The organism is Porphyrobacter sp. TH134, from assembly GCF_002855495.1.
Classification (GTDB): Bacteria; Pseudomonadota; Alphaproteobacteria; order Sphingomonadales; family Sphingomonadaceae; genus Erythrobacter.
In genome coordinates this window covers 113,749-171,419 of the sequence record NZ_PKRO01000003.1, presented here as the reverse complement: position 1 = coordinate 171,419, position 57,671 = coordinate 113,749, and the positions used below count along the sequence as shown (strand labels likewise).

49 protein-coding genes (3 of these 49 cut by a window edge) are annotated in these 57,671 nt (G+C 64.2%); 22 read left to right on the top strand and 27 right to left on the bottom strand.

The annotated features are described in order from the left end of the window. Positions 1 to 16: the 5' portion of a heavy metal translocating P-type ATPase gene (locus C0V72_RS02775; protein WP_101791683.1), read on the bottom strand. It extends 2,132 nt beyond the left edge of the window; the window shows 16 of its 2,148 coding nt (coding positions 1-16); its start codon is at positions 14 to 16; its stop codon lies beyond the left edge, outside the window. Further along, positions 1 to 444 carry the 5' portion of a FixH family protein gene (locus C0V72_RS02770; protein WP_101791682.1) on the bottom strand. It extends 12 nt beyond the left edge of the window, so 444 of the gene's 456 nt are visible here — the first part of the coding sequence; the start codon lies at positions 442 to 444; the stop codon falls past the left edge of the window. The genes C0V72_RS02775 and C0V72_RS02770 overlap by 28 nt, the downstream gene beginning before the upstream one ends. Beyond that, on the bottom strand, positions 441 to 1,961 hold the full coding sequence (gene ccoG, locus C0V72_RS02765; protein WP_101791681.1) for a cytochrome c oxidase accessory protein CcoG: 1,521 nt from the start codon (positions 1,959 to 1,961) through the stop codon (positions 441 to 443). Before ccoG ends, C0V72_RS02770 begins: the two co-directional genes overlap by 4 nt. Beyond that, a complete protein-coding gene (gene ccoP, locus C0V72_RS02760; protein WP_101791680.1) occupies positions 1,954 to 2,892 on the bottom strand; it encodes a cytochrome-c oxidase, cbb3-type subunit III in 939 nt (312 codons plus the stop codon). Before ccoP ends, ccoG begins: the two co-directional genes overlap by 8 nt. Then, complete coding sequence (locus C0V72_RS02755; RefSeq protein WP_101791709.1) at positions 2,882 to 3,046, bottom strand: cbb3-type cytochrome c oxidase subunit 3; 165 nt, start codon at positions 3,044 to 3,046, stop codon at positions 2,882 to 2,884. The genes ccoP and C0V72_RS02755 overlap by 11 nt, the downstream gene beginning before the upstream one ends. Continuing rightward, positions 3,043 to 3,810 (bottom strand): cytochrome-c oxidase, cbb3-type subunit II, encoded by a 768-nt coding sequence (ccoO, locus tag C0V72_RS02750; RefSeq protein ID WP_101791679.1) that lies wholly within the window; start codon positions 3,808 to 3,810, stop codon positions 3,043 to 3,045. Before ccoO ends, C0V72_RS02755 begins: the two co-directional genes overlap by 4 nt. 23 nt (positions 3,811 to 3,833) lie before the next feature. Continuing rightward, complete coding sequence (gene ccoN, locus C0V72_RS02745; RefSeq protein WP_101791678.1) at positions 3,834 to 5,501, bottom strand: cytochrome-c oxidase, cbb3-type subunit I; 1,668 nt, start codon at positions 5,499 to 5,501, stop codon at positions 3,834 to 3,836. Positions 5,502 to 5,577: 76 nt separating this feature from the next. Continuing rightward, positions 5,578 to 6,333, bottom strand: a complete 756-nt coding sequence (locus tag C0V72_RS16755; protein ID WP_101791677.1) for a Crp/Fnr family transcriptional regulator — start codon at positions 6,331 to 6,333, stop codon at positions 5,578 to 5,580. A gap of 147 nt (positions 6,334 to 6,480) precedes the next feature. On the opposite strand from C0V72_RS16755, the gene C0V72_RS02735 reads away from it, so the two are divergent. Then, positions 6,481 to 7,158 carry an OmpW/AlkL family protein gene (locus tag C0V72_RS02735; protein WP_172438881.1) on the top strand — a complete coding sequence of 226 codons (678 nt, stop codon included), beginning with the start codon at positions 6,481 to 6,483 and terminating at the stop codon, positions 7,156 to 7,158. 133 nt (positions 7,159 to 7,291) lie between these two features. On the opposite strand, the gene C0V72_RS02730 is transcribed toward C0V72_RS02735, so the two are convergent. Further along, complete coding sequence (locus tag C0V72_RS02730) at positions 7,292 to 8,722, bottom strand: DcaP family trimeric outer membrane transporter (RefSeq protein ID WP_233999741.1); 1,431 nt, start codon at positions 8,720 to 8,722, stop codon at positions 7,292 to 7,294. Positions 8,723 to 8,877: 155 nt separating this feature from the next. Here C0V72_RS02730 and acs point away from each other — a divergent pair, with 155 nt between their 5' ends. Continuing rightward, positions 8,878 to 10,803, top strand: coding sequence for an acetate--CoA ligase (gene acs / locus C0V72_RS02725; protein ID WP_101791676.1), 1,926 nt, complete (start codon positions 8,878 to 8,880; stop codon positions 10,801 to 10,803). A gap of 4 nt (positions 10,804 to 10,807) precedes the next feature. Beyond that, positions 10,808 to 11,446 (top strand): response regulator transcription factor, encoded by a 639-nt coding sequence (locus C0V72_RS02720; RefSeq protein WP_101791675.1) that lies wholly within the window; start codon positions 10,808 to 10,810, stop codon positions 11,444 to 11,446. On the opposite strand, the gene C0V72_RS02715 is transcribed toward C0V72_RS02720, so the two are convergent. The 6 genes from C0V72_RS02715 to C0V72_RS02690 all read right to left on the bottom strand — a co-directional run bounded on the left by C0V72_RS02715 (position 11,416) and on the right by C0V72_RS02690 (position 22,807). Beyond that, on the bottom strand, positions 11,416 to 14,793 hold the full coding sequence (locus C0V72_RS02715; RefSeq protein WP_101791674.1) for a PAS-domain containing protein: 3,378 nt from the start codon (positions 14,791 to 14,793) through the stop codon (positions 11,416 to 11,418). The two genes, C0V72_RS02720 and C0V72_RS02715, sit on opposite strands and share 31 nt — an antisense overlap. 110 nt (positions 14,794 to 14,903) lie before the next feature. After that, entirely contained in the window at positions 14,904 to 16,574 is a 1,671-nt protein-coding gene (locus C0V72_RS02710) for an MFS transporter (RefSeq protein WP_101791673.1), read from the bottom strand. Between the two features lie 138 nt (positions 16,575 to 16,712). Beyond that, complete coding sequence (locus tag C0V72_RS02705; RefSeq protein ID WP_101791672.1) at positions 16,713 to 17,147, bottom strand: META domain-containing protein; 435 nt, start codon at positions 17,145 to 17,147, stop codon at positions 16,713 to 16,715. 134 nt (positions 17,148 to 17,281) lie between these two features. After that, a complete protein-coding gene (locus tag C0V72_RS02700; protein WP_101791671.1) occupies positions 17,282 to 17,581 on the bottom strand; it encodes a hypothetical protein in 300 nt (99 codons plus the stop codon). Positions 17,582 to 17,702: 121 nt separating this feature from the next. Next, positions 17,703 to 20,555 (bottom strand): M16 family metallopeptidase, encoded by a 2,853-nt coding sequence (locus C0V72_RS02695; RefSeq protein ID WP_101791670.1) that lies wholly within the window; start codon positions 20,553 to 20,555, stop codon positions 17,703 to 17,705. Between the two features lie 47 nt (positions 20,556 to 20,602). Next, the gene (locus tag C0V72_RS02690; RefSeq protein WP_101791706.1) at positions 20,603 to 22,807 is read right to left on the bottom strand and encodes an acylase; all 2,205 of its coding nucleotides are present in this window, start codon (positions 22,805 to 22,807) and stop codon (positions 20,603 to 20,605) included. Positions 22,808 to 23,023: 216 nt separating this feature from the next. Between C0V72_RS02690 and clpB the strand changes: the two genes are divergently transcribed. Together clpB and C0V72_RS02680 are read left to right on the top strand one after the other, a co-directional pair. Continuing rightward, positions 23,024 to 25,600: an ATP-dependent chaperone ClpB gene (gene clpB / locus C0V72_RS02685; RefSeq protein ID WP_101791669.1), complete on the top strand. Its 2,577-nt coding sequence runs from the start codon at positions 23,024 to 23,026 to the stop codon at positions 25,598 to 25,600. A 409-nt stretch (positions 25,601 to 26,009) separates the two neighbouring features. Beyond that, positions 26,010 to 29,099, top strand: coding sequence for a TonB-dependent receptor domain-containing protein (locus C0V72_RS02680; RefSeq protein ID WP_233999740.1), 3,090 nt, complete (start codon positions 26,010 to 26,012; stop codon positions 29,097 to 29,099). Between the two features lie 153 nt (positions 29,100 to 29,252). Here C0V72_RS02680 and C0V72_RS16310 read toward each other — a convergent pair whose 3' ends face one another. Further along, positions 29,253 to 29,474: a hypothetical protein gene (locus C0V72_RS16310; RefSeq protein WP_172438880.1), complete on the bottom strand. Its 222-nt coding sequence runs from the start codon at positions 29,472 to 29,474 to the stop codon at positions 29,253 to 29,255. 39 nt (positions 29,475 to 29,513) lie between these two features. Here C0V72_RS16310 and C0V72_RS02675 point away from each other — a divergent pair, with 39 nt between their 5' ends. Both C0V72_RS02675 and C0V72_RS02670 read left to right on the top strand, forming a co-directional pair. Next, entirely contained in the window at positions 29,514 to 30,722 is a 1,209-nt protein-coding gene (locus C0V72_RS02675; RefSeq protein WP_172438879.1) for a 2OG-Fe(II) oxygenase family protein, read from the top strand. A gap of 82 nt (positions 30,723 to 30,804) precedes the next feature. After that, positions 30,805 to 31,419, top strand: coding sequence for a hypothetical protein (locus C0V72_RS02670; protein WP_101791667.1), 615 nt, complete (start codon positions 30,805 to 30,807; stop codon positions 31,417 to 31,419). 227 nt (positions 31,420 to 31,646) lie between these two features. Here the strand turns inward: C0V72_RS02670 and C0V72_RS02665 are convergent, their stop codons facing one another. Beyond that, entirely contained in the window at positions 31,647 to 34,739 is a 3,093-nt protein-coding gene (locus C0V72_RS02665) for a TonB-dependent receptor domain-containing protein (RefSeq protein WP_101791666.1), read from the bottom strand. Between the two features lie 343 nt (positions 34,740 to 35,082). Between C0V72_RS02665 and C0V72_RS02660 the strand changes: the two genes are divergently transcribed. The 4 genes from C0V72_RS02660 (at position 35,083) to C0V72_RS02645 (ending at position 38,605) form a co-directional block, all read left to right on the top strand. Further along, positions 35,083 to 36,252, top strand: coding sequence for an acetyl-CoA C-acetyltransferase (locus tag C0V72_RS02660; RefSeq protein ID WP_101791704.1), 1,170 nt, complete (start codon positions 35,083 to 35,085; stop codon positions 36,250 to 36,252). 131 nt (positions 36,253 to 36,383) lie between these two features. Then, complete coding sequence (locus C0V72_RS02655; protein ID WP_101791665.1) at positions 36,384 to 37,169, top strand: SDR family NAD(P)-dependent oxidoreductase; 786 nt, start codon at positions 36,384 to 36,386, stop codon at positions 37,167 to 37,169. A 103-nt stretch (positions 37,170 to 37,272) separates the two neighbouring features. After that, complete coding sequence (locus C0V72_RS02650) at positions 37,273 to 38,145, top strand: crotonase/enoyl-CoA hydratase family protein (RefSeq protein WP_101791664.1); 873 nt, start codon at positions 37,273 to 37,275, stop codon at positions 38,143 to 38,145. After that, positions 38,138 to 38,605 carry a MarR family winged helix-turn-helix transcriptional regulator gene (locus C0V72_RS02645; RefSeq protein WP_101791663.1) on the top strand — a complete coding sequence of 156 codons (468 nt, stop codon included), beginning with the start codon at positions 38,138 to 38,140 and terminating at the stop codon, positions 38,603 to 38,605. Before C0V72_RS02650 ends, C0V72_RS02645 begins: the two co-directional genes overlap by 8 nt. A gap of 82 nt (positions 38,606 to 38,687) precedes the next feature. Here the strand turns inward: C0V72_RS02645 and C0V72_RS02640 are convergent, their stop codons facing one another. The 7 genes from C0V72_RS02640 to C0V72_RS02610 all read right to left on the bottom strand — a co-directional run bounded on the left by C0V72_RS02640 (position 38,688) and on the right by C0V72_RS02610 (position 46,115). After that, on the bottom strand, positions 38,688 to 39,683 hold the full coding sequence (locus tag C0V72_RS02640; RefSeq protein ID WP_101791662.1) for a type II secretion system F family protein: 996 nt from the start codon (positions 39,681 to 39,683) through the stop codon (positions 38,688 to 38,690). Positions 39,684 to 39,703: 20 nt separating this feature from the next. Further along, positions 39,704 to 40,675 carry a type II secretion system F family protein gene (locus tag C0V72_RS02635; RefSeq protein WP_101791661.1) on the bottom strand — a complete coding sequence of 324 codons (972 nt, stop codon included), beginning with the start codon at positions 40,673 to 40,675 and terminating at the stop codon, positions 39,704 to 39,706. Between the two features lie 106 nt (positions 40,676 to 40,781). After that, positions 40,782 to 42,062: a pilus assembly protein CpaE gene (locus C0V72_RS02630; RefSeq protein ID WP_101791660.1), complete on the bottom strand. Its 1,281-nt coding sequence runs from the start codon at positions 42,060 to 42,062 to the stop codon at positions 40,782 to 40,784. A 3-nt stretch (positions 42,063 to 42,065) separates the two neighbouring features. Continuing rightward, positions 42,066 to 42,764, bottom strand: a complete 699-nt coding sequence (locus tag C0V72_RS02625) for a CpaD family pilus assembly protein (protein WP_101791659.1) — start codon at positions 42,762 to 42,764, stop codon at positions 42,066 to 42,068. A 19-nt stretch (positions 42,765 to 42,783) separates the two neighbouring features. Beyond that, positions 42,784 to 44,376, bottom strand: a complete 1,593-nt coding sequence (locus tag C0V72_RS02620; protein ID WP_101791658.1) for a type II and III secretion system protein family protein — start codon at positions 44,374 to 44,376, stop codon at positions 42,784 to 42,786. Positions 44,377 to 44,420: 44 nt separating this feature from the next. Then, positions 44,421 to 45,539 carry a Flp pilus assembly protein CpaB gene (gene cpaB / locus C0V72_RS02615; RefSeq protein WP_101791657.1) on the bottom strand — a complete coding sequence of 373 codons (1,119 nt, stop codon included), beginning with the start codon at positions 45,537 to 45,539 and terminating at the stop codon, positions 44,421 to 44,423. 90 nt (positions 45,540 to 45,629) lie between these two features. Continuing rightward, the gene (locus tag C0V72_RS02610; RefSeq protein WP_101791656.1) at positions 45,630 to 46,115 is read right to left on the bottom strand and encodes an A24 family peptidase; all 486 of its coding nucleotides are present in this window, start codon (positions 46,113 to 46,115) and stop codon (positions 45,630 to 45,632) included. A 132-nt stretch (positions 46,116 to 46,247) separates the two neighbouring features. Between C0V72_RS02610 and C0V72_RS02605 the strand changes: the two genes are divergently transcribed. The 3 genes from C0V72_RS02605 to C0V72_RS02595 are packed head-to-tail and all read left to right on the top strand — an operon-like array spanning position 46,248 to position 48,535. Beyond that, complete coding sequence (locus C0V72_RS02605; protein ID WP_233999739.1) at positions 46,248 to 47,186, top strand: alpha/beta fold hydrolase; 939 nt, start codon at positions 46,248 to 46,250, stop codon at positions 47,184 to 47,186. Then, positions 47,183 to 48,298 carry an NAD(P)/FAD-dependent oxidoreductase gene (locus C0V72_RS02600; RefSeq protein WP_101791654.1) on the top strand — a complete coding sequence of 372 codons (1,116 nt, stop codon included), beginning with the start codon at positions 47,183 to 47,185 and terminating at the stop codon, positions 48,296 to 48,298. The genes C0V72_RS02605 and C0V72_RS02600 overlap by 4 nt, the downstream gene beginning before the upstream one ends. 60 nt (positions 48,299 to 48,358) lie before the next feature. Continuing rightward, positions 48,359 to 48,535, top strand: a complete 177-nt coding sequence (locus C0V72_RS02595) for a YegP family protein (protein ID WP_101791703.1) — start codon at positions 48,359 to 48,361, stop codon at positions 48,533 to 48,535. A gap of 24 nt (positions 48,536 to 48,559) precedes the next feature. Here C0V72_RS02595 and rnhA read toward each other — a convergent pair whose 3' ends face one another. From rnhA to ispH, 3 genes are read right to left on the bottom strand one after another with little or no spacing between them, the layout of a single operon-like run. Then, positions 48,560 to 49,006: a ribonuclease HI gene (rnhA, locus tag C0V72_RS02590; protein ID WP_101791653.1), complete on the bottom strand. Its 447-nt coding sequence runs from the start codon at positions 49,004 to 49,006 to the stop codon at positions 48,560 to 48,562. A 26-nt stretch (positions 49,007 to 49,032) separates the two neighbouring features. Further along, on the bottom strand, positions 49,033 to 50,016 hold the full coding sequence (locus C0V72_RS02585; protein ID WP_101791652.1) for a homoserine kinase: 984 nt from the start codon (positions 50,014 to 50,016) through the stop codon (positions 49,033 to 49,035). Positions 50,017 to 50,034: 18 nt separating this feature from the next. Further along, complete coding sequence (gene ispH, locus C0V72_RS02580; protein WP_101791651.1) at positions 50,035 to 51,024, bottom strand: 4-hydroxy-3-methylbut-2-enyl diphosphate reductase; 990 nt, start codon at positions 51,022 to 51,024, stop codon at positions 50,035 to 50,037. Positions 51,025 to 51,096: 72 nt separating this feature from the next. Here ispH and C0V72_RS02575 point away from each other — a divergent pair, with 72 nt between their 5' ends. The 8 genes from C0V72_RS02575 to tatB form a co-directional block, all read left to right on the top strand. Continuing rightward, entirely contained in the window at positions 51,097 to 51,744 is a 648-nt protein-coding gene (locus C0V72_RS02575) for a hypothetical protein (RefSeq protein WP_101791650.1), read from the top strand. Positions 51,745 to 51,944: 200 nt separating this feature from the next. Next, a complete protein-coding gene (gene argS, locus C0V72_RS02570) occupies positions 51,945 to 53,693 on the top strand; it encodes an arginine--tRNA ligase (protein ID WP_101791649.1) in 1,749 nt (582 codons plus the stop codon). Between the two features lie 39 nt (positions 53,694 to 53,732). Next, positions 53,733 to 54,437, top strand: coding sequence for an SPOR domain-containing protein (locus C0V72_RS02565; protein ID WP_101791648.1), 705 nt, complete (start codon positions 53,733 to 53,735; stop codon positions 54,435 to 54,437). 101 nt (positions 54,438 to 54,538) lie between these two features. Then, positions 54,539 to 55,561 (top strand): beta-N-acetylhexosaminidase, encoded by a 1,023-nt coding sequence (nagZ, locus tag C0V72_RS02560; protein ID WP_101791647.1) that lies wholly within the window; start codon positions 54,539 to 54,541, stop codon positions 55,559 to 55,561. Next, positions 55,558 to 56,349: a segregation and condensation protein A gene (locus C0V72_RS02555; protein ID WP_101791646.1), complete on the top strand. Its 792-nt coding sequence runs from the start codon at positions 55,558 to 55,560 to the stop codon at positions 56,347 to 56,349. Before nagZ ends, C0V72_RS02555 begins: the two co-directional genes overlap by 4 nt. After that, a complete protein-coding gene (scpB, locus tag C0V72_RS02550) occupies positions 56,346 to 56,993 on the top strand; it encodes an SMC-Scp complex subunit ScpB (RefSeq protein ID WP_101791645.1) in 648 nt (215 codons plus the stop codon). The genes C0V72_RS02555 and scpB overlap by 4 nt, the downstream gene beginning before the upstream one ends. 109 nt (positions 56,994 to 57,102) lie before the next feature. Then, a complete protein-coding gene (locus tag C0V72_RS02545) occupies positions 57,103 to 57,345 on the top strand; it encodes a twin-arginine translocase TatA/TatE family subunit (protein WP_101791644.1) in 243 nt (80 codons plus the stop codon). Positions 57,346 to 57,383: 38 nt separating this feature from the next. After that, positions 57,384 to 57,671, top strand: partial view of a Sec-independent protein translocase protein TatB gene (gene tatB, locus C0V72_RS02540; RefSeq protein ID WP_101791643.1) — the 5' portion only. It continues 144 nt past the right edge of the window; 288 of the gene's 432 nt are visible here — the first part of the coding sequence; the start codon lies at positions 57,384 to 57,386; its stop codon lies beyond the right edge, outside the window.

The following is a 57,671-nucleotide window of genomic DNA, read 5'->3' as shown; positions in this document are numbered from 1 at the left end:
CCCTTCCCCGGCCCATTCCTGCGCGCCTGCGCGGATGCCGATGAGGATTTGCCAGCGACCTGCGCCCAGCATCTCGTTCGAGAGCCAGCGGCCCTGGCCCTGCGGCGCGAAGGTCAGGCGGGCGGCCTCGCGCGCACCCAGCGGGCGTTCGGCCTCGGCCGTGATGGCTGCTTCGGCGGGCACAGCGAGGGTTTCGAGCACCACCCGCCCATCCGCGCGGCGCTGCGGGATCGCCTGCCAGCCCAAGGCTTTGGAGGCCTCGGCCTTGGCGATCCAGCCATTGTAATTCTGGCTGGCGACATAGGAATTGTCGACCACGGTGCCGTGGAAGCTGCCAACGGCATAGCTTGCCATGACGAGGTTGACCGCGATCACCACGCCGAACCCGCCGATGAAGACCATCGCCATGTGTTTGCCGGTGAAGGCGCTGGATTTGCTGGTCATTCGTCGTCCTCGGGCGTGTCAGGAATGGGTTGGGCAAAGGTGGTCTCGGCGATGTCCTGCTCGCCCTGTTCGTCGAGCGAGGTCAGGCGGAAGGCGAAGTGTTCGCTATCGTCCTCATCCGTCCCCGGAGGCAGCATCACATAGGCGCGCACGATCTTGGTCTCGTTGGCGGGCACGGCGATGATCTGAACCGGCGCGGCGTTTTCGATGCTGACGGCATCGGTCCACATCACCGCGCCGCGGGGCAGGCCCACCATCGCCACTTCCATCTCGCGCGGGCGGGCCTCCATGTTGCGCAGGCGCAGGGTGTAGGCGTTGCGGACCGATCCGTCCTTCAGCAGCATGTACGGCGGATTGCGGTCGGGCGAGACCGTGAGATCGGTGTGCGTGCGGGTGCCGAGCGCGAACAGCAGCCCGGCGCCAATCGCGCCCCAGACGCCGAAATAGAGGAAGATGCGCGGGCGCAGCAGGGCCTTCCATGCGGGCGTGGCAGGCGCACCCGCCGCTTCGGCCTTGCACTGGTCAAGCGTGGCATAGTCGATGAGGCCGCGCGGGCGGCCGACCTCGACCATCACCTTGTCGCAGGCGTCGATGCACAGCCCGCAGGTGATGCAGCCGATTTGCTGACCTTCGCGGATATCGACCCCGGTCGGGCAGACCGCGACGCACATGTTGCAGTCGATGCAGTCGCCATATTGGTCAGGGTTCTTAGCGGCTTTCTTCAGGCTGCCGCGCTGTTCGCCGCGCCAGTCCTTGTAGGTGACGATCAGCGACTTTTCGTCGAGCATCGCGGTCTGGATGCGCGGCCAGGGGCACATGTAGACGCACACCTGTTCGCGCATGAACCCGCCGAGCCAGAAGGTCGTGCCGGTGAGGATCGCGACCGTGGCATAGGCTACCGGTGCGGCGTTCCCGGTCCAGAAATCCACCGCAAGCGTTGGCGCGTCGGCGAAGTACATGATCCACGCCCCGCCGGTCCAGAAGGCGATGGCGAGATAGACCGCCCATTTGGCGAGGCGGCGTGTGGTCTTGGCGACGCCCCACGGCGCCTTGTCGAGCCGCGCGCGCGCGTTGCGGTCGCCGTCGAAGAAGCGGTCGACGTGTTGGAACACGTCAGTCCACACCGTCTGCGGGCAGGCATAGCCGCACCATGCGCGGCCCACAGCAGATGTGACGATGAACAACCCGATTCCGGCCATGATCAGCATCCCGGCGACGAAGTAGAATTCGTGCGGCCAGATCTCGATATCGAACATGTAGAAGCGGCGGTTGGCGAGATCGATCAGCACCGCCTGATCCGGCGCGTAGGGCCCGCGGTCCCAGCGGATCCACGGGGTGATGTAATAGATCGCCAGTGTCACCAGCATCACCAGCCACTTGAAGCGGCGGAAGGGGCCGTCGATCCGCTTGTTGTGGACTGTCTTGCCCTTGGCGTAGAGCTCGGCGTGCCGCAGATCGGGTTCGGCAACAGGCGCTGGCGCGCCTAGGGCGCCGCCCCAATCGCGGGGATCAGCCATCGGTTTTGACCTTGTCGGCAGTCTGAGTAACAGCGCGCGCCGGCTGGGTGTCGGGCTGGGCCGGAGCCGCCTGCTGCCCGCCGCCGCGCGAGTGCACGTAAGCCGCCAGCATCTTGATCGTCACCGGATCGAGCCGGTCTTTCCATGCGGGCATCACGCCGTGACGGGGGGCGAGAATCTGCTTCCTCACCGCCGCCTCGCTGCCGCCATAGAGCCAGATCGCGTCATTGAGCGCAGGCGCGCCCATCGCGGGCATTCCGGCCCCGGCAGGGCCATGGCAGGCGGCGCAGTTTTCGGCGAACAGCTGCGCACCGACCGGGTTGCCCGTGGCCTTGCCGCTAAGCGAGAGCACGTGCTTCGCCAGAGCCGCGGTCTGGCCAGCATCCAGCACGCCTGCGAACGCGGGCATGTAATTGACGCGGGTATCGTCAGCGTTCTGCCAGCGGATGCCGTGGGTCAGGGTGTATTCGATCTCGGTCAGCGTGCCGCCCCAGATCCAGTCATCATCATTGAGGTTGGGGTAGCCGAACTGCTGATAGCCCGCCGCGCCCGCGCCGTGGCACTGGACGCAATTGACCTTGAACGCCGCCGCCCCGCCGGACACCGCCGCCTGCATCAGCTCAGGGTTGGCGGGCAGGGCTTCGATATCGGTCGCGGCGATCTTTTCGAACACGCTCTGCCGGGCCATGTCAGCCGCGGTCATCTCCTTGGCAAGATCGCCGCGGCTCGACCAGCCGAGTGTTCCGGCAGTCGCTTTGTCGATCATCGGCCAGGCCGGATAGAGCACGACGTAAACCGCCGCGAAGACGATGGTCGCGTAGAAGGTCCACAGCCACCAGCGCGGCAGCGGGGTGTTGAGCTCCTCGATGCCGTCCCATTCATGGCCGACGGTTTCGGTGCCGGTGGGGTGGTCGATGCGCTTATTCACCATCGGTCTGGTCCTTGAAAATCGAGTGCTTGGCTTCTTCCACATGGGGCTTTGCGCCGGGGCGGAAGTGCCACAGGCACAGGGTCAGATAGAGCGCGACAATCACCGCCAGCCCGTAGGAGTCGGCGGCGTGGCGCAGGGTTTCGTAGAGGCTCACTGGCCCTTCTCCTGCGTCAGCACTTCCTGCGCAGCGGCGCTGTTCACGTCGACCAGCGTGCCGAGCATCTGGAGGTAGGCGACCAGCGCATCCATCTCGGTCACGCGGGCCGGATCACCGTCAAAGTCGCGCACCTGCGCCTTGGGGTAACGGGCGGCGAGATCCCCCGCGTCGGCATCCGGATTGGCCTGCGCCATCAGATCGGCGCTCGCCTGGGCAATGTCGGTGTCGGAGTAGGGCACGCCCACGCGGCGCAGCGCGGTGATGTTCGCTGCCGGATCGGCCACACGCAACTCGGCTTCGGCGAGGAAGCTGTAATTGGGCATGATGCTTTCGGGCACGACGGAGCGCGGTGCTTTCAGGTGCTGGACATGCCAGTCATCCGAATACTTGCCGCCGACCCGTGCAAGGTCAGGCCCGGTGCGCTTCGATCCCCACTGGAACGGGTGATCATACATGCTTTCCGCGGCGAGGCTGTAATGGCCATAACGTTCGACCTCGTCCCGAAAGGGCCGGATCATCTGGCTGTGGCAGGTGTAGCAGCCTTCGCGGATGTAGATGTCCCGCCCCGCCTGCTCCAGCGGGGTGTAGGGGCGCATCCCCTCGACCTTCTCGATTGTGTTGTCGATCCAGAACAGGGGCGCGATTTCGACGATCCCGCCGATCGCAACCACCAGCAGGGTGGCGGCGGCAAGGAGGGTGACGTTCTTCTCAAGCTTCTTGTGGCCCTCGAAAACGTCGCTGTGGGGTGCATTCTTGCTCATGGCTGTGTTCCTACGATGAGCGCTTATTCAGCGGGCTGGGCGGCGGCTGGCAGGGGCAGGGGGCGATCGGCGGCTTCATCATGGGCGGTGTCGCCCATGGGAGCCTCGACGCGGCTTTTGCCGGCTATGGTCATCCCAATATTGTAGGCCATGATGATCGCCCCGCTGAGGTACATCAGCCCGCCCACAGCGCGCAGGATATACATCGGATGGAGCGCCGCGACGGTGTCGACGAAGCTGTTCACCAAGTATCCGTCCGACCCATATTCGCGCCACATCAGGCCCTGCGTGATCCCGGCGACCCACATCGAGGAGGCGTAGAAAACGATCCCCAGCGTCGCGAGCCAGAAGTGCCAGTTGATCATGCGGAGGCTATACAGCCGCTCCTTCTGCCACAGGCGCGGCACGAGGTAGTAGACGCAGGCGAAGGTGATCATCCCGTTCCATCCCAGCGCGCCGGAATGGACGTGGCCGATGGTCCAGTCGGTGTAGTGGCTCAGAGAGTTCACCGCCTTGATCGACAGCATCGGCCCTTCGAAGGTGCTCATCCCATAGAAGGCGAGCGCCAGCACCATCATCCGGATGATCGGATCGGTGCGGACCTTGTCCCACGCGCCGTTCAGCGTCATCAGCCCGTTGATCATCCCGCCCCAGCTGGGCATCCACAGCATCACGCTGAACACCATGCCCAAGGTCTGCGCCCAGTCGGGCAGGGCGGTGTAGTGCAAGTGGTGCGGGCCGGCCCAGATGTAGAGAAAGATCAGCGACCAGAAGTGGATGATCGACAGGCGATAGGAATAGACCGGCCGCCCGGCCTGCTTGGGGACGAAGTAATACATCATCGCCAGGAAGCCTGCGGTCAGGAAGAAGCCCACCGCATTGTGGCCGTACCACCACTGTGTCAGCGCATCCTGCACACCGGCGAAGGCAGAGTAGCTCTTGCCGCCCAGCAGGCTCACCGGCATCGCCAGATTGTTGACCACGTGCAGCATCGCGATGGTCACGATGAAGGCGAGGTAGAACCAGTTTGCCACATAGATATGCGGTTCATGGCGGCGCAGCAGCGTGCCGACGAACACGGCGAGATAGCACAGCCACACCACCGTCAGCCACAGGTCGACATACCATTCCGGCTCGGCATATTCCTTGCCCTGGCTGATGCCGAGCAAGTAGCCGGTTGCCGCCAGCACGATGAACAGCTGGTATCCCCAGAACACGAAACGGGCCATGCCGGGGAAGGCCAGCGTGGTGCGGCAAGTGCGCTGGACCACGTAGAAACTGGTCGCCAGCAGCGCATTGCCGCCGAAGGCGAAGATCACCGCGCTGGTGTGCAGGGGGCGCACCCGGCCGAAGTTAAGATAGGGTTCAAAGTTGAGTTGCGGGAACGCGAGCTGCGCGGCGATGAACACGCCTGCCAGCAACCCTGCCAGCCCCCAGAACATCGTCGCGATCACGCCCCAGCGGATCACGTCATCGTCGTAACGGCTCGGCCCGGGAGGCATCTTGAAGATGCTTTGGGCGCGCGCCAGCGGATCGTAGCTGGTGGCCGTCGCCACGATCAGGAGACCTGCGACAAGGGCTACGATCCCCATATGGACCGCAAACCCTGCGTCCGGCGTAAGCGCAATGGCAGCTACGCTGGCGATCAGGACAAGTGCCCAGACCCCCAGCCGCTTAACGACTGTTTCCATATTGAATTATCCCTTCCGTCGGCCCGCTTGTAGCGTGCCGCCGCCATGCTTGTGTTTGAGCGAAATCAAATTTGGTTCAGTTTTTCGGCTGCTCCACCTGCCGCCCGGCAATCCGGGCCAGCGCTGCCACATCCGCAAGCGCAATCCTTGACCGCCCCTCGGTCGCGACCAGCCCCGCCTCACGCAGCTCGGTCAGCTGGCGGCTGACCGTCTCGATCGTGAGGCCGAGACTGTCGCCAATGTCGCGGCGGCTCATCGGCAGCGCGAAGGCGCAAGGCCCCGCTGTGCAATCGGCCAGCCGTTCGGCCATCGAAACGAGGAAATCGGCGATGCGGGCGGCGGCGGACTTGTGCCCCATCTGCATCATCCGCGTCCGGCTGCGGTGGAGCGCCTGAAGCGACCGGCTGAGCACCGAACGCAGCACCGCCGGATCGCCCTGCGCGCAATCGAGAAAGCTGTCGGCGGGAAAGATCACCAAATCGCAAGGCTCCAGCGCGACAAGGCGGAAATCGCCGCCCTGTAGTTCCCTGGCCGATTGCCGCAGCACCGACACGAGATCGCCCGCGAAATGGAACGCCAGCACCTGCCCGCCCGGCACCGGCCCCTCGGGACCGTGCCCATGGGGCGAAATCAGCTTGGCCGCGCCCCCCGCGATCCACACCAGCCGGTCTTCCTGCGGGGCAGGCGCGAGTTGCTCTGCCCGCGCCAGATGCAGCGCCGCGCCCAGCGCACACAGCCGGTCGGCGGTGGGCGCATCGCCCGTGCCCGGCGGCAGGGCCGCGCGGAACAGCGCAAGCCCTTGAGGGGGCGCAGAGGGGCTGATGGTCGCCATGATGTGTGCCGCAATGCTTGCTGGCGGCGCATTCGTCTTTGATTCCGATCAATGAGCATGATGGGGCTGCGCGGTTATCCGGCCCTCACAGGCAGCAACCATCCTGGGCCGCGCAGCGCGGCCACTGCTGCCGATGAGGACGGGAATATGAAGAAAGTTCTGATGCTTGGCGGGGTCGCACTTGCGCTCGCTGCGGCCCCCGCGGTTGCGCAGGAGGCCGACCGGACCGGCGACATCCAGCTCAAGCTGCTCGGCACTTACGTGGCACCCGATGGCAAGATCACCGATATCAACGTCAACCTGCCGGGCCTGCCTGCCACCTTGCAGACCAAGGCCAATGACAATGTGACGCCGACGATCGCGGTGGAATATTTCGTGACCAACAATGTCTCGATCGAGACGATTGCGGGCATGACCCAGCATGATGTCGACACCACGGCAGGCCTGCCGGCAGGGGCGGAACTGGTGTCGAACGCCAAGCTGATCCCGGCGACAGTGACAGCGAAGTACCACTTCGATCTGGGCGGGGCGAAGCCATACGTGGGCGCAGGCCCGGCCTATTTCCTGTGGGTCGGCGACAAGCCTGGCGCGGCCACCCTGCCGCTCGGCGTGACCGAAACCAACCTGTCGAACGAGCTGGGCCTCGCGCTGCAAGCGGGCTTCGATGTGCCGGTGGGCGAGAAGGGTTTCGGCCTTACCGTCGATGTGAAGCGCTACTTCATCGACACGACCGCGCGCTGGTTCGTCGGCAATACGCTGGCGATCGAGACGACACACAAGCTCGATCCCTGGGTGATCAGCGCCGGGATCGCCTACCGGTTCTGACGCGGAAGCGCGCAACAAGGATCCCGCTGGCCGTTATCGGCTGGCGGGATTTTTGCGGCTGAAATCTGCACAAAAATGCCAAAACGGCAATGTTTCACGTGAAACATTGCCAAATTGGTTAATTCTGTCGACCTCAGAAGTTATACTGCGTCGAAACCTGCACCCGTTGCAGATTGCCGCTGCGCCCGTCTTCCAGCGTGCGCTGCGCATACATCAGTTCAAGCCCGACATTGAGCGGCCCGACCGGAGCCCAGATCAGGTTGACGAAGGCGTTCCAGCTTTCATCGGTGACCTGATTGGTGGTCAGACGCACCGGATTGTCGGCCTTGAAGTAAGACCCCCCGAGGTTCGAGCGCACCCGGTCACTCCACAGGTGGCGATAGGCGGCAAAGCCCGACCAGGTGAAGATCGGATCGAGCGTCCCGTCTCTCCGGACAGCGGCATCATTGACGATGTTGAGGCCGATATAGCGCCCCAGACCGTCCCCCGCCGTGGCCATGAACCTGAGATCGTCCTTTTCGCCGACCTTCAATTTGCCCGACAGGCTGAGGCCATAGCCCCAGGCTGCATCGTCCACCCCCATCAGATCGTCGGTGGACACGTGCAGCTGCCGCACGATCCCGGCGGCGGTAAAGCTGCCCCACTCGCCGCTCCAGTTGTACCGGCCGATGATGTCGGGAAGCTGGTCGTCCCCCGGGGTGACCATCCCGCCGGTCTGCGTGGTGACTACGGTTTCGGGCTGCTCCAGCGCGATCTGCAAGCCGCCCTTGGTGTAGCGGATCAAGGGCTGGCGATCGAACACGGTGCCCGGCGTCACCCCGATGAAATCAAGTGAATCCGGCAGCGCGCCGACATTCTGGAAGGTCGACCAGCCCTGCCCGAAGGTCCAGTTGTCGTAATTGATCAGCGCGTGGCGGATGCGCGGCGTGAAGCTGTTGGTGACCCGCTCGTTCCCGCCTTCGGTGACGTTGAAATCAAGCTCGATCAGGCTGCTCAGCTTGTGATCGGTCCCGACATCGGTTTCGGTCTTGAACAGGAACCGGGTCTGGCGGGCGGAGAAATCGGTGTCGAACCCACTCGGGCTTCCGCCCACCGGGATTGAGGAAGGGAACAGGAAATCGCGCAAGATCGAATTGCCCGCGATCTGTCCGCCGCTGGTGCGCTGGGAGGTCGCATCAAGCTTCACATAGCCGCCATAGGTGACGCGGGTCTTGCCCATCCTGAACCCTTCGCCCGGCGCGATGGCGAAATCGATCAGCTTGTCCGACATCTCGGCCTGGCGCGCGGCAAGGGTGCGGGTGGTTGCTTCGGTCGCTTGGGCTTCGGCGCGCATCGCCTGCTGTTCGGCGCGGATGGCGCCGGTTTCGGTGCGGATGGCTGCAAGCGCCTCGGCCTGCTGCGCCTGCGCGCCCGTGCCTGCATCGATCCGCGCGATCAGGCCTTCGACCAGCAGCTCCAGCCGGTCAAGCCGTTCATCCACGCTTGCTTCCTGCGCCAGCGCCGGGGCGGCCGACAGGGCGGTGGCAGCCAGCAAGGCCGCCCGCAGCCCAAGGCGTGCGGACACGTGAAACATCAGACCCTCCCATCCTTTTGCTATCGATTGCAAGAATGGCCTGATCTGCCGCTGCCGCCCAGCTAGCCGATGGTCGTAAGACCTTTGTCTGAGGGCGCGAGGCGTGTAGCCTGATGTAAGACGGGGTCAGATAAGGGAGAGTCGAGATGATCCACGCTGTCGAGCGGCCCACCGCCCACACCCCCACCCATTGCACGCCCGAGCAATATGCCGCGATGTACCGCGCTTCGGTGGAGACGCCGGACGCGTTCTGGCTGGAACAGGCGGGGCGGCTCGATTGGACGCGCGCGCCCACCAAGGGCGGGGACTGGGCCTACGATCCGGTCCGCATCACGTGGTTCGAGGATGGCCAGCTCAACCTGTGCCACAATGCGGTTGACCGGCACCTGCCGCAGCATGCGGACAAGCCCGCGCTGATCTTTGAACCCGACGATCCGGCTTCGGCAGGCCGCGCGCTGACCTATGGCGAATTGCACACCGAAGTCGTGCGGATGGCCAATGCCATGAAAAAGCTGGGCGTTACCCGGGGCGAGCGGGTGACGATCTACATGCCGATGATCCTTGAAGGGGTGATCGCAATGCTGGCCTGCGCACGGCTGGGCGCGGTGCATTCGGTCGTGTTCGGCGGCTTTTCGCCGGAAGCGCTGGCCGGCCGGATCGAGGATTGCGGCAGCCGCTTCGTCATCACCGCCGATGAAGGCCTGCGCGGCGGCAAGCGCGTTCCGCTGAAGGCGAATGTCGATGCGGCGCTGGCGCATCCCGGGATCGCGGTCGACGGCGTGTTGGTCGTCCCCCACACCGGCGGCGATATCGCGATGCAGGAAGGCCGCGACCATTGGCTCGAAGCCCTTGCCAGTAACGATGATTGCCCTTGCGCGGTGATGAATGCGGAAGACCCGCTGTTCATCCTCTACACCTCGGGATCGACCGGCAAGCCCAAGGGCGTGCTCCACACCACCGGCGGTTACGGCGTGTGGACGGCGACGACCTTCCATTACATCTTCGATTACCAGCCGGGCGAGGTGTTCTGGTGCACCGCCGATATCGGCTGGGTCACGGGGCACAGCTATGTCGTCTATGGCCCGCTGTTCAATGCCGCGACCGCCGTGGTGTTCGAAGGCGTGCCCAATTACCCCGATCACGGGCGGTTCTGGGATGTGGTCGACAAGCACAAGGTCAACATCATCTACACCGCCCCCACCGCGATCCGCGCGCTGATGCGTGAAGGCGATCATCATGTGACGAGCCGCTCGCGCGCGTCGCTGCGGCTGCTCGGCTCGGTGGGCGAGCCGATCAATCCGGAAGCCTGGCGCTGGTATTTCGATACCGTGGGTGAGGGCCGCTGCCCGATCATCGATACCTGGTGGCAGACCGAAACGGGTGGCTGCATGATTACCACGCTGCCCGGCGCGCATGACATGAAGCCGGGCAGCGCCGGCCTGCCGTTCTTCGGCATCCGCCCGCAATTGGTCGATAGCGAGGGCGGCGTGCTGGACGGCGCGGCCGAGGGCAACCTGTGCATCACGCATTCCTGGCCGGGGCAGGCCCGCACGATCTATGGCGATCATGATCGCTTCGGGCAGACCTATTTCAGCACCTACAAGGGCAAATATTTCACCGGCGACGGGTGCAAGCGCGACGCGGACGGATATTACTGGATCACGGGCCGGGTCGATGATGTCATCAACGTCTCGGGCCACCGGATGGGGACGGCGGAAGTGGAGAGCGCGCTGGTGCTCCACCCCAAGGTGGCCGAAGCCGCGGTGGTCGGATATCCGCACGATATCAAGGGGCAGGGCATCTACTGCTATGTCACCCTGAACGCCGGCGAGGACGGGTCGGACGCGCTTCTCGCCGAGCTGAAGGCACAGGTGCGCAAGGAAATCGGGCCCGTTGCCACGCCCGATGTGATCCACTTCACCGATGGCCTGCCCAAGACCCGTTCGGGCAAGATCATGCGCCGCATCCTGCGCAAGATCGCCGAGAACGACTTCGGATCGCTGGGCGACACCTCGACACTGGCCGATCCTTCGCTGGTCGACCGGCTGATCGAAGGCCGGCAGAACGCCTGACGCCATGGCGGCAAGCATCGTCATCGCCGATGATCACCCGCTGTTCCGCAGCGCGCTGGCCCATGCGGCCGGCAAGGTGTGGCCCGAGGCGGGGATCATCGAGGCGAGCTCCGCCGCCGAAGCGCGTGCGGCTTTGCAGCAGGGCGGGGTGGAGGCGCTGCTGCTCGATCTGCACATGGCGGATTCCACCGGCCTGTCGGTGCTGATGGACCTGCGGCAGGATTACCCGGCGCTGCCGATCGTGATCGTGTCAGCCAGCGAAGAACCGCGCGTGGCCGCGGCAGCAGCGCAGCTGGGTGCGGCGGGGTTCATTCCCAAATCAGCCAGCCTTGATGCGATACGCGAAGGGCTGGGCGCTGTGCGCGAAGGCGATGCGTGGTTTCCTGAAACCGGCGCAGGCCCGGATGATGACCTTGCCCGGATCGCCAGCCTTACCCCAGCACAGCGCCGCATTCTGGCGGGCATCCGCCAAGGCCTGCTCAACAAGCAGATTGCCTATGAACTGACGATCTCCGAGGCGACGGTGAAGGCGCATATCACCGCGATCCTGCGCAAGCTGGGCGTGGGCAGCCGCACGCAGGCCGTGTTGTTGGCGGCCAAGCTGGAGGTCGATCAGCCGGTGGCGGATTCGGCGAGAGCCTGAGCCCGCCCCTGCGCCAGCGCGGTCGTGATCAGCGCGCGCAAGGCGGCAGGCGGGGCGGGCTTGAGCAGCCGGTGCGCGGTCATCCGGGCGGCGGCGGCCTCGGTCTCGTCCGAAGCCTCGGCGGTCAGCAGGATCGCAGGCGGACGCGCGCGCCAGTGCGCGCAGAGCATCGCAAAGGCCGCATCGCCGCGTTCGGCATCGTCGAGCCGGTAGTCCATGATGGCGATGTCGGGCGCGGCGGGCATGGCCGCGCGGGCACTGGCAAGGCTGGCGGCGCAGGTGACATTAAGCCCCCACTTGCCCAGCAACGCGGCCGTGGCGGCCAGCACGGCCGGATCATTGTCCACCACCAGCACCCGGGCTGACCCCAATCGGCTGGCACTGCGTACCGGCGCGGGCGATGCTGCGGGGGCCGCTTCGCGGCGCAGCACGGGCATAGCCAGCGCGAACCGGCTGCCGCGTCCCGGCACCGATGCGGTTTCAACCTCAACCCCGAGCAGCCGCGCCGAACGCCGCACGATCGCAAGGCCCAGCCCCAACCCTTCGCGGTCACTCGAAGGCCCGCGTTCAAACTCGCCGAACATCCGCTCGATATCCTCAGGCGCGATTCCCCGGCCCGTGTCATGGACCGCAATCAGCGCCTGATCCCCGCGCCGCCGCACGCCGATCAGTACGCCGCCTGCGGTGGTATAGCGCACCGCATTGCTCACCAGATTGCGCACCACCGCGGTCAGCAAGGCGCGGTCTGCCATGACCCAGACGCGGGTGCGCGCGCGTTTCAGGCGCAGGCCCTTGGCTTCGGCCTGCAACACAAAATCGCGGGCCACATCGGCAAACAGCTGGTCGAGCGCGATGGCTTCAGGCTTGGGCACCACGCCGCCGCTGTCGAGCTTGGAAATCTCCAGCAGCACCCGGATCAGCCGGTCAGCCGCCTCGATCGAGCCATCAAGATCGGCCACCAGCTTTTCCAGCGGCGCGCGGCCTGACACTTCCTCGCCCAGCGCCGAGGCGAACAGGCGGGCAGCGTTCAGCGGCTGGATCAGGTCGTGGCTGGCTGCCGCCAGAAAGCGGGTCTTGGACCGGGTCGCCTGCGCCAGCGCGGCATTGGCCTCGGAAAGCTGCCGGGTGCGGATCGCAACCTTGTCCTCCAGCGCCTGTTCGGCCCGCCGGTCGGCGGTGATATCGGTATAGGAGGTGGTGTAGCCGCCCCCCGGCGTCGGCGCGCCAACGATGCGGAGCACGCGGCCATCGTGCTGCACGCGCTCGATCCGGTGCTCGGTCCCGGCGCGCATAAAGGCGAGGCGGCGCTCGACCTGTTCGGCAATCTCCGCTTCGGACAAGGCCTCGCGCGCCAGGTTGAAGCGGATCAGATCGGCAATCGGCGTGCCGACGCTGACCAGCCGGTCGGGCAGGTCGAAGAGCTGCTGATAGCGGCTGTTCCACGCCACCAGCTGCATCTCGCTATCCACCAGAGCCACCCCCTGATCGATGCTTTCAATCGCGGTCTGGAGCAGGTCGGCCGAAAAATTGAGCCGGCGGCCCGTCTCGCCGAACATCGCGACGACTTCGGGCAGGGGGATGGGATCGCCGCCCGCCCATGATCCCACCAGCATCCGTGCCGATGATGTGCCGATCACGCCCGAGATAACGCGCTCAGCCATTTCCAGCACCGCAGCACCCGCCGGATCGCCGTTGCGAAGCGCCAGCGGGGCAAGCGCGGCATCGGCCCGTTCGCGCCCGACGAATTGCACCAGCAGCGCGCGCACATCGCCCACGCGCTTGGCGGTGGCGCGGCGCGGCGGTTCTCCGGGCATTGGCGTGCCGACAAAGGCGGCGGCCTGCGCCTGGTCGAGCAATGAGGGGCGCACCACAGCCGACACCAGCCAGTACAGCCCGGTATTGACGCCAAGGCTGATGATCACGCCCGACACCAGCGGATCGGCATGGATGCTGACCAGCGGCAGCGTGCCGGTGGCAGCAGGCACAATCAGCAGGGCCAGCCACAGCGCAAAGCCTGCCGCCAGCCCGGTCAGCATCCCGGCGCGGTTGCCATGCTGGCTCACCATCCCGAGCACCAGCCCCGGCGCGAATTGCGCAGCAGCCGCAAAGGCCAGCGTGCCGAGGCCCGCCAGATCGGTGATCCCGGTAAAGCCGCGATAAAAGGCATAGGCCGCCGCCAGCAATCCGGCGATCACGCAGCGCCGGATCAGCAGCAGGCGGCCCGGCACCCGGCTGCGGTCGCCCCGGCCCGCCAGCGCGCGGCGCAGCAGCAGCGGGGCGATCAGGTCATTGGTAATCATGATCGACAGCGCCACACTCGCCACCACGATCATGCCGGTCGCTGCCGAAAAGCCGCCAAGAAACACCACCACCGCAAGGCCCGGCACATCGCTCGCCAGCGGCAGGGCCAGCACGATGGTATCGGGATCAGTGCCCGCCGGAAGCACGGCGTGCCCCGCCAGCACGATCGGCACGATCACCGCCGCGGTCAGCGCAAGATAGGCAGGGAAGACCCACCGCATGGCGGTGGTGGCGCGTTCGCCCGGTGCCTCGATGAAGCCCATGTGGAACTGGCGCGGCAGGCACAGGATGGCAGCGGCTGAAATGCCGGTGAGGACGATGAAGCGCGCATCGATGGGGTGGTCGGCGAACAGCGCCAGCGGGGCGCCTCGCGCGGAGGCGACATCGCCGTCCGCTGTCGCCAGCAGCCACACCGCCAGCATCCCCACCGCCAACAGCGCCGCCAGCTTCACCACCGCCTCCAGCGCAATCGTCAGCACGAGCCCTGCATTGTCGCCGGCCCGGTCGGCCCGGCGCGATCCGAACAGGATGGCAAACAGCCCCATCAGCGCGGCGACAATCAGCACCAGCTCGTCCGCCGCCACCTGTGCGCGCAGGTCGGGGGCCATCAGCAGCAGCGTGGTGCCCACCGCATCCAGCTGGAGCGCCATGTAAGGCAAGGTTCCGCAGGCCGCGATCACCGTGACCAGCGCGGCGAGCGATGCGCTCTTGCCATAGCGGGCCGACAGGAAATCCGCGATCGAGGTCGAATGCTGCGCCTTGGCCTGCGCGAGGATCTTGCGGACCAGCCCGAAGCCGAGGGTGAAGACCAGGATCGGGCCGAGATAGATCGGCAGGTAATCCAGCCCGCTGGTGGCCGCCGTGCCGACCCCGCCGAAAAAAGTCCAGCTGGTGCAATAGACCGCAAGACTGAGGCCATAGACCACGCCCGCCCGGCGCTTCAGCCAATTGGCGTGGTTCTCGCCGCGGGTGTCGCGCCACGCGGCCAGCCAGAACAATGCGCCCAGATAGATCACGGCGGCGATCAGCGCCGCGCCCAGCATCATGTCCCGCTCCCCTCGATCCCGGCGTTCAAGTTACTGCAAGCAGCGTATAAAGCAAAGGGGCGGCGCCCTTGTGGACGCCGCCCCTCCCGCGACCCCTTGGGCTGGCGGATTTAGGCGTCGATGTTGCGGCGGAAGGTTTCGGGCAGGAACAACAGCCCGATCACCACGGTGGCCGCGCAGATCGCCACCGGATACCACAGGCCGAAGTAGATATTGCCCGTTGCCGCCACCATCGCAAAGGCGGTGGTGGGCAGGAACCCGCCGAACCAGCCATTGCCGATGTGATAGGGCAGGCTCATCGCGGTGTAGCGGATGCGGGTGGGGAACAGTTCCACCAGCAGCGCGGCAATCGGCCCGTAAACCATCGTCACCAGCAGCACGAGATAGGTGAGGATCGCGATCACCACCGGCGTGTTGATGGCAGCCGGATCGGCTTTGGAGGGGTAGCCCGCTGTGGCCAGCGCTGCCTTCAATTCGTCCTGATACGCGGTGATGGCGGCTTTCCGCTCATCGCCCGTAACCAGCGCGGGATCGGGCGCGACGAAGGTGTTCGCGCCCACCGTGATCTGCGCGATGGTTCCGTCCGGGGCCTCGACCTTGGAGTAGCTGACGCCGCTCTTGGCGAGGAACGACTTGGCGATATCGCAGCTTTTCGCGTCGAACTTGTTCTTGCCCACCGGGTCGAACTGGACCGAGCAATCCGCATCATTGACGATCACGCTCACCGGGGCCGTCGCCTGCGCCTTGGCGAGCGCCGGGTTGGCAGCCTCGGTCAGCGCGTGGAAGGCGGGGAAGAACGTCACCGCTGCCAGAGCGCAGCCGGAAAGGATGATCGGCTTGCGCCCGACCTTGTCCGACAGCCAGCCGAAGAAGATGAAGAACGGCGTGCCGATGGCCAGCGCAACCGCGATCAGGATATTGGTCGTCGCCCCGTCGACCATCAGCACTTTTTCAAGGAAGAACAGCGCGTAGAACTGCCCGGTGTACCACACCACAGCCTGCCCCGCGACCGCGCCCAGCAGCGCGATCAGCGCCCAGCGGCCGTTGTTCCAGTTGCCGAAAGCCTCGGAAATCGGCGCCTTGGAATTGGTGCCTTCGTCCTTCATCTTCTGGAACACCGGGCTTTCCTGCAATTGCAGCCGGATCCACAAGGACACGCCCAGCAGCAGCGCCGAAATCAGGAACGGCACGCGCCAGCCCCAGTCAAGGAACGCCTCCTCACCGATCAGGGTGCGGGTGCCGATCACCACCAGCAGGGCCGCGAACAGCCCCAAGGTTGCGGTGGTCTGGATAAAACTGGTGTAAAGCCCGCGCTTGTTGTTCGGCGCGTGTTCGGCAACGTAGGTCGCAGCACCCCCATATTCGCCGCCCAGCGCCAACCCCTGCACCAGCCGGAGCACCACCAGCATGATCGGGGCGGCCACCCCGATGCTGGCGTAATTGGGCAGCAGACCCACGGTGAAGGTGGCAAAGCCCATCAGGCCCATGGTGACAAGGAAGGTGTATTTGCGCCCCACCATGTCGCCCAGCCGCCCGAACACCAGCGCACCAAAGGGCCGCACGGCGAAGCCTGCGGCAAAGGCGGCGAGCGCGAAGATGAAGCCGGTGGTCTCGTTTACGCCGGAAAAGAACTGCGCCGAAATGATCGTGGCCAGCAGGCCATAGAGGTAGAAATCATACCATTCAAACACCGTGCCCAGCGACGAGGCCAGGATGACGCGCTTTTCCGTCCCCGTAACCTTGTGATGCTTGGGCGCGGCGCCTTCATATGTCGTCGCCATTGTCCGTCTCCCGCTTGTCCCCCCGGTCGCCGCGCGGCTGGATGATGCCGTGTGTGCCGAGAGGGGCAAACTCGCGCGGAACGGCGCGGGGCGATAGCTAGACGATGGTAGTATTCGGGGGTCGTAGCGCGCCGCCGCTTACTCGGCCGCGGTGAAGGTGTAGCGTAGCTGCGGCGCTTCAATCACCAGCTGCCGCCCGTCCAGCGTGAGCGCGAAACGCTGGGCCTCTGCCAGCCCGGCCAGTTCGGTGCCGAAGCTGGGCTGGGGGCAGGCCATGCGGGTGCTTGCCACAGGGGCAATGCTGATGCTGCCCGCGCCGTTCTTTGGCCGGCCCGCCGTCCAGTTGGATCGGCCACGATTGCAATCGAGCTGGAGCTGCATTTCCCCGCCGTCCACAAAGGCAATCGTGTGGCGTTGCTGCACTGCCGGGGTGAGGGTGGTGGTGCTGCCCGACGTGTCGATCGCGGTCAGCTGCCATTGGGTGCCGGCAAGGGGGTGGGTGTTAGGCACGGTCATGCAGGCTCCCGGAACGATGGCTAGGGCGAGGGCGGCGGCGGCGGCGTGAAACTTCATCCCGGTTGCTCCTGATGTATTCTCGCCTGAAATAGCGCGCGATCCTGAACGCAGGCAATCTCGCGCCACGCGCGGTCACAAAAAAGGCCGCCGAAGCGCAAGCTCCGGCGGCCTTTTTATGGCGGATGAAGCGATCAGGCTTCGCGGGTGCCCGACAGCGGCATCGCACCGAAGGCGCCTGCGTTGACCGAACCGGTCAGCGTGTCGCCATCGATGGTCGCTTCGCAATCGAGCGTCATCGGCATCGGCACGACCATGTTCATCTTCCACGAAATGGTGTTGCCGCTGACAGTGCCACCCGCAATGTCCATCGAACCGAGGCTGCCGACCAGCGAGCCCGAGAAGGTATCGCCATCGGGGACGACGGTGAGGGTGCCGGTCTGGTCGCCCATCGGGCTCTTCACGATCGTCTTGTAGGTTCCTGCAACAGACATATTCAAACTCCTGCGGTGAGCGTGCGGACCTTGGCGACCCGGCACTTCAGATTGCGTTACTTACACTCATGTCAGCGCGCTTCAACCCGATTCCGGTCGAGGCGCGCTGCGCTTGGGGCGCCTATTCCCCTTCCATCTCGCGCTGTTCGATCGGCAGGCCAAGCGGTTCGAGCTGGGCGCGGACCTTGCTGGCATCGCCGACCACGACCCACACGAACTTGTCGGTATCGATGGCGGCGCGGGCGGCGGCATCGAGGCTTTCGGCGGTTTGCGAGGTGTAGATGCCGGCGAGCTTTTCCTGATAATCATCCGGGCGGCCGAACATCGCATTGCCCTGCATCGCGCCGAGCACCGCGGGCGAGGTTTCAAACCGGCCCGGCAGCGCGCCGACTTCCGATGCAATGTTGCGTTGCAGCTCTTCGGCGGTGACGCCCTTTTCGGTCAGGAACTCCTTCGTTTCGCGCAGCATTTCGGCCAGCGAATCCCCGGTGCGATCCGCCTGCACCCCGCCCGAGATCGCGTAGATCACCGCATTCTCGCGCGCCTGCGTGCGCCCACTGACGCCGTAGCTCCAGCCCTTGGTCTCACGCAGGTTCATGTTGAGCCGGGAGAGGAAGGTGCCGCCCAGCGAATTGTTCGCGCTGTTGAAGGCGACAAACGCCGGATCGCCGGCATCCAGCGCGGTGACCTGGCCGCCATAGATGAAGCTTTGCGGGGAATTGGGGCGGTTGACCAGAATGATGCGATTGCCTTGCGCATTCGTGCTGGCCGCAAACTGCTTGGTGCCCTTGGGTGCGGCGGGGGCCTGCCAGTCGCCGAACGCGGCGTTCAATTCGGGCAGGATCTCGGCCAGCGGCCGGTCGGAGATGACGAAGACCTCGCCATTGTCGGGCCGGATCCAGCTGTCCTTGAAGGCCAGCAGATCATCGCGGGTAATGGCGCTGACGCTTTCGACCGTGCTGACCCCGCCATAGGGCGAGCCTGCGCCGAACAGTTCGGGCGTCAGCGTGCGCTGGGCGATGCCCTGCGGCGATTTCATCGTCTGGCGAATGCCGTTGATGGTCTGGCCGCGCACCCGCTCAAGATCAGCCGGGTTGAAGGCTGGCTCGCGCATGATCTGGCGCATCAGGTCAAGCGACGGGGCCAGATTGGCCGTCAGCGCCGACAGTGTGAAGGTCGACCGATCATCGCCCCCGCCGACCGAGACGGTTGCACCCAGCCGCTCGCCCGCCTCGGCAATCGCCTGCGCAGTGAGGTTTTTGGTGCCTTCATCGAACAGGCCCATGGTCAGGCCTTCCAGCCCGCGCTTGGCAGTCGGATCGGCCGCGCTGCCTGCATCAAAGCTCATGGCAACATAGGTCGCGGGCACAGCGGTGCGGCGGGCGTAGGTGACCTTCATTCCGTTGGCCAAAGCCGCGCGTTCCACATCCGGGAAATCGAGGCTGGCAATGGTGTCGATCGGCGGCGCGGGGCGCACGGAGGATACCGTGATCGTCTCGCTCGCCCGGTCGCGTTCGGACGCATTGGCGCCGTCAGCCGCAACCGAGGCGGCTTCTTCGTAGGCGGCGTCGCGCTCACCCGGTTCGAGCACCACGGTCATCGCGGGGCGTGTCATCCAGCGGCCCAGCGCCGCCTTGACGTCAGCCGGGGTCAGCTTGGCGAGGGTTTCAAATTCGCGCGCGTAGAAGGCCGGATCGCCCGCCAGCACTTCGCCTTCCGCAAGGGTCTGCGCCTTGCCGCTGAAGCCGCCGACCTGTTCCAGCCCGCGGATCGTGCGCGCCAGATTGCTGGTGACCGCGCGGCGCACTTCGTCTTCGGTCGGGCCTTCGGTAATCAGCTGGTTCACCACCGCATCCATCCGCGCTTCGAGCGCGGCGAGATCGACGCCGTCCTTGGCCGTCGCCTCGACACTGAGGAAGCCGACGCGGTGGAAGGCGGAGTTGCTGGCCGATACGCTGACGGCCAGCTGCTCATCGCGCACCAGCACATTGTCGAGCCGGCTCGACGCGAGCCCGCCGAGGATCGAGGCCCCGACATCAAGCGCGATGCGATCCTTGCCGGTCAGTCCTTCGACCGCCCAATACCGCGTGACATTGGTGGCGGCGACCTGATCCTTGAAGGTCTTGCGCACCGGCTCGGCCAGCGTCGGCACGGCTGCCTGCGCCGGATCGTTCACCGGACCGCGCGCGATGGTGCCGAAATACTTTTCGACCAGCGGGCGTGCTTCGGCAGCCGAAATGTCACCTGCGATCACCAGTGTGGCGTTGTTGGGGCCATACTTGTCGCGGAACCACGCTTTCACATCGTCCATCGCAGCCGAATCCAGATCGGCCATCGAACCGATCGCGTCGTGACGATAGGGGTGACCTTCGGGGAACAGGGTTTTGAGCACCTGTTCGAACACCAGCCCGCCCGGCTCGTTATCGCCTTCGCGCTTTTCGTTCTGCACCACGCCGCGCTGGTTATCGAGCTTGCTCTGCGTCACCGCGCCGAGCAGATAGCCCATGCGGTCGCTTTCCAGCCACAGCGCGCGTTCGAGCGCGGGGCGGGGGACGGTCTGGAAATAGTTGGTGCGGTCGAACCACGTTGTCCCGTTGTAATCGGTCGCGCCCATTTCCGCGAGGTACTGGAAATAATCCGCCGGCGCGTTTTCCGATCCGTTGAACATCAGGTGTTCAAACAGGTGGGCAAAGCCGGTCTTGCCCTTGGGCTCGTCCTTCGATCCGACATTGTACCACACCGTCACATTGACGACGGGGGCCTTGCGGTCTTCGTGGACCAGCACCTTGAGGCCATTGGCCAGCTCGAATTCCTGATAGGGGATCGTCACCTGACTGACGAGCGTCGGCAGATCGGCGGTCGCCTGCGGAACGGCACTGGCAGCGGGCGTGGCTTGCGCGAGCGCGGGACTGAACGGCGCGGCCAGCGCAAGGGCAAGCGCCGAGAGGCTGGCGGCGGCAAACTTATAGGTCATGGGACGAAGGCTCCGGTGGCAAAAATGAGGTGAATGGCAAGCATCGGTCAGCGCGCTGTGGTGACAATACGGGCTTTGCTGGCTGTCGCCAGCAGATCATCGCGCCAGAAATGCACCGGCTTCAGCTTGTGATCGACAAACAGCTGCATCTGGTCGGTGTAATGCGGGCTGGCAGGCCGGGTGGTCGCTGCACCAAACGGCTGGATCGAACGCGAGGTAACCCGCGCGCCGGGTGCCCATTCGATCCACATGATGAAGCTGTCGCCATGCTTGAGGCTGAGCCGCCCGTCTTCTGCCACATCCCAGGTTGTGGACGCGCGCAGCGTGTCCGATCCGCCATCGAGCGGCAGATCAAGTTCGCCTTGGCGCAAGCGCAGCAGATCGCCCATTGGCGGATCGAGTCTGCCGAAATGGGTGGTGAGGTGATCGGCGGCGGCTTGCAGCTTTTCCGCGACGTCGGGGAAGGGTTTCTGGTTGTAATCGGCGGCCATGAAATCGCGGATCATCAGTAGGGCGATGGCATCGGCGCGGCCTTTGCCGTCGGCGGTGAAATCCCAGCTCAGCAGCAGATCGCGGGCCTCGGCGAGTTGGCCGTCAGCCTTCAACCCTTCCAGCGCACTAAACAACCGCGCGACATAGCCCTGGCGTTCGTAGCCGGTATCATATTTGATCCGTTCCAGCGCCGCGCGGTCAAGGATGCTCGCCTCGCTGAGCAGCTTGTAGGCGCGCCACGACCGGTTGGTCTGCTTGAGCTCGATCCCCATGACGGGCGCAAAGGCTTGCGGGTCAAGATCGCTCCCGCTGCCTGCCGCAGTGAAGGGCGTATTGTTGGAATTATACAGCCATCCGCTCGCCGGGTTCACGATCCGGGGGAGGGCGGCATAATCGACCGCGCCCTGCCAGATGAGGTCGCTGCGGTTGCCGGGCAGGATGCTGCGCCAGTCGGCCTTCACCCCCTCGGGCCGGCGGGGAATCGCGGCGTTGTAGACATAGGCGATGGTGCCCGCATCATCGGCATAGATGAAATTGGTGGACGGGATGGCGAGGCGCGACAATTGCGCCTCCCACTCGGCGAAATTGGTCGCCTTGTTGATGCGGTAATAGGCATCGAGCTGGCCCAATTGCCCGATCCCGCCATAGCGGATGGCGAAGGCGCCCTTGGCGTTGCGGATCACCGGGCCATGGGCGGAACGCAGCACTTCCTTGCGGATCGGCAGCACCACTGGGCCGATCTTGACCGGCAGGGTCACCCACTTGCTCTCCAGATCGCGCCATTGCCCGTCCAGCTTGTAACGGGTGCCGGTGTCGTCGAGCTCCAGCTGGTAGACGTCGATCATGTCGGGGGTGTTGACCGTGTTGGTCCAGCCCAGATGTTCGTTGTGCCCCAAGAAGGGGAAGGGCGATCCGGGGAAGTTCGCGCCCGCAAAGTGCCAGCCTTCGCCGCTTTCCACCACGAGTTCGTACCACGCCACCCCGCCACGCAGCGGCTGATGCGAGTTCGAGATGAGCGAGGTGACCCCGCCGCCTTTCTTCGGCGCGACGGCGAAGGCGTTGGATCCCAAGTGGTCGGCATCCTCGCCCAGCGGCAGCACCAGCGTGCGGGCCTGCTGGGGCGGGGCTTGGGCGGCCGGCTCGGCACCCGGCAGCGGTGGACGCGGGAAGCCGGGAATATCGGGGCCATGCTCGCGGCGCAGCGGTTCTCCCGCCACCAGCGGGCCGATGACGGCGTCAAGCCCGAAGAAGAACGGCTGGCGCAGCGCAAAGCCTGCGGCGACATCCATGCCGTTCACCGGGAACAGATTGGCCAGCTTCACCTCGCCCGGATGCGCTTCGGCATATTGGTTGAGCCCTGCGGCATAGGCTTCAAACAGTGCGCGGGTATCGGCGGGAAGCTTCGGATATTCACGCTCCGCCGTGCCGCGCGCGTCGATCAGGTGGTAGGCATAATCGATCTTCGCGCCTTCCTCGCCCGCAATCGCGCCGTACCGTCCGCGCGCCATGGCGACGACATCTTGCAGGGTGAAGAAATCATCCTCGGCATGGGCCATGGCGACCCCGTAAGCGGTGTCGGCATCGGTCTTGCCGGTAATGTGAGGGACGCCGAATTCATCGCGGATAATCTCGGCGGTGTAGATGCGCGAAGGGGGCGGGGCAGCGGCGCTGGCAGCAAAGGGTTCCCACGTTGCCAGCACCACCGCCGCCAGCAACAGCACACCCATCAGCGCAATCGCGCCGCGCTTGACCCAGATCATCGCCGATTTCTCTCCCAAATCGTAGGGCGTCTCCATCGCGCGCAGGCGAGGGGAGGTCAAGGCTTGCGCCCCATGCAAGGAAGCCCTTGCCTTGCGCCGCGATCGAACCCACCTAGCTGGATAACACACCTGCTTGCAATTTTTGCGACACAGGGACTTGTGTGGCCAATGTGCAACACTATCTGCGAGTGGTCAGTTTGGAAGGGTTTGGACGCCATGAATCTTGAAAAGTTCACCGACCGCGCGAAGGGCTTTCTGCAAGCGGCGCAGACCGTCGCGATCCGGCTCAATCACCAGCGCATCACCCCGCTCCACATCGCCAAGGCGTTGCTGGAGGATAGCGAGGGCATGGCTGCCGGGCTGATCCAGCGCGCGGGCGGTCAGGCCCCGCTGGCGGCGACCGCGGTGGACGCAGGCCTTTCCAAGATTCCTGCTGTCACCGGCTCCGGCGCGCAGGCGACCCCTGGCCTCGATAATGACGCGGTGCGCCTGCTCGACACCGCCGAACAGCTCGCCGACAAGGCGGGGGACAGCTATGTCACGGTCGAGCGGATGCTGACCGCGCTCGCGCTTGCGCCTGGGGCGGCGGGTGAGGCGCTGAAGGCGGCGGGCGTCTCCCCCCAGTCGCTCAACACCGCGATCGAAGCCTTGCGCGGCGGCAAGCGCGCGGACAGCGCCAGCGCCGAAAACACCTATGACGCGATGCAGAAATTCGCCCGCGACCTCACCAAGGCGGCACGCGACGGCAAGCTCGATCCGGTGATCGGCCGCGACGAGGAAATCCGCCGCACCATCCAGATCCTCGCGCGGCGCACCAAGAACAACCCCGCCCTGATCGGCGAGCCCGGCACCGGAAAGACCGCAATTGCCGAAGGCCTTGCGCTGCGCATCGCCAATGGCGACGTGCCCGACAGCCTCAAGGGCCGCACGCTGATGAGCCTCGACATGGGCGCGCTGATTGCTGGCGCCAAGTATCGCGGCGAGTTTGAAGAACGGCTGAAATCGGTGCTGGACGAGGTCAAGAACGCCGACGGCCAGATCATCCTGTTCATTGACGAGATGCACACCCTGATCGGGGCGGGCGCGTCCGAAGGCTCGATGGATGCGTCCAACCTCTTGAAGCCCGCCCTGTCGCGCGGGGAGCTGCACTGCATCGGCGCCACGACGCTCGACGAATACCAGAAATATGTCGAAAAAGACCCCGCGCTCCAGCGCCGCTTCCAGCCGGTGTTCATCGCCGAGCCGACCGTGGAAGATACCATCAGCATCCTGCGCGGCATCAAGGACAAGTACGAGCTCCACCACGGCGTGCGCATCACCGACGGCGCGATTGTCGCAGCGGCGAAGCTGTCGGATCGCTACATCCAGAACCGCTTCCTCCCCGACAAGGCCATCGACCTGATGGACGAGGCGGCGAGCCGTATCCGCATGGAGGTGGAGTCCAAGCCCGAAGAGATCGAAGTCCTCGACCGCAAGATCATCCAATTGAAGATAGAGGAGCAGGCGCTTCAGAAGGAGAGTGACCAGAACTCCAAGGATCGCCTCGTGACCTTGCGCGAAGACCTCGCCAATCTGGAACAGCAATCGGCGGAACTCACCACCCGCTGGCAGAACGAGCGTGACAAGATCGCGGCTGAGGGCAAGATCAAGGAGCAGCTTGATGGTGCGCGGCTGGAACTGGAACAGGCCCAGCGCGAAGGCGATCTCGCCAAGGCGGGGGAGCTGTCCTACGGGCGCATCCCCGAACTCGAAAAGCAGCTCGCCGAAGCGCAAGGGCAGGCGGCCAACGCCATGCTGCGCGAAGAAGTGACCGAAGAGGACATCGCCGGGGTCGTCAGCCGCTGGACCGGCATTCCGGTTGACCGGATGATGGCCGGCGAACGTGAAAAGCTGCTCCAGATGGAGAGCATCCTCGGCAAGCGGGTGATCGGCCAAGCCCAGGCGATCGAGGCCGTCTCCAAGGCGGTGCGCCGCGCACGGGCTGGCTTGCAGGATCCGGGGCGGCCCTTGGGCAGCTTCCTGTTCCTCGGCCCTACGGGTGTCGGCAAGACCGAATTGACCAAGGCCTTGGCCGGCTTCCTGTTCGACGATGACAGCGCGATGGTGCGCATCGACATGAGCGAGTTCATGGAGAAGCATGCCGTCGCCCGCCTGATCGGCGCGCCTCCGGGCTATGTCGGCTATGAGGAAGGCGGGGTGCTAACCGAAGCCGTGCGCCGCCGCCCCTATCAGGTGGTATTGTTCGACGAGGTCGAAAAGGCGCATAGCGACGTATTCAACGTCCTGCTCCAGGTGTTGGACGATGGCCGCCTGACGGATGGGCAGGGCCGCGTGGTCGATTTCAGCAACACGCTGATTATCCTCACCTCGAACCTTGGCAGCCAGTATCTCGCCAACCTGCCCGACGGGGCGGAGCCTGCCAGCGTCGAGAAGGACGTGATGGACGTGGTGCGCGGGCATTTCCGCCCCGAATTCCTCAACCGGCTGGACGAGATCATCCTGTTCCACCGGCTGGGCCACGAACACATGGCCCCGATCGTGGCCATTCAGGTGGGCCGGGTGCAAAAGCTGCTGGCCGATCGCAAGATCGCGATTAACCTCACCGATGCAGCGCTGCGCTGGCTGGGGCGGGTGGGCTATGACCCGGTTTACGGCGCGCGCCCCTTGAAGCGGGCCGTGCAACGCTACCTGCAAGATCCGCTGGCGGAAAAGCTGCTGGCGGGGCAATTGCCCGATGGCTCCACCTTGACCATCGATGAGGGGGACGGGCAGCTGTCGATGCAGGTTGCTTAAGTCTGCGCCTTCGCCATCTTCAGCAGCGCAATAAGCCAGGATCGGTGGGGATTTTCTCGTTGGAGCGCCGGTTTTGCAACTGGCGCCAGGCATTTGGCGCGCGCGCCAGTGTGCGCCAAAGATCCCGATTGCGATGACGGCGCACATGGCGCGCTTGTGTCGGGGCGCGGAAATTTGGCATAACCATTGAGTGGTAGGCTGGACGCCGAGGGATCAGACGCCGCTTCACGTTGCAAAGCTGCAACATCTGCTAGGCGGGCGGCAGCAAGTGCCTGGTCCGCGTGGTTCATGGTCTGCGGCGTAACCCGATCATGCCTGGACCTTTTCCATCCTCCGGCTGCTTGATCGTACTCCGGCAACCGTCCCAGGCCCTTCGCCTAATCTCAAACTGTTTTCCGTTGCAAACGCAGTGTTGCATTTCGGCGACAAGGCCTTGCAAACCCGCCGCGTTGCAGGGGAAGCGCTTTACACCCCGCGTAACAATCAGATAGCTCGGGTGCATGTTGGTGGGGGACACGCTCGGTTTCGGGCGCCTGGCAACCGAGAAAACGACCTGATACTCATCACAAAGGGGAACACCGTGTTTCAGAAACAACTTCTGCGACAGACTGGCTGGGCAAGCCTAGCTATTGCGCTCGCGTCGACTGCGACGCCCGCTATTGCGCAAGATGCAGCCGTCGAAGATGCTGAGGCAACTGCCGAAGCTTCCGAATCGATCGTTGTCACCGGTTCGCGGATCAGCAACCCGAATCTCGAACTTTCGAGCCCGGTGAGCTTCGTCAGTGAAGATGATATCGCCTTCCAGCAGCCGGTCTCGATTGAGCAGGTGCTCCGCCAGCTGCCTTCGGCCGTGCCGTCGATCGGTGCGCAGACCAACAATGGTAACAATGGATCGTCGCGGCTTAACCTGCGCGGCCTTGGGACCAACCGTAACGTCATCCTGCTGAACGGTCGCCGGGTTACGCCGCGTGACACGGACGGTGTGGTCGACCTTAACGTTATTCCGATCGCGCTGTTGAAGCGCGTTGACGTGCTGACTGGCGGTGCCAGCACCGTTTACGGTGCCGACGCTGTCGCCGGTGTTGTCAACTTCATCACGCGCGATGACTTCGAAGGCTTCGACGCGCGCTTTGCGCAGGGCATCACCGAGCGCGGTGATGGCGAAAACTTCCGCGCCGACCTCACCATGGGCGCAAGCTTCGACGATGGCCGTGGTAACGCGGTATTGAGCTTCGGCTACGTCAACACCAAGCCGGTGCTTCAGGGCAACCGCGACTTCAGCCTTGTGTCGCGCAGCTCGGTTACCGGCGGCGAAGAAGGTTCGCCGGGCGCTGTTCCGGCTTCGATCGGCTTCCCCTTCATCGGTCGCGTGACGCCCGATGGCCAGTTTGCGGCCGGTGCGCAGAACAACTACAACTTCAATCCGCTGAACATCTTCCAGACCCCGCAAGACCTGTACAGCATCTACACTCAGGCGAACTACGAGATCACCGACGGCATTGAGGCCTATGCCGAGGGTATGTACGTCAAGAGCGTCGTGGAAGTGAATCTGGCACCGTCGGGTTCGTTCGGGAACACGGTTACAACTCCCCTTAACAGCCCCTTCCTTTCGGCCCAGCAGCGCGACTTCCTGTGTAATGCAGCGGTTGGCGTTGCAGGCAGCGGCATCGCTGCCGGCACCGATTGCGGTGCGGCCATTGCTGCCGGTACGCCGGTGACTGTTGCGGTTAACCGCCGGTTTGTCGAAAGCGGTCCGCGCATCCAGCGCTTTGAAACCGACATGTTCAACCTGACCGGCGGTTTCCGTGGTGGTCTCACTGACACCCTGAACTGGGATGTGCACGGCACCTACGGCCGCAGCAACGGCGCCGAGCAGCGCACCAACTGGTACCTGCTGAGCCGTCTGCGTGCTGGCGTTGCGGGCTGCCCGACCGGTTCGGCTGCGGGCTGCGTACCGTTCAACGTCTTCGGTCCTGAAGGCAGCATCACGCAAGAAATGCTGAATTCGATCGAAGTCCCGACCCGTGCGTTCCGCGACACCACCTTCCTGAATGTGGCCGGCACCATCGATGGTGACTTCGGCGTGGCTAGCCCGTTTGCCGAAACGCCGATCAGCTTCGCGCTCGGTGCGGAATACCGCCGCTACACCGCCGGTTCGGAAGGCGATGGCATTTCGCGCGTTCCGGGCGAAGTTTTGGGCGCTGGCGCTGCTGCGTTGCCGATCCGCGGTGACTTCAATTCCAAGGAATTCTTCCTTGAAGCGGTTGCCCCGCTGGTTGAAGACAAGCCCTTCTTCTACAACCTCACCCTCGAAGGCGGCGTGCGTTATGCCGACTACTCGACGGTTGGCGGCACCTGGACGTGGAAGGCTGGCGGTAGCTGGTCGCCGATCGAGGAGATCAAGTTCCGCGGTGTTTACACCCAGGCCATTCGTGCGCCGAACATTGCCGAACTGTTCCAGCCGCAGGTCACCGGCCTGACCGGTCGGACTTCGGATCCGTGTCAGGGTACGCTCGCCGCTGTTACGGCGCGCGGTGCCAACTTCCCGGATCTGTGCCGTGCCCAGTTGGCTCTGGTCGGTGCACCGACCACCCTGCTTGGCAGCATTCCGGGCCCGGCAGCGGGTCAGATCCAGCAAACCACCGGCGGTAACCCGGATCTCGATGCGGAACGCGCTCGCACTTTGACCGCTGGTGTGGTCTTCACGCCGGATATTCTGTCGAGCTTCTCGTTCAGCGTCGATTACTTCCGGATCAAGGTCACGGACGCGATCACGACTCCCACGCAGGGCGACATCATCGATGGTTGTTTCCAGCCCACTCCGGTGCCTGGGACCTGTGACCTGACCCGTCGTAACCCGCTTGACGGCAGCCTGAGCGGCCCGGCGAACACGACCTTTGGTCCGTTCCTCGGTCTGTCGAACCTCGGCACGATTGAAACGTCGGGCATCGACTTCGCGCTGAACGCCGCGCAGGATTTTGACTTCGGTCAGATCTCGATCGGCACCTTTGCGACCTACACGATGGAGAACCTGTTCCAGGCGACCCCGCGTTCGATCAATCGCGAATGCGTGGGCTACTTCAGCGTGAACTGCGGTAACCCGCAGCCGGAAGTTTCGGCAACGACCCGTCTGACCTATACGTCGACGTCGCGTGAAACTGATGTCTCGCTGTTCTGGCGTTACCTCAGCGCGGTCGAAGTGGAACCGGTTGCACCGAATCCGCAGCTGCCCACCGGCACGCCGACGACTGCTGGCCCGGCTGCGTTCTTCGCTGATTACCGGAACATCTCGTCGTTCAACTACTTCGATCTGGCGCTCCGTCAGGCCGTTATCGACAACCTGACCCTCACGCTGTCGGTCCAAAACCTGTTTGACCGCGATCCGCCGATCGTGGGTGCACAGGCTGGCGGCGCCGGTCCGAACTCGGGCAACACCTTCCCGGCGGTCTATGATCCGCTTGGCCGTCGCTTCGTGGTCGGCGTCCAGTTTACGTTCTGATCAACGTAAGCAGGACCAGATTGGTTCTAAAATCAGGGGGCAGCTTTCGGGCTGCCCCCTTTTTCGTGTCTTGAAGAGCCTCATTGTCTGACCGGTGGCGCAAGGCGATGCTTGCAATTAAGAAAGCACACCATGACGATGATCTCTGCTCACTCAGTTGACGAAGTGGCGCGCCTGTCCGTTCAGATGCGCGAGAACGACAATCCGGAAGGCGCCCGTGCATTGTTGCTTGAGGCTGTGCGCGCCAACGCCGACGCGCCAATCCTGTGGCAAAGCCTGGGACTTGCGCACCGCGCGCTTTACGATAGCGCATCTGCCATCGTTGCGCTGGAGCGCGCCGCCGTGCTGGCTCCCCATGATGGCAAGATTGCGCATGGCCTGGCGCATGTCAGTTTTGAAGCCGGTCTGCCTGCGGTGGCGCTGTTTGATCGCGCCTTGTCACTGCGTCCAAGTGATGGGTCCATAATCACCGGGCGCGCGGCTGCGCAGTTTGTTGCAGGCGAGTTTGAAGCGGCAATCAGTGACCTTGAAGCGGCCTGCCGCGCCTCGCCACTGTGGCTGGAGGGGCATCAGACGCTGGCAAATCTGAAGTGGCAGTGTGGTCATGGCGCGCGGTTTGTATCGAGCTACCGTGATGCGCTGGCACATCATCCCAAATCAGCGGCCTTGTGGTTGGGCTTGCTCGACCGCATGATGCGCGTCGAAGATTACGGTCAAGCCCATGCCGCCTTGGCTGATGCCCAGCAAGCGTTAGGCGACATTGCCGAACTGCAACCAATCAGAGCCATTTGCGCCAGTGAGCTTGGCGAGCAGACCGCCGCTGATGCCCACTTTGCGGGGATCTTTTCCCAAACCCACTATTTGCAAAACACAGAATTGCTGGCGCGCGGCGCACGGCATTTGTTGCGAACCGGTCGCCCTGCGGCGGCTGTAAGTTTGCTTGAGGCTGGTCTGGCTCTGCCCGGAGCAGGTCAATTGTGGCCCTATCTGGCAACGGCCTGGCGGCTGCTCGATGATCCGCGCTGGCACTGGCTTGAGGGTGACGAGCGCCTGATTAAGCGGATCGAGGTTTATCGGCAGGAGGAACTGCCACAGTTGGTGCAATCCTTGCGGGCGATGCATAAGGCAGCCCACGAACCGCCGGGACAGTCGGTGCGTGCGGGAAGCCAAACGGACGGTCCGTTGTTCGCACGGATCGACCCCCCGATTGTGGAACTGCGTCGCCGGATCGAACAGGCGGTAAGGGCATATATCGCTGATCTCGGACCTGCCGAGCCCCCGCATCCGACATTGGGGCATCGGCCGCGCAATGTCCGCTTTTCCGGCAGTTGGTCGGTTCGGCTTACGGGGGCTGGTCATCACAGCAACCATGTTCACCCTCAAGGTTGGCTCAGTTCCGCACTGTGTGTTGCGATGCCAGAGGCGGGTGAGTGCGGCGCTGCGCCGGCCGGATATCTTCAATTTGGGGAGCCGCCGGCCGAACTTGGTATCAAGCTTGGTGCGACCCGGCAGATAGCGCCCAAGCCGGGTTGGCTGACGCTGTTTCCCTCAACCATGTGGCACGGTACAGTTCCGATCGATGGGGGAGAAAGAATGACAGTTGCGTTTGACGTGAAGCCGTGACGCCGCGCGCGGCTGTGCTGCGGCCAGAGCGCCCCGATATTCCCATCTTGCCACAAGTGCTCTCCGATATCATAGTTGGCTCATGAGCATTGCCGGATCATCTGCAAGAGCCGCTGTCGGCCTTGGCCTTCTCCTGAGCGCCGCCGGTGCCGGCGCGCAAACCCCGCGCGAAAGCATTTATGCGGCCTGCGCCCAGATGACCGATGACCGCGAACGGTTGGCGTGTTTTGACCGCACCTATGCGAGCGAGACCGCGGTCATCGCTGAGCGGGCCGAGACCGAGCGCAGGGTTGAGGCGGAGGCTTTCGGCCTGACGCCCAAGCAGCTGCGCGAGCGCGAAGACCGGGCCAAGGCTAACCCCTTGCCTGTGACCTCAAGCGCGCTTGCCAGCGCCGCTGTCCCTGTTGGCGCGCCGGCGCCCGCGCCTTCATCCCCTCCGGTCGCAGCCACTGCGGCGGCTGACACTGCCAACGACACCAAGGTCATCTCAGTGGTGGCGGAAGTCCTGACAGATGGCTTGGGCAACCATGTGATCATCCTCGAAAACGGACAGATGTGGCGGTCAACGTCCAACAAGTCGTTTCGCGGGCGGGTGAAGGCGGGTTGGAAGGCCGAGATCAACAAGATCTGGTCCGGTGGTTTCCGGATGACCTTTGCCGACAAGACGGGTTTCCTCGGCGTCACCCGCATGCGCTGAGGCGCTGCCCGGTATTCTCGTACTGATGGAAGGTTGACCCCGTGAGAGCGGGGGATGCCGACTTGCGCCTGCATGGGCGCAACTGCGCGCTGCGGGCACAGAACCAAGCCCGCTCCTCATCGTCGGAACGATGACCTGCGCAGCGCCAGGAGTGTCGCAAGGCCCTGTGCAACGCAAAAAAAAGGGGGAGCCGAGGCCCCCCCTTTTCTTGGATATTCGCAGGTTGATTACATGCGCGTGGTGATGCGGAACAGGAATTCCCGACCGAGCATGCCCTGACCGTACTGAGCCGGATCGCGGCTCGGGAACGGGGGCTCTTCCTCGAACAGGTTGTTCACGGTGAAGCCCAGCGAGACCTTGTCGCTCACATCGACGCCGAGGGTGGCGTCGAACACCAGGTAATCGCCGACCTTGGCGAAGGGGGCCGACTGATCTTCTTCTAGGTCGAACGAAGCACCCGACAGGTAGTTGCCGGTCAGCGCGAACTGGAAGTTGTCCTTGGTGTAGACAACCTGACCATTGAACGAGTGCTTGAAGTTGCCGATCTCGCCAGCGTTGTCGTCTGGCACGCCGACGACCACAAAGCGGTTGGTGTCGGTGTAGAAGTAACGACCGAGCAGGTTCAAGTTGCCCAAATCGCCTTCGCCGCCAAACAGACCTGCCAGATCAAAGTTGTATTGCAGGGTCGCCTGAAGGCCGGCGAAGTCAAACGAACCGGCGTTGGCCTGTCCGGTCTGTGCCCCAATGATCTGGAAGTTGCTATCCCGCTGAAACAGGTCGCAGGCGTTCTGGCCATCCGGGAGGATTGCGTTCGGAAAGTCCTCGTTGTCGTAGCAAGCTCGCAGTACCGAGGTCAGGTCGAGTTGAACAATGGCATTGGTCAATTCGATGTCCACCCAGTCCACCGCCAGCGAGAGGCCAGGGATGAAGCGGGGCTGCAAGATCGCACCGACCGTCCAAGACTTCGATTCTTCGTTGAGCAGGTTGGGGTTTCCTGAGGTAGAGATTTCCTGCGACGCATCGTCAATCTGCGAATCGAAGCCTACGGGAAGACCGTCAGCTTGGCAGTTGGCGAGGCGGCGAGCCGGATTGTTGCCATCGTCGATGAAGTCCGGATCGCACGGGTCATCCGCAAAGGAGAAGAGCTGTGACTGGCCCAGAAACAGTTCAGTGATCGCCGGGGCACGCACCGATTCGGTATAGCTGCCACGGAACGTCAAGTCCGCGACTGGAGCGAACTGTGTGCCCACCGACCAGACTTCACCCGATCCTGCGATCGAGTTGTCGATGTAACGGAATGAACCATCGAACTCTAGGCGATGAACGAAGCTGTCGTTCCCAGGTGTGATGATCGGCACGAGTACTTCTGCGAAAAACTCGTTGGTCGAGAAGCTGCCATCTACTGGTGTAATTGGCGTGGTGCGGCCTAGACCCTGCTGCTGGAACCCATCTGGCGTAAAGGTCTGCCGTTCGCGGCGGTTTTCGTAGCCGACGTTGAAACCTACTTCATTGTCAAACAGATCGAACAGCCCGCCCCCGAGGTTGGCGTTGAAGATGTTCTGCTGGTTGGACGATTCAGCAAGAATTGTCGTGGTGACGAAATCGATTGCCTCCCGCGAAGCGACGCCTTCACCAAAAAGGTTCAGCGGAACACAGGCTGTGACCGAGTTCGGCTGGGCAGGGGTGCCGACCCCAGTACCGGGGGCGGTGGGCGGGTTCAGCGTCACGCGGCATACGGGATTGCCGGTGGCGGGATCGGTGACCACATCGACCGCGTTCAGGAAGTTGGCCTGTACCAGCGAACGCGATGACGAAATCGCCTGCGAACGACCGAAGGAGTAGGAAGCGTTCCAGTTCCAGTTGCGGCCACCACCCACTTCAAAGTCGCCCTTAAAGCCGCCGACGATGCGGAACAGGTCGAGCTGCTGGAAGTCAGGCGCGGAACCACCGAGCAGGTCGAAACCTGCGCGCTGCAAAAAGAACTGCGTGTCGTCGTTTACGCCGTCGCCATCGGTGTCGACGTTCAGGATCTGGTTGCCAGCGGCATCCGCAAGGTTACCCGGACGCAGCAGGACCGAACGGGCCTGATCGGTAAGGAACGGGTTCGAAAGGTTCACGCCCAAACCAAGGCTGTCGCCGCTGAACAGGGCTGACTGGTAAACCGGCTGATTGGCCAGTTCCGTCGACCTCGTGCTGGCGTAGTTGCCCTCGAAGAAGAAGCTGATGTTGTCCGTCACGTCATAGTGGCCGATCGCAAACAGCGAGTAACGCTCCAGGTCCGAAAGCAACTGCCCGGCCCGATTGAGGTCAAGCCCGTCACCGCCATTGCCGCGAACTAGGTTGCCGTCCGAAGTGTCGCCGATATCGTAATCGACAAGCTGGCCCTGGTTGTTGAACTGGACGAAGTTGCCGGCGGCGTTTCGGAAGCCGCCTTCAGGTAGGCCAAAGACGGTTGTGATGTAGCCGCCATCAACCAGACCGGCACCGCGGGTGGGAAGGCCGCCACCGGTGAGCAAAAAGATGCGGTCCGGGCTGATCACAAGGTCTTCGCTGTCGCGGAAAATCGCCTGGCGGCCGAGCGCGCGGCTATTGGTAAGCACGCCTTTCTGATTTGCGTATTCGAAGTTAGCCGCGATGTTGCCCCGGCCATCGGCGAAGTTTCCACCGGCAGTGATGCTGCCGAAAGTGCTTTCGCCGTCGCCCGCTTGGTAGATGCCCTGCTGACCCGTGGCTTCGAGGCCTTCAAAGTCGTCCTTAAGGATTAAGTTGACGGTTCCCGCAATCGCGTCGGAGCCGTAGGTGGTGGCACCTTTGACGGCCAGCACGTCGACGCGATCAATCAGGCTCACGGGGATCACGTTGAGATCGACCTGAAGACCAGCCGCCGCACCACCAAAATTAGAAGCCGTGTTCGACGATACGAAGCGGCGCCCATTGACCAGCGTCAGGGTGCGCTGACTGCCGATGCCGAACAGATTCACGAAGTTTTGACCGACCGAGTAGCTTGACTGATCGCCAGCGCTCGACACCGGAGTGCCGAAGCCGGGGATTTCGTTCAGTGCCTGAGCCACGTTGATGAAGCCGCGGCGCTCGATCTGCTCTGAACCCACTACGGCGATGAGCGGTGCTGCACCTTCAAGCTCGGGACGCGCAATACGCGATCCGGTCACCGTAATCACAGATGAAGGCTCAGCTTCAGCTTCGGCAGCAACGGTTTCTTCGGTCTGCGCAGCAGCGTCCTGCGCGAAGGCAGGGGTGGAGACTGTCAGGGCGATTACGGCAGTTGCCGCACCGGCCTTGAGAAGCGAAAGCTTCTTCATGGTGGTCTTGCTCCTTTGGGTTGAACCAGGTCTTTTGCCAGATTTGGCGTGAAGGGCGGGCGATAAGGATTCCGGCCAAGCCCTTTACTGGTGCTGGGATGGTCCATGGCTCTCGGCAGTGCAAATGCAAATGCCCGTCGCAGGTGCGCTTGCGCCGCACCTGTTACGCTTCTGCAACAGTTGGAAGGTGATGCTCGGGCCAGCGGTTTGGTGTCCTTTCGCCATTGCCCGCTTGATTTGCGTCATGGCCTTCAATAGGCGCTTTCCGATAAGCGAGTGGCGAAGCGAAACTGATTATGCGCCGCGCGCGGCCCTCGATCGGGGCCTCACGGAGGAGAGAGACATGACCACAGCCTATATTGTCGAGGCCGTCCGCACGGCCGGTGGCCGCCGCGGCGGGCGGTTGGCCGGGGTGCACCCGGTGGACCTGCTGGCCCATTCGCTGGATGCCATCGTCGAACGCAGCGGGATTGACCCCAAGGCGATTGACGATGTGGTGACGGGCTGTGTCAGTCAGGCAGGCGAGCAGGCGATGCAGATTGGCCGCATGGGCGTGCTGGCCAGCAAGCTGCTGCCGCAATCGACCCCGGCGGTGACGATTGACCGCCAGTGCGGCTCATCCCAGCAGGCGATCCAATTCGCCGCGCAGGCCGTGATGAGCGGCACGCAGGATGTGGTTATCGCCAGCGGCGTTGAAAGCATGACCCGCGTGCCGATGGGCTCCAATGTCACGCTCCACATGAAGGAAGGCCTCTACAGCAAGGCCGACGGGATCGAAGCCAAGTTCCCCGGCATCAATTTCAGCCAGTTCATGGGCGCCGAGATGATCGTGCAAAAGCACGGCTTCACCAAGGATGATCTCGACCGGTTCGCCTATGACAGCCACCAAAAGGCGATTGCCGCAACCAACGCGGATGCCTTTGGCCGCGAAATCGTGCCGGTGGCGATCACCACGCCCGAAGGCCCGGCGATGCACACGATCGACGAAGGCATCCGGTTTGACGCGACGCTGGAAGGCATCGCAGGCGTCAAGCTGATCAGCCCTGATGGTGCGCTGACGGCGGCCTCGGCCAGCCAGATTTGCGATGGGTCGTCCGCTGTTCTGGTGGTCAGCGAGGCGGCGCTGAAGGCCCACGGCCTGACTCCGCTGGCGCGTATCCACAACCTGACGGTGACCGCTGGCGATCCGGTCATCATGCTGGAAGAGCCGCTGTTCGCGACCGACCGGGCGCTTCAGCGGGCTGGCCTGACCATCGACGACATCGATCTTTACGAGGTCAACGAGGCATTTGCGTCCGTGCCGCTCGCATGGCTCAAGCACACCGGAGCCGATCCGGCGCGGCTCAATGTCCATGGCGGCGCGATTGCGCTCGGCCATCCGCTGGGCGCTTCGGGCACCAAGCTGATGGCGACGCTGGTTCACGCCCTGCACCGTCAGGGCAAGAAGTATGGCCTCCAGACCATGTGCGAAGGCGGCGGCGTCGCCAACGTGACCATTATCGAGCGTCTTTGAGTTCAGGCATAATCAACCGTTCGTGCTGAGCTTGTCGAGGCACCGTCCTTCTTTCGGAGGTTGCGGAACGGAAGAAAGTGCGGCCCTTCGACAAGCTCAGGGCGAACGGATTTTGTTCTAGGAGAATTGCAATGGAAGTTTCAGCCAATACCCCCGCCGTTGTCACCGGCGGTGCCTCGGGCCTCGGCGCAGCCACCGCGCGCGCGCTGGCGGCCAAGGGCGCCAAGGTCGCGATCTTCGACATGAACGCCGAAAAGGGCGAAGCGCTCGCGGCGGAAATCGGCGGCGTATTCTGCCTTGTCAACGTGACCAAGGATGAAGACGTCGATGCCGGTTTCGCCAAGGCCCGCGAAGCCCACGGGCAGGAACGCATTCTGGTAAACTGCGCCGGGATCGGCAACGCGATCAAGACCGCCAGCCGCAGCAAGGAAGACGGCTCGATCAAACACTTCCCCATCTCGGCGTTCGATTTCGTCATTCAGGTCAATCTGATCGGTACCTTCCGCTGCATTGCCAAGTCGGCAGCCGGGATGCTGTCGCTCGACCCGCTGGACGAATTCGGCGAGCGCGGCGCGATCGTGAACACCGCGTCGGTGGCAGGCGAAGATGGCCAGATCGGCCAGGCCGCCTATTCCGCCTCAAAGGCCGGCGTGATCGGCATGACTCTCCCCATCGCGCGCGACCTCATGAACGAGGGCATCCGCGTCAACACCATCCTGCCGGGCATCTTTGACACCCCGCTGCTCGCCGCCGCGCCGCAGAACGTGCGCGATGCGCTCGCTGCTTCGGTGCCGTTTCCCAAGCGCCTCGGCATCCCGACCGAATATGCCAAGCTCGCCATGTGCATGATCGAAACCGGCTATTTCAACGGCGAAGACGTGCGCCTTGACGGCGCGATCCGGATGGCGCCGCGGTAAGCGCAGCCCATCCTTTGCGACACAAGGAGAACCCTCGCTTTTGCGGGGGTTTTCTTTTGCGCGGCGCATGGCATCACAGGCCCCACAAGGAGAGGGATTCCGCATGACCCAATACACCCAGATCATCGTCACCAAAGCCGATGGCGTCGCCACCATCACCCTGAACCGTCCCGACAAGATGAACGCCTATACCCGGACAATGGGCGCGGAGATCATGGCGGCGATGGCAGATATCGATGCCGATGATGCGGTGCGGGCCGTGATCTTCACGGGCAGCGGCGAACGGGCGTTCTGCGCGGGCGCGGACCTGACGCCGGAGGGCGGCGGGCATGTGTTTTCCGATCCCACGCAGGTCGATGATCTGTCGGATGAGCGCGTGCGCGATGGCGGGGGGCTGCTGACGCTGCGGCTGTTTGAAAGCAAGAAGCCGCTTATCAGCGCTTGCAATGGTGTGGCTGTGGGCGTGGGGGCGACGATGCAGTTGGCGATGGATATCCGCCTGGCCAGCACCACCGCGCGCTATGGTTTTGTGTTCGCGCGGCGCGGGATCGTGCCGGAAGCGGCGTCGAGCTGGTTCCTGCCGCGCATCGTCGGCATCCAGCAGGCCTTGGAATGGTGCTATACGGGGCGCATCTTCGATGCCGAGGAAGCCAGGGCGGGCGGCCTCGTTCGCTCGATCCATGCGCCCGAAGACCTGCTCCATGCAGCCACCAGCCTTGCGCGTGAGATTGCCGATAACACCTCGGCCATATCGGTCGCCATGACCCGCGCGATGATGTGGCGCCTGATGAGCGCCGATCACCCCATGGAAGCCCACAAGATCGACAGCCGGGCCATCTATCGCCTGTCGCGCGGCAGTGATGCCAAGGAAGGGATCGCCAGCTTCCTTGAAAAGCGCAAGGCAATGTACCCCGGCAAGGTCAGCGCCGATATGCCCGATTTCTATCCCTGGTGGGACGAGCGCCCCTATGCCTGAAGGGGGCGAGGGTGAAGGCGGGGAACTGGCCGGCTTCCTGCCTTATCAGCTTTCGGTCACCTCGAACGCGGTCAGCAGCCTGATCGCCACACGCTATCGCAAGCGCTTCGGCCTCAAGATCCCCGAATGGCGGGTGATGGCGGTGCTGGGCGACAGCGGATCGCTGACCCAGCGCGCGCTGACGGCGGCAACGGTGATGGACAAGGTGGCCGTCAATCGCGCGGCCCGGGTGCTGGAGGAGCGCGGGTTGATTGCCCGCGTGCCCAACTCGGAGGATGGCCGTTCGCATCTGCTGGCATTGACGGATGAGGGCAGGGCGATCCATGCCGAGGTCATGCCGTTGGCCCGCGCGACCGAAGCCGAATTGCTCGCCGATCTCGCGCCGGGCGAAGAAGCGGCGCTGCGCCATCTGCTGGCGGGCCTGCGCGCGCGGGCAATGCGGCTCGCCGGGCAAGCCTGACATCGCCCGGATATAGCAAGGGCCGAAGCAGAGGCATGCCCCCGCTTCGGCCCCGCTCGGCCACATCAGCAGCTTTTGGCGTCTACTTGATGAGGTTGTCCGAGATCGAGCATGCTGCCGGGCCAAGAATGACGACAAACAGCGTCGGCAGGATGAACAGGATGAGCGGAACGGTCATGATGGCCGGAAGGCGGGCCGCCTTTTCTTCGGCGCGCATCATGCGTTCGTTCCGGAATTCGGCAGACAGCACGCGCAGGGCTGATGCCAGCGGGGTGCCGTAGCGTTCGGTCTGGATCATGGTCGTCACCACGCCCTTCACCGCTTCCAGATTGACGCGGTAGGCGAGGTTGTTGAAAGCGTGCCGCCGTTCGTTGAGGAACGACAGTTCGATCGCGGTGAGCGCGAATTCGTCGCCCAGTTCGGGATAGGCACGGCCCAGTTCCCGGGCGACGCGGTTGAAGGCGGCGTCGACGGTGAGACCGGCTTCCGCACAGATCACCAGCAGATCGAGCGCGTCGGGCAGGCCTTTCTGGATTTCCTTGGTGCGCTTGGTCGCCTGGTTCGACAGATAGACTTCCGGGCCCTTGTAACCCACCAGCACACTGCCAGCGAATACGGCAAGGCGCATCATCGGGCCCCAGTCGGGCCAGAAATCGACGACATAGATCAACACGCCCAGCACCCCGCCCAGCACCAGCGGCAGGATCGCGCGCATCCCGATGATCAGAACCGCGAGTTCCTTGTTCCGGTAACCCGCGTAGGCCATCTTTTGCTGGATGATCTTGATCTGGCTTTCTTGCAGCACGTTGAGCCGGCCAAGGCTGTCCTTGACCCGGTCGGTCGTCTCGGTGCGGCGAACCAGACTGGTGCGCTTTTTGGTGGCGGAGGTGACGATCCCCGCCTTGAGCTGTTCGCGCCGGGCCTCCAGCGCCTTGACGCGCTTGGCCATCGGATCGCGAATGGTGACCGCGGCATAAATCGCCAGCATGACGGCAAAGGCAGCCATCCCGGCCAGCAGCGTGCCGACCACGATCACGTCAAAGCCGAGCAGGGTCGGGCCGGTGGGTTGGTTCATCATGGTCTAGTGCCCCCGCGCCATCAGATTTCGAAATTGACCATCTTGGACATGATAAACACGCCGATGCCCATCCACACGCCTGCACCCAGCCCGGCGACAATCAGGCGATCATCGCTGAAGAAACCCATCATGTATTCCGGGTTGATGTACATGATCGCACCGAACACCAGGAACGGCAGCGAGCCGACGATGTAAGCCGATGCCTTGGATTCGGAGCTCATCGCCTTGATCTTCAGCTTCATCTGCGCGCGTTTGCGCAGCACGTCGGCCAGGTTCGACAGGGTTTCGGCAAGGTTGCCCCCGGTTTCGCGCTGAATCGCCAGCGTGATGGTGAAGAAGTTGAATTCGGCAATGCCCAGCTTGTCGGCAGTATCCTGAAGCGCATCTTCCATGGTCTTGCCGACCTTGATGCGGTCGATCACGCCCTTGAATTCAAAGCCGACCGGGCCGGGCACTTCGGTTGATACGATCTGGAGCGTTTCGGTTACCGGCAGGCCGGAACGCAGGCCGCGCACCAGCAGTTCGATCCCGTCCGGGAACTTGGTGACAAAGGCATTCGTCCGCTTGTTGATCAAGCGGTTGACCCACATGTGCGGCAGGCCGGCGCCCACCAGCAAACCAACCCCAAGCGACAGCATCGGCGCGCGGCTGAAGATGAAGACGACGACCGCGATCCCCAGCGCGAGGCCCACCGAGGTGTAGATATATTGCGACACCGTCCAGCTTTTGCCGGTGCGGTTGAGCCGGACGGCCAGCGCTTCGACCCGCGAGCCTGAGCCTGCGACCTTGAAGGTGGCGGGCTTGCGGGCCGCAATGGCGCGTTTGAACTGCGCATCGACCTTGGCATCAAGACTGTCAGAATGGCGCAGGCGCAGCGCTTGCATGCGGCGTTTTTGGGACTTGGCCACGCCGCTTCCGGCCGCGACTGCGTAGCCCATGACCAGCACGGCGAAGATCACCAGCGTGATGAGCAGGGTTTGGAGAAAGTCCATGCCGTTATTTCCTGCCTAGTTCCCTGCGTGCGCCTTGCAGCGCGACGCGTTTGCCTGCGCGGGGCAGGCCGGGGACGCTGCACAGCGCCACCGGCCGCCTGCGACTTTATTCAGCCGGCTGCGCCTCGCCCTTGGCCTTCTTGGCGAGCAAGGATTTGAGATCGAAGTTGCCCAGCAACGACTTTTTGCCGCTGGCATCGCTCGCCATATCGTCAGTGCTTACGCCCATCACGCGTTCGGCAATCTGCCGGATCGCGGCTGTGGCCTTGCTGGAACGGTTGGCATCGACGAACACCTGACCCAGCTTGGCCGCATTGGACGCCGCCTTGATGTCGTAAGGCACCACAAAATCGACCCGGCGTTCGATCGACGCTTCAAAGTCAGCCTTGCTGATTTCGGCCAGCGCCGGCTGCACCTTGTTGGCCACGATCATCGGATGCGCGTGGCTGGCATTGGCCTTGAGCCACGACAGCAGCCGGATGGTATCGCGGGCCGAGGCCAGCGTCAGTTCGCAGGTCAGCACCACCAGGTTCACGTCCGCCAGCAATTGGGGGAAGTTGATGAGCATGTTGCGCGGCAGGTCGATCACCGTCATTTCGAACGCCTGACGGAATTCGTCCTCCAGCTGCACGAAGGCCGAGCCGTCGGTCATCAGCGGCTGGTTGATCGGGGCTTCGGCCGACAGGATCGACAGGTTGTCGCCCGCACGCACCATCGCGCGTTCGATGAACAGGGGATCGATGCGGCTGGGGTTCTCGATCGCATCGGTCAGGCCGCGGCCCGGTTCCAGATCGAGCGCCAGCGCGCCGGTGCCGAAGTGGACATCCAGATCGAGCAGCGCGGTTGGCGCCTTGTGCTGTTCGGCAAACAGCCACGCCAGCGAGGTCGCCAGCGTCGAGGCACCCACGCCGCCGCGTGTCCCGACCACCGCGGTCGAAATGTGGCGCTTGGCCGCATCGGCATCACCCGCCTTGGGCGACATGAAGACTGCCAGCGCCTGATTAAGCGCATCATGCACCTGCTGCGGCGACAAGGGCTTCAGCAGGTAATCATGGATCCCGCTCGACAACAGATCGCGGTACAGGCGCACGTCGTTGACCTGGCCGATGGCGATCACCACCGTGCCGGGCTCGCAGACTTCGGCCAGCGCGTTGATGTCGTTCAGCGGATCGCCGCTTTCCGACAGGTCGACCAGCAGGATCGCCGGTGAAGCGCTCACCGAAAGCGATTGCACAGCATTGCGCAGGCCGCCTTTGTTGCACTTTTCCGGCTGCCAGCCGAGTTCGATCACCACCGGACGGATGACATCCAGCGCACTATCATCGCAGATATAGGCCGAGAAGGCATCACGATTTCCGGGCAGGCCCGATTTCCAGGGAGCATTCATGACTTAGTTACCTCCTCCGCCACCGCCACCGCCGCCGCCGCCAGCTGCGCCTGCTTCCATCAGCCCTGCCGCACCGGTCGGGGCCATTTCACGATAGGTCGAGATGGCCTTGTTCGACGTTGCGATCACAGTCTCGCTGGCGCCCTTCTTGCCTTCGATCAGATCCTGCGGATCGGCGATCATGGCAGCCATGTTGCTGTTGGTGGCGCAGCCATAATTCGGGCTGAGGCCGTTGTTGTAATTCATGTCCGACTTGGCCGACCAGTCCGGGCAGCCCGGAACGCTGGCGACCGAGCGGGTGATGACCACGCGGGCCTGACCGGGCTGGAGAAACCCGGCGGTGACCGGTGCCGTTTCGCTGATCATCAGGCCATAGCGCGCCGCCAGATCGCGGATCGCGCTGGTTACGGCCGGGTTCTGGCCGGGATTTTCAATGGCGATGCGGTCCCCGTAACGCAGGTCCATCGTCTCGAACCAGCCGTTGAGGCGCTGTTGTTCCGAAATCGGCAGGCCCGCCGGGGTCGTGGTGACATCCAGCGTCATGTTGGTGCGTTCCACCACCGGCTGCTTCACGCTGTAAAGCGAGGTGTTGGTCGGCATCCCGCCGCAGCCTGCCAGGCCAAGGCCAAGCGTCACTGCAATCGCAAGGTTAGCGAGGGGGGTAGGCACACGGGCCGTCCGGGTTTGTCGTGCATGTGGCATCGAAGTCACCTTCCTTGCGTTAAAGGCTGAAGCCCGGAGCGGCATCGGCACTGGCCGCGCGCTCCTGTTTGCGGGTTTTCTTGTCGGCGCGGCGCGGCTGTTCAGGCTGGGTCGGCACAATCGCCGCCGGATCAGCCTGGCTCACCTTGGGTGCCGGCGCATCAGGCTCAGCGGCGACCGGGCCGGGGCGTTCCGCGCCCGAGACACCGTTGTGGTTTTGATAGCCGAGCAGCTGCTGGAACTCGTCAGCCGACTGGTAGCCATCGGTCGGCAGTTTGATGTCTTTGGCATCCACCGGCTTGACCAGGTAGGGGGTGACAACGATCACCAGCTCGGTCTCGCCCTTGCGGAAACTCCGGCTGCGGAACAGGTTGCCAAGGATCGGCACGTCGCCAAGGCCGGGTGCCTTTTCCAGCGAATTCTGCGAGTTGGAGCTCATCAGCCCGGCGATCATGAAGCTTTGGCCTGAACCTAGCTCGACCGTGGTTTCGGTGCGGCGCGTGGTGATGGCGGGCACCTGAAAGCCATTGAGCGTGATCGCGCCTTGCGTCGACAGTTCCGAGACTTCCGGGCGCACCCGCATCGAAATGCGGCCACTGGCGAGAACGGTCGGGGTGTAGGCCAGGCTTACGCCGAACTGGCGGAACTGGACTGTCACCTGGCCGAGGCCCTGCGCAATCGGGATCGGAAATTCACCGCCCGCAAGGAAGGTCGCGGTTTCGCCCGACAGCGCGGTCAGGTTGGGTTCGGTGATGGTGGTCACAAGCCCAAGCTGTTCCGACAGATCAAGCGCGCCGAGCATGTCGACACCGAACAGCTGACCCAGACCCGACAGGGTGGTGCCGCCGAGCGAATCAACTGCCGGGCCGGGGATCCGGGTGCCATCGGGCAAAACGAAGGCCGATTGGGCCACGGCATTGCCGGTCCCCAGCGGGCCATTGGTTTGCCACGCGTTTGCGCCGCCAAGCGTGCGGCCGGTGCCGACGCCGATATTGAAGCCGCTCGACCCGTCGATCGTGGTCAGGTTGCCGCCGATTTCGCGCAGCAGACTGCGGCTGACTTCGGCAAACTTGACATGCAGATTGACCTGAAGCGGGGTTGCGGTCTTCAGGCGGCTGATGACATTGGCGTCTTCACCCAGAAAGGCTGTCACAAGGCGTTCAGCCTCGGCAGCATCTTCCGGCGCGCCAACCGTGCCGGTCAGCAGCACGGTGTTGCTGCCCATCGTCGACACGCTCACCTTGGCATCAGGCATCGCCATCGTCAGCATCTGATCGATGCTGCCGATGTTGGAGCCAACGCGGATATTGGCCGAAAAGATCACATCGCCGCGGTCATTGCTGGCGTAGATCGTGGTCTCGCCGCCGGCTTTGCCGAAGACATAGAGCTGGCGCTGCGACTTGATCTGGACATCGGCGACCGCATCATTGGCGACGAAGACGTCAGCCATGCTGCCCGGCACCGTCACCAGTTCGCCCTTGCCGATCGACAGGACGATATCCTGACGCGGGCTGACGATTTGCTGGGCGATGGCCGTGGTCGCCGGCATTACTGCCATCGGCACCGCGGCGATCGCAGCCACCAGCAGCTTGATCTTGAAATTGCGTGTCATGGGTTGCCCCCCCTCGGGTTTGATCGACATGGTCCTGCCTTTCGTCAGTTGATCAGGGTCGCACCGGCGGCGGGCAGGGTCTGCCCGGCGCGGCGCATGCCGACCGACTGGTTGGACAGGATCGCATTGCTGTTGGCCTTTGCGCTGACAGCAGTTTCAGTGGTTTCCTTGCCGCGGGTCACCCGCACGCTCGGGCCGGTGTAGACCCGGGCTCCGGCGTCGCCCGACGCTGCGGCGCGGGAGGTGGCCGGGGCCGAATAGGCCGGCGCTGCCTGCTGGGCGGGCGCCTTGCTGGGCACAGTGGTCCGCTGGAAGCGCGACACATCGCCGCCGGTCACAAAGGTTGTGCTCTTGTCGATCGGGCGGCCCATCGCGGCCTTGAGCATCTTTTCTTCCTGCTCGGGCGTGATGCCGGCCGGGATCTGGATGTCACCAGCAGCCACGGCCTTTTCAAGTTCGGACTGGCTGTCGGCAATCGAGCGCAGGACCAGGCTGATGGTGCCGATGGTCTGGGCAACCGCGACCTTTTCCGCGATCTTCGGCGTCACTTCGAGCGTGACGGTGCTGAACTGCTGCACCACGGTCTTGCCGTTTTCGTCGGTGGTCTTTTCGGTGGTCTGATCGGTTGCCAGCACGCGCAGGTTGCGCAGCACCGTTTCGGCTGTCTTGAGCGGCGTGCCTTCGTCGTTTCCGTCGATCTGCTGGGTCAGCACCATATCGACCCGGTCGCCGGCAAACACAAAGCCTGCGACCCCGGTCGTGGCCGACACCGGCACGGTGACAGCGCGCATGCCCGGCCCGAGCGCTGCGGCGAGGAAGCCGCGATCACCCGGCGCGACTAACGAGCCTTGCGTCACCGGCTCGCCCGCCGTGATCGGGAAGCGCACGACTGTGCCCAGCAGCTTGTTCATGTCGGCTTCGCCATCGATGAAGTAGGCGTCTTGCAGCAGTTCCTGCGGCCATGGCTGAAAGCCCAGCGCATCAGCCGTGATGATGGTGCCCGCCGTCAAAGCCCGCTTGGCCACCAGCACGCGCGGCCCGGTGGGCACGGCAGCTTCGGCATTGGGGGCAGCGCCTCCGGCGAAGATGCTGCGTGCGGCAAAGGCCGTGCCGATCGCGATGATCAGTGCACCAAGCAGCAGAACCAGTTTCTTCCTATCCATGGCTCAATTAGCCCCCTCGTAATCGCCCTGAGTTTGGTTAGCGGGCAGGTATGGTTGCACGAGTTAAGTCCTGACTGGTTAAAATCGGGTTCATGCCGCCTGCGCTGCGATGACTCCGCTCGGCAGATAGTTGGCTGCCAGTACCCACAGGCCGCCAAACGCGATGGCAACGCCGTAAGGGATCGCCAGCTTGTCCTTCTGGCGCAGGGTGGTGTGCCAGATGACCATCGCTACGGTCAGCACCCCGCCAGCCAGCGCCATCACCAGCAGCAATTGCATGAACGCCTGCGGCGTGACCCACAGCGCAAGCACTGTGAGCAGCTTCACATCGCCGCCGCCCATCATTCCCAGTGCAAAAATCCCCGCGAACACCGCAAAGGCTGCCAGCGCCACGCCCAGCTGGATCGCGACATCAGGCCACAGCGACATTCCGCTGGCCCACCAGAAGGCAGGGGCCACCAAGGCGATCCCGAGGTTCAGCCAATTGTCGATCTGGCGGCGGCGGATATCCGTGAACGCGGCAAAGACCAGAGCAATTGCCAAGGCGATCAGCAGACCGTAGGAAATCGAATTCATTGCGTGTGTGCCCCCGGCGAGGCGGTGCTGAGTGCACCGACCGTCCTTCATTGGGACACTGATACAGATTATGACTTACCAAAAAGTAACCAAACCTCTTGGCCTGCGGGCGGCTGCTGCGATGGTGCGATGATGATCGATCGCCGAACGATTCCGCCCCGCGCATCGGAAAGCACGTGGACGGCAGCGGATGGTCACCTGATCCGCCGGATCGACTGGGCAGGCGCGGCAGCTGAGCGCGGATCAATCCTGTTTTTGCCGGGCCGCGGTGATTTTTACGAAAAATATCTCGAAACGCTGGAGGAATGGCAAGCAGCCGGCTGGCGGGTGACGGCGTCCGATTGGCGCGGGCAAGCTGGATCGGGGCGGCTGGGCAAGGATCCGGTGACCGGCCATGTTGCCGATTTCGCGCTTTGGATCGACGATCTGGCGCTGTTGTGGGAGCGCTGGGTGGCCCAGACGCCCGGACCTCACGTGCTTGCCGCCCATTCGATGGGCGGGCATCTGGTGCTGCGCGCGCTAATTGACCGGCGGGTCAGCCCGGATGCGGTGGTGCTGAGCGCGCCGATGACCGGCATGGCCGGCCCTGCGCTGCCCCTCCCGCTGCTGCACGCGGCGGCGCGGCTGATGTGCGCGGTGGGCGATCCCACCCGCCCTGCGTGGAAGTGGAGCGAAAAGCCGGGCGAGCTGCCGGCTTACCGCTCCACCTTGCTGACCCATGATCCGGCCCGTTATGCCGATGAGCAATGGTGGCGCGAGGCGCGTCCCGAACTGGTGATGGGCCCGGCCAGCTGGCGCTGGGTCGAACGGGCCTTTGCCTCGTGGCGGCGGATCGAAACGCCCGGCACGCTCGAAGCTGTGGACGTGCCGGTGCTGATAATCTCGACCGCATCGGACAAGCTGGTCAGCCACCCGGCGAACCTGCGCGCCGCCGCCCGCCTGCCCAAAGGCGAGCTGCTGGCGCTGGGCAAGGAGGCGCATCACGAACTGCTGCGCGAAGTGGACGCGGTGCGGGGGCCGATCATGGCCCGAATTGCCGAATTCCTTGACCGGACGGTGCCAGCGCAATGATCTATGATATCGCCGTGATCGGTGCCGGGATGGCAGGTGCCAGCATCGCCGCCGAACTCGCCCCCTATGCCCGTGTCCTGCTGCTGGAGGCGGAAGATGCGCCCGGTTATCACGCCACGGGCCGTTCGGCCGCGTTCTGGGAGGAATGTTACGGCGGCCCCGGCGTGGTGCCCCTGACCCGCGCATCGGGCGACTACCTTGCCGATCACGGATTTCTGACCGCGCGCGGTGCGCTGTATATCGGGCAAGCTGCGGACCGCGCAGCGATGGAGGCGTTCCGCGCCAGCTATGCCGGAACGGGCGTGACGATCGAGCGGTTGACGCCGGAGGCCTTGGCTGCCCGCGTGCCGCATATCCGTGCCGACTGGAGCGAGGCGCTGTATCAACCGGCCTGCGCCGATATTGATGTGGCGGGATTGCACCAGCACTACCTTGGTCTGGCGCGGCGGCAGGGCGCGGCGATTGTCGCGCGCGCCCGGGTTGCCAGGCTGACCCGCAATGGCGGCACCTGGACGATCACCAGTGAACGCGGCGACAGCTGGCAGGCGGCTGCGGTCATCAATGCTGCGGGCGCGTGGGCCGACGAGATCGCCCGGATCGCCGGTGTGCGCCCGGTCGGCATTGCGCCGCTCCGCCGCAGTGTCGCCGTGCTGCGCGTCGAACCGCAGGCCCCGGCCGATCTGCCGCTGGTGCTCGACATCAATGGCGGGTTTTATTTCAAGCCTGACGCCGGGCGGCTGTGGCTGAGCCCACACGATGAAATCCCGTCCGAACCCTGCGACGCTGCGCCCGAGGAGCTTGATATTGCCATTGCCATCGACCGCTTCCAGCAAGCGACCGACTGGCGGATCGCGGCGGTCGAGCATTCCTGGGCGGGCCTGCGCAGTTTCGCGCCTGACCGGATGCCGGTTTACGGCTTCGATCCGGAGGCTGCCGGCTTCTTCTGGTTTGCCGGGCAGGGCGGTTTCGGCATCCAGACCGCGCCTGCTGCGGCGCGCTTGGCGGCGCAGCGGGTGCTGGGGCAGGGCGCTGATGCGATGACCGCGGGGATTGATCCGGAACTGTTCAGCCCGCAGCGTTTCCATGCGGCGCGGCAGATACAATCGGCCTAGGCAAGCGCCCCCCGATCTGGCATTTCCTGGCAGAGATTAACCACAAGGGAGGGAATGCCGATGGCGCACACGTTTGAAATCTACAAGGATAACGCCGGCGAGTTTCGCGTGCGGTTCAAGTATAATTCGGAAGTGATGTTCTCCACGCAGGGCTATTCCAGCAAAGCCAGCGCGCAGAACGCCATCGATTCGATCAAGAAGAACGGCCCCGGCGCCGAGGTCGAAGACAACAGCTGATTTTGGCTGCGAGTGCGGCGGGGGTCAGGTGGCCCCCGCGGCCACTTTCGCGGCTTCCGCGCTGGCCAGCGCGTCGACCCGTTCGTTTTCCGGGTGGCCATTATGGCCCTTGACCCAGTGCCAGGTCACCTGATGCGGGCGTGCGGCTTCGATCAATTCGTGCCACAGGTCGGCATTGCGCACCGGCTTTTTGCTGGCGTTGACCCAGCCATTGCGCTGCCAGCCGTGGATCCACTTGTTCATCCCGTCGAGCACATATTTGCTGTCGGAATACAGATCGACCTTGCACGGCTCGATCAGGGCACTGAGGCCCTTGATCGCTGCGGTCATTTCCATGCGGTTGTTGGTGGTGTCCCGCTCCCCGCCCGACATTTCCTTCTCATGCGCGCCCATCCGCAACAGCGCGCCCCAGCCGCCCGGGCCGGGATTGCCCTTGCATGCGCCATCGGTGAAGATTTCGACCTGTTTCATGGGCGCCTGCTTAACCGCGGGAGGGCTCAGCCCGCAAGCAGTCCGGCACCAGCTTCGGCATAGAAGTGCCAGCGCTGAACGAATTGCATCGGGTCTTTGCGGGTGACCAGCGCATCGTCGGGCGTATCCAGCCAGTCTTCAGCGCGGCTGGCAACGAACCTGAGGCACGCGCCCTTGGCGATCTCGGGAAACAATGCACGCTCGGCAGGATCGAGGCGGCGGACGCTTTGGTAACCCTGCACCAGCGCCGCGCCGCAATCGGGCCGGTAGGCGTTGTCTCCATCAAAGCACCACGCCGCGTGCGTCACTGCCAGATCAAGCACCATGGGACCGGTGCAGGCAAAGTAGAAATCGATCAGCCCGGTCACGCGGTCGCCCAGCATCAGGACATTGTCGGGAAACAGGTCCGTATGGGTCTGGGATTGCGGGAGCGCCGACAGGTCGAGCGCGGCAGCCGCCTGTGCGGAGGCGAGCATCGCGGGCAGGGCCGGGTGAATGGTCGCGAGCCGATCGGCTCCGCAGGCCTCCAGTATGGCGGCGCTGGCGGCAAAATCCATCGCATTGGCGCGGGCGCGGGGGAAATCGCGCGCGGCCAGATGCAGGCGCGCCAGCACCTCGCCCACGGCACGGGCCTGTGCGGGGGTGGGGCGGGTGGGGGAGACGCCGGGCAGGAACTCGATCAGGGCAGCAGCCTTGCCTTCGATCATCCGGTAAGACGCGCCGTCCCGGTCGTGCATCGTGCGCGGCACCGGGCATCCGCGGGCGGCCAGATAATCGAGCAGATCGAGAAAATAGGGCAGATCGGTATAGTCGATCCGCCGTTCATACAGCGTCAGAATGAAGCGGGTGCCCGAACCGGAGCCGCCGCCGCCAGCGCCGGTCGTCTCCACCAGCCAGTTGGAATTGGACACGCCCTCGGCAATGCCCTTGGCCGAAACGAGTTCGCCCACATCATAATGCGCGATCAGCCGGGCCAGATCCTCTGCCCCCAGATGGGTGTAGACCGCCATATCCGCCCCCCGGTAAGCCTATTCGGTCAGCAGGCGCGGCAGTTTGAACACCATCTTTTCTTCCGCCGCCGTGATCGTCTTTTCGCTGATGGGGCGATATTTGCTCAAGGCCTCAACCACTTCGCGCACCAGAATCTCGGGCGCCGATGCTCCGGCGGTAAGGCCTAGGGTCTTGACCCCATCAAGCCAGCTGAAATCGATCTCGGCCGCGCGCTGGATCAGCTTGGCAGGGGTGCCCAGCCGTTCGGCGACCTCCACCAGTCGCAGCGCGTTGGATGAGTTGGGCGAGCCGATCACCAGCACCAGTTCGCAATCCTGCGCCAGTTCCTTGACGGCGGCCTGCCGGTTGGAGGTGGCATAGCAGATATCCTCGGCGCGCGGGCCGGAGATGTTGGGATAGCGCCATTCCAGCGCCTGGATCACCTCGCGCGTGTCGTCGACCGACAGGGTGGTTTGGGTGAGGTAAGCCAGTTCCTCGTCCGCATCAAAGGGCAGCTTGTCCACATCCTCGATCGTTTCGACGAGGCTCATCTGCCCGGGTTCAACCTGACCCATGGTGCCGATCACTTCAGGGTGGCCTTCGTGGCCGATGAAGATGATGTGGCGGCCCTTTTCGATCTGGCGTTCGGCCTGGCGGTGGACCTTGCTGACCAGCGGGCAGGTGGCATCGACGTACAATAGCTTGCGGCGCTTCGCTTCGGCGGGGACCGCCTTGGGCACGCCATGGGCGCTGAACACCACCGGCGCATCGTCGGGCACTTCGTCGAGTTCCTCGACAAAAATCGCGCCCTGGGCTTTCAGCCCTTCGACAACATATTTGTTGTGCACGATCTCGTGCCGGACATAAACCGGCGCGCCGTAGCGTTCGAGCGCCTTTTCGACGATCTCGATCGCCCGGTCGACGCCCGCACAAAAGCCGCGCGGCGCCGCGATCAGCAGGTTGAGGGGCGGGCGATCCGCAAAGGCGGCATCGGTTTCGGCGGGTGAGGTTTGAAAGGGCGCGTTCATGTGTCACCCCCTAGCGCTTTGCGTGCGTCATCGCTAGGGCGCACGGGATCGGAATATTCGAGGACGGCTTTAATGATGCTTCGCGCACGCGCCTTTGTTGCTGTGGGACTGGTGGCGGGCTTGTCTGCCTGCGCCAAGGATGGCGATCTGGTGATCGATCAGGGCGTGGGCATTACCAGCGTGCTCAGCCTGTGCCCGGCGGCCGGAATCCCGGACTATACCGGGGATGTCACCACTTTTCGCACCACCGACACCACTGTCGCCAGCCTTGATGTGAGCGCTGCGATGACCGACCTGCGCACCACCTGCAATGACACGGGCGAACAGGTTTATTCGGAATCGAGCTTCACGGTGAACGCCCGCCGCAGCGACACGCGCGGCGCGCGCACGGTGGAACTGCCCTATTTCGTCACGGTGCTGCGCGGCGGCAGCGCGGTCGTCAGCAAGCGCATCGGTACGGTGACGCTCGTCTTTGCCGATGGGCAGGAACGCACCAGCGCGGCTGCCAAGGCGGCCAGCTTCATCAACCGCGCCGATGCCGCGCTGCCCGATGATATCCGCGAAAAGATCACCAAAAGGCGCCGCGCCGGCGATGCCGAGGCCGCGCTTGATCCGCTGGCTGACCCCGAAGTGAAGGCCGCGATCGCTCGTACGCGGTTTGAAATGCTGGTCGGCTTTCAGCTGACCGAGGCGCAGCTGGCGTATAATGTGACGCGTTAGGTATTCGCTCCCGCCTCCGCGGGAGCGTCCTCGGCGCGTTTCCTCCGCTACGCTGCGGAGCGCCTGCGGGCGGCCAGTCGGCCTTGCGGTCACTTCGTGGCCGTTTGTCGGTTTGCCGCTTCCGTCGTCCCGGGCTTGACCCGGGATCCCGCTTCCTTCTTTGCACGCGCGATCACCCGCGCACACCGCACGAGAAACCGATGACCGAACCGAAAACTCTCTACACCGCCTACACCGCGCTGATCGAAACCGTGCTGACCGATCTGGTCGCTGCCGGTACGCTGCCCGCTGGCACGTCCTTCGCCAATGTCACGCTGGAGCCGCCGCGTGATGCGTCGCATGGCGACCTTGCCACCAACGCCGCGATGGTGCTGGCCAAGGGCGCAGGGATGAACCCCCGCGCCCTGGCCGAAGCGATCACGGCCAAGCTTGCCGCCTATCCCGCCATCATCAGCGCGGATATCGCCGGGCCGGGGTTCATCAACCTGCGCCTTGCGCCTGCGGCGTGGCTTGATGAACTGGCCGCCATCGCGCGGCTGGGCGGTGACTATGGCCGGTCAGCGATGGGCGGGGGCACCACCGTCAATGTCGAATATGTTTCGGCCAATCCGACGGGCCCGATGCATATGGGCCATTGCCGCGGCGCGGTGGTGGGCGATGCCCTGGGTAGTCTGCTCGAATTCGCGGGCCACACAGTCATCCGCGAATATTACGTCAACGATGCGGGCGCGCAGGTCGATGTGCTCGCCCGCTCGGTGCATATGCGGTATCTTGAGGCGCTGGGTGAGACCATCACCATCCCCGAAGGCCTCTATCCCGGCGACTATCTCGTCCCCGTCGGCCAGCAGCTCGCCGCCGAGTTTGGCGATCAATATGCCGCCGCGCCCGAAGCCGATTGGCTGATCCTGTTCCGCACCCGCGCGGTGGCCGCGATGATGGACATGATCCGCGCGGATCTGGCGACGCTGGGGATCAAGCACGACCTGTTCTCCTCGGAAGCCGAATTGCAGGCCTCGGGCAAAGTCGATGCCGCGGAAGCGTGGCTGCGCGCGCATGACCTTGTCTATGACGGCGTGCTCGAAGCCCCCAAGGGCAAGGCCCCGCCCGAAGATTGGGAGCCGGTCCAGCTGCCGCTGTTCCGCTCGACCCGGTTCGGCGATGACCAAGACCGCCCGATCAAGAAGTCGAACGGGGCGTGGACCTACTTTGGCGCGGACCTCGCCTACCACTTCCAGAAGGCGCAGACCGCCGATGCGCTGGTCGATATCTGGGGCGCGGATCATGCCGGCACGGTCAAGCGGATCAAGGCCGCCGTCGCCGCGCTGACCAGTGCGGACGGCGCTTCGCCCAAGCCATTCGAGGTCAAGCTCGTCCAGATGGTGCAGCTGCTGAAAGGCGGCCAGCCCTTCAAGATGTCCAAGCGGTCGGGCAATTTCGTCACGCTCGCCGACGTGGTCGACATGGTCGGCAAGGACGTGGTGCGTTTCACCATGCTCACCCGCAAGCCGGATGCGCAGATGGATTTCGACTTCGACAAGGTGGTCGAAGCCTCGAAGGATAACCCGGTGTTCTATGTCCAATATGCCCATGCGCGCATCCGTTCGACGCTGCGCAAGGCGGCGGACGCTGGCCTGACGCCGTCGGATGCGGCGCTGGAACGGCTCGGCACCGAAGAGCTGGCGCTGGTCGCCCGCGCGGCGCAGTTCCCGCGCGAAATCGAAGCCGCCGCGCGCGCGCGCGAACCGCACCGGATTGCCTTTTACCTCTATGATCTGGCCGGCGATCTGCATTCCTACTGGAATTTGGGTAACGACCGGCCGGAAAAGCGGTTCATCGTGGAACAGGATGCCCAACTAACCGGCGCAAGGCTTTTCCTTGCCCAAGCAATCGGGCAAGTGATCCGCGGCGGGCTTGGCGTGTTGGGCGTCGAGGCTGTCGAGAGCATGTGACGCAAAATGTTTTGTCGCCGGGGGGCTTAGAGTTTCGCCATGATCGATGCCGAGTACGAGGAACTGGACGACGCGGGCAGCGAGCTTGATCTTGCTGATACCGATAGCCTGCCGTGGCTCGAATCCGACGAGCAGGACGAAGACGCCGGCGGCCTTGATGTGATGCAGATCGCTGGGTTCTTTGCCTTGCTGCTGGCCCTGCTGGGCGCAGTGGTTGGCGGGGTCTGGTATGTCTCCAACCGGGTCACCGGCGCGGACATGGTGGCCGATGGCAGCGTGATCGCCGCGCCGGAAGGCCCGGTCAAGCAGCGCCCCGATAATCCGGGCGGCAAGGAATTTGCCGGCACCGGCAGCGTTGCGCCCGTGGTGGGTGAGGGCGGTTCGCGCCCGGCGGTGGTCGCCGATGCGCCGGCTGCCATGCCATCCCTGCCTGCGCCCACACCGGCACCGGCCGGGACGAAGCAAGCCGCCGCTGCGACTGCCGCGCCCGCGCCCACGCCTGCGCCGGTTCCCGGAACAGGCGTGCAGCTTGCCGCCTACGGCACCCGCGCCCGCGCCGAACAGGGCTGGACTGATGTCTCTCGCCGCACCGATGCGCTCACCGGGGTCAAATACCGGATCGTTGAAGGCAAGGTCGACATCGGAACGGTTTATCGTTTGCAGGCCGTGGCTGGCAGCCGCGCCGAAGCCGACCGGCTCTGTGCTGCCTTGAAGGCTGATGGGGTCGATTGTCAGGTCAAGTAGCGGCCCGGCAGTCGCGCATTGGCAGGGTTTGGACGGGTTTTCCCCGCTCTTGACCTTGCCTGGGCCTTGCTAGACCCCCCGTAGAGTGCGATTTTGCGGCCATGACACCGGCTATCTTCGGTTTGAGCGGCCCCGAACTGACCGCTGATGAGCGCGCTTTTTTCCGCGATTGCGACCCGGCGGGTTACATCCTGTTCGGGCGCAATATCGTCGATCCGGCGCAGCTGCGCCGCCTTACCGATGGCCTGCGCAATATTCATGGGCGTGACCGCCTGCTGATCTCGATCGATCAGGAGGGCGGCCGGGTGGCGCGCCTCAGGCCGCCGCTGTGGGCGGGCTATCCTTCGGGGCAAGCCTTTGCAAACCTGTATGAAATTGCCCCCGCCAGCGCGATCGAGGCTGCCCGCGCCAACGCCTTGGCCATGGGGCTGGAACTGTCGGCGATGGGGATTACGGTGGATTACCACCCGCCGCTGGATTTGCATGTGCCCGGCGCCCATGACGTGATCGGCGACCGCGCGTTCGGCAGCGATCCGATGCAGGTGGCGGCGCTGGGCCGCGCAGTGCTCGAAGGGCTGGCGGCTGGCGGTGTCACGGGCTGCATCAAGCACATGCCCGGCCACGGCCGAACCGATGTCGATACCCACAAGGCGCTCCCCACTGTGACAGCGAGCGCGGCTGAGCTGGAGGATGATATTGCGCCGTTTCGCACTTTGAATAAGGCGCTTATTGGCATGACCGGGCATCTGGTATTCACCGCATGGGATGCCGAAAATCCCGCCACGCTCTCCGAAACCGTGATCCGTGACATTATCCGGGGCGCGATCGGGTTCGATGGCCTGCTGCTTACCGATGATATCGATATGGAGGCGCTGGGCGGTTCAATCTCGCAGCGCGCCGCCCGCGCGCATGCTGCCGGGTGCGATATCGTGCTCAATTGCTGGGCGAAAATGGACGATATGCAAGCCATCTGCGCGGAGTTGCCGACCATGTCCGAAACCACGCGTGCCCGGCTCGACCGGGCCTTGGCGGGCACCCGCATTACGCCCAGCATTGATCCGCAAGCTGCTGAATTGCTGGCGAAACGCGATGCTCTTCTGGCACTTGCCGGAACGCCTGCATGACCACATCCGATCAGCCCTTCATGTTTCTGCCCGCAGAAATGGCCAAGGGCGATCCGGACGCGCTCTATCTCGAACTTGATGGCTGGGAAGGTCCGCTTGACCTGCTGCTCGATCTGGCGCGGCGGCAAAAGGTCGACCTCAAGCAGATTTCGATCCTTGCGCTGGTCGATCAATACCTGACCTATATCGAGCGCGCCGGGGCGATGCGGTTGGAACTGGCCGCCGATTACCTTGTGATGGCCGCATGGCTTGCCTACCTGAAATCGGCGATGCTGCTGCCAAAGGCCGAGCAGGAAGACCCTTCGCCCGAAGAACTCGCGCTCAAGCTGCAATTGCGCCTGCAGCGCCTGGGCGCGATGCGCGAGGCCGCGGCGCGGCTGATGGCGCGGGACCGGATCGGACGCGATGTGTTTGTGCGGGGCGCACCTGAAGGCCTGCGGACAGACCGCAAGACCGTGTGGCGCAGCGATCTGTTCACGATCATTCAGGCCTATGGGCAGGTCAAGGCGCGCACCGCACCGCGCATCTATCACGTTGCGAACCGTCCGGTGATGACGCTGGAGTCGGCGCTGGAGCGGGTGGCCTCGATGCTTGGCGTCACGCTCGAATGGATGGAGATCCGGGACTTTCTGCCTCCGCATGCGACCCCGGAGTTGCGGCGGTCGGCGCTCGCTTCCAGCTTTGTCGCCGCGCTGGAACTTGCCAAGCGGGGCCGTGCCGAGATTGCCCAGGACGGCGCGTTTTCACCCTTGCGCATCCGCCGGCTGAAAGAAGGCAAGGCCGCGTGAACGCGCCGCCCGACGAGGAGCCCGGCACGCTTGAACGCGCGGTGGAAGCGACGCTGTTTGCTGCCGAAGAGCCGCTGAGTATCGATGCGCTGGCATCCCATCTGGGCGGCCTTGCCCCGGGCGATGTGCGCGCGGCGCTTGGCCAGCTGGAAGCGCGGTATCGCACGCGCGGGGTGCATCTGGTCGATCGGGCCGGGCGCTGGCATTTTGAGACGGCCCCCGATCTGGCCCATCTGCTGCGCCGCGAGAAGGAGCAGGTGCGCCGCCTCAGCCGCGCGGCCACCGAAGTGCTCGCCATCATTGCCTATCACGAACCTGTCAGCCGGGCCGAAATCGAATCGATCCGGGGTGTGCAAACCAGTGCCGGTACGCTGGATGTGCTGATGGAAGCCGGGTGGGTCCGCCCCGCAGGTCGCCGCGAAGTCCCCGGCCGTCCGGTGGTCTACGCGACCACGCCCGTCTTTCTCGACCACTTCGGCCTTGCCAGCCGCCGCGACTTGCCCGGTATCGACGAATTGCGGGCCGCCGGGCTGCTCGACCCGGTGGATGAGGCGATGGAAGCCGCCCTGCGGTTCGAACCGGACGAGATCGACGAGGCTGACGCCGCCTCCGATGATGCAGATGACGAGAATCTGGCGGACTGACTGGCAATTCGCGCAGGCTTGGCCTAAATGGAAGGCTCATTACGCGCTGGACCGTGGTTCGGCGATGCGGCCCTCTTTCCCGCCCCGCCGCAGATCAGGAGTTGTGACAATGGGTATTGGTTCGCTGTGGCACTGGATCATCGTTCTGCTGATCGTGCTGATCCTGTTTGGACGCGGGCGCATTGCCGAAATGATGGGCGATTTCGGCAAGGGCATCTCCAGCTTCAAGAAGGGGCTGAACGAAACCGAGGAGACCGCCGTCAAGGCCGCCCGGATCGAGCCGCCGGCGGCTGCACCCACGGACGCTCCGGCGCCCGCCCCGGCTGACAAGTCCGACGCCACTGGCGCGTAATCGCTCCTTTTTGAGGAGGCGGCGCGGCCGCATCTGACATGTTCGATATCGGCGTTGGAGAGCTGCTGGTCATTCTGATCGTGGCGGTCGTGGTGATCGGCCCGAAGGATCTGCCGCTTGCCATGCGCACCGCAGGCCGATGGATCGGCAAGATGCGCCGCGTCTCCGCCCATTTCCGCTCCGGCATTGATGCGATGGTGCGCGAGGCGGAACTGGAAGAAATGGAAAAGAAGTGGAAGGCGCAGAACGAAGAGATCATGCGCCGGTCTGCCGCGCTGACCGAAGCTGAAGCGGGCGCGCCGGTGATGACGGGTCCGCCGCCGGTG

Coding starts and splice junctions, on each gene's coding strand:
- C0V72_RS02720 (WP_101791675.1), top strand. CDS start 10,808: ATGGCGGCAAGCATCGTCATCGCCGATGATCACCCGCTGTTCCGCAGC.
- C0V72_RS02545 (WP_101791644.1), top strand. CDS start 57,103: ATGGGTATTGGTTCGCTGTGGCACTGGATCATCGTTCTGCTGATCGTG.
- C0V72_RS16310 (WP_172438880.1), bottom strand. CDS start 29,474: ATGCGCAATCTTGCCATCATGGGGAGCCAGCACGGCGGCGCGCTCCAG.
- ispH (WP_101791651.1), bottom strand. CDS start 51,024: ATGAACGCGCCCTTTCAAACCTCACCCGCCGAAACCGATGCCGCCTTT.
- C0V72_RS02605 (WP_233999739.1), top strand. CDS start 46,248: ATGATCGATCGCCGAACGATTCCGCCCCGCGCATCGGAAAGCACGTGG.
- argS (WP_101791649.1), top strand. CDS start 51,945: ATGACCGAACCGAAAACTCTCTACACCGCCTACACCGCGCTGATCGAA.
- C0V72_RS02710 (WP_101791673.1), bottom strand. CDS start 16,574: ATGGCGACGACATATGAAGGCGCCGCGCCCAAGCATCACAAGGTTACG.
- C0V72_RS02645 (WP_101791663.1), top strand. CDS start 38,138: ATGCCTGAAGGGGGCGAGGGTGAAGGCGGGGAACTGGCCGGCTTCCTG.
- C0V72_RS02715 (WP_101791674.1), bottom strand. CDS start 14,793: ATGATGCTGGGCGCGGCGCTGATCGCCGCCGTGATCTATCTGGGCGCA.
- C0V72_RS02600 (WP_101791654.1), top strand. CDS start 47,183: ATGATCTATGATATCGCCGTGATCGGTGCCGGGATGGCAGGTGCCAGC.
- C0V72_RS02700 (WP_101791671.1), bottom strand. CDS start 17,581: ATGTCTGTTGCAGGAACCTACAAGACGATCGTGAAGAGCCCGATGGGC.
- C0V72_RS02650 (WP_101791664.1), top strand. CDS start 37,273: ATGACCCAATACACCCAGATCATCGTCACCAAAGCCGATGGCGTCGCC.
- C0V72_RS02695 (WP_101791670.1), bottom strand. CDS start 20,555: ATGACCTATAAGTTTGCCGCCGCCAGCCTCTCGGCGCTTGCCCTTGCG.
- ccoG (WP_101791681.1), bottom strand. CDS start 1,961: ATGGCTGATCCCCGCGATTGGGGCGGCGCCCTAGGCGCGCCAGCGCCT.
- acs (WP_101791676.1), top strand. CDS start 8,878: ATGATCCACGCTGTCGAGCGGCCCACCGCCCACACCCCCACCCATTGC.
- C0V72_RS02595 (WP_101791703.1), top strand. CDS start 48,359: ATGGCGCACACGTTTGAAATCTACAAGGATAACGCCGGCGAGTTTCGC.
- C0V72_RS02575 (WP_101791650.1), top strand. CDS start 51,097: ATGATGCTTCGCGCACGCGCCTTTGTTGCTGTGGGACTGGTGGCGGGC.
- ccoO (WP_101791679.1), bottom strand. CDS start 3,810: ATGAGCAAGAATGCACCCCACAGCGACGTTTTCGAGGGCCACAAGAAG.
- ccoN (WP_101791678.1), bottom strand. CDS start 5,501: ATGGAAACAGTCGTTAAGCGGCTGGGGGTCTGGGCACTTGTCCTGATC.
- C0V72_RS02585 (WP_101791652.1), bottom strand. CDS start 50,016: ATGGCGGTCTACACCCATCTGGGGGCAGAGGATCTGGCCCGGCTGATC.
- C0V72_RS02630 (WP_101791660.1), bottom strand. CDS start 42,062: ATGAATGCTCCCTGGAAATCGGGCCTGCCCGGAAATCGTGATGCCTTC.
- C0V72_RS02635 (WP_101791661.1), bottom strand. CDS start 40,675: ATGGACTTTCTCCAAACCCTGCTCATCACGCTGGTGATCTTCGCCGTG.
- rnhA (WP_101791653.1), bottom strand. CDS start 49,006: ATGAAACAGGTCGAAATCTTCACCGATGGCGCATGCAAGGGCAATCCC.
- C0V72_RS02565 (WP_101791648.1), top strand. CDS start 53,733: ATGATCGATGCCGAGTACGAGGAACTGGACGACGCGGGCAGCGAGCTT.
- C0V72_RS02640 (WP_101791662.1), bottom strand. CDS start 39,683: ATGATGAACCAACCCACCGGCCCGACCCTGCTCGGCTTTGACGTGATC.
- clpB (WP_101791669.1), top strand. CDS start 23,024: ATGAATCTTGAAAAGTTCACCGACCGCGCGAAGGGCTTTCTGCAAGCG.
- C0V72_RS02620 (WP_101791658.1), bottom strand. CDS start 44,376: ATGACACGCAATTTCAAGATCAAGCTGCTGGTGGCTGCGATCGCCGCG.
- C0V72_RS02705 (WP_101791672.1), bottom strand. CDS start 17,147: ATGAAGTTTCACGCCGCCGCCGCCGCCCTCGCCCTAGCCATCGTTCCG.
- ccoP (WP_101791680.1), bottom strand. CDS start 2,892: ATGGTGAATAAGCGCATCGACCACCCCACCGGCACCGAAACCGTCGGC.
- C0V72_RS02665 (WP_101791666.1), bottom strand. CDS start 34,739: ATGAAGAAGCTTTCGCTTCTCAAGGCCGGTGCGGCAACTGCCGTAATC.
- C0V72_RS16755 (WP_101791677.1), bottom strand. CDS start 6,333: ATGGCGACCATCAGCCCCTCTGCGCCCCCTCAAGGGCTTGCGCTGTTC.
- C0V72_RS02660 (WP_101791704.1), top strand. CDS start 35,083: ATGACCACAGCCTATATTGTCGAGGCCGTCCGCACGGCCGGTGGCCGC.
- C0V72_RS02670 (WP_101791667.1), top strand. CDS start 30,805: ATGAGCATTGCCGGATCATCTGCAAGAGCCGCTGTCGGCCTTGGCCTT.
- nagZ (WP_101791647.1), top strand. CDS start 54,539: ATGACACCGGCTATCTTCGGTTTGAGCGGCCCCGAACTGACCGCTGAT.
- C0V72_RS02610 (WP_101791656.1), bottom strand. CDS start 46,115: ATGAATTCGATTTCCTACGGTCTGCTGATCGCCTTGGCAATTGCTCTG.
- C0V72_RS02625 (WP_101791659.1), bottom strand. CDS start 42,764: ATGCCACATGCACGACAAACCCGGACGGCCCGTGTGCCTACCCCCCTC.
- C0V72_RS02735 (WP_172438881.1), top strand. CDS start 6,481: ATGAAGAAAGTTCTGATGCTTGGCGGGGTCGCACTTGCGCTCGCTGCG.
- cpaB (WP_101791657.1), bottom strand. CDS start 45,539: ATGGATAGGAAGAAACTGGTTCTGCTGCTTGGTGCACTGATCATCGCG.
- C0V72_RS02555 (WP_101791646.1), top strand. CDS start 55,558: ATGACCACATCCGATCAGCCCTTCATGTTTCTGCCCGCAGAAATGGCC.
- C0V72_RS02655 (WP_101791665.1), top strand. CDS start 36,384: ATGGAAGTTTCAGCCAATACCCCCGCCGTTGTCACCGGCGGTGCCTCG.
- C0V72_RS02690 (WP_101791706.1), bottom strand. CDS start 22,807: ATGATCTGGGTCAAGCGCGGCGCGATTGCGCTGATGGGTGTGCTGTTG.